This window comes from Arthrobacter sp. MYb23 (genome assembly GCF_002979775.1).
Lineage (GTDB): Bacteria > Actinomycetota > Actinomycetes > Actinomycetales > Micrococcaceae > Arthrobacter.
Genome location: NZ_PCPR01000008.1, coordinates 1 through 57,671 on the forward strand (window position 1 = coordinate 1; position 57,671 = coordinate 57,671).

50 protein-coding genes (1 of these 50 running past the window's edge) are annotated in these 57,671 nt (G+C 63.2%); 26 read left to right on the plus strand and 24 right to left on the minus strand.

Annotated elements, in window-relative coordinates:
* The coding region (locus tag CQ020_RS10565) for a hypothetical protein (protein WP_146116699.1) at positions 1-195 on the plus strand (195 nt) is incomplete at its 5' end.
* 85 nt (positions 196-280) lie between these two features.
* Here CQ020_RS10565 and CQ020_RS10570 read toward each other — a convergent pair.
* The gene (locus tag CQ020_RS10570) at positions 281-472 is read right to left on the minus strand and encodes a DUF1508 domain-containing protein (RefSeq protein ID WP_024818015.1); all 192 of its coding nucleotides are present in this window, start codon (positions 470-472) and stop codon (positions 281-283) included.
* Positions 473-633: 161 nt separating this feature from the next.
* Here CQ020_RS10570 and nboR point away from each other — a divergent pair, with 161 nt between their 5' ends.
* Together nboR and CQ020_RS10580 are read left to right on the plus strand one after the other, a co-directional pair.
* Positions 634-1,272, plus strand: a complete 639-nt coding sequence (nboR, locus tag CQ020_RS10575) for a nicotine blue oxidoreductase (RefSeq protein ID WP_105691809.1) — start codon at positions 634-636, stop codon at positions 1,270-1,272.
* Between the two features lie 20 nt (positions 1,273-1,292).
* Positions 1,293-1,760, plus strand: coding sequence for a GNAT family N-acetyltransferase (locus CQ020_RS10580; protein WP_105691810.1), 468 nt, complete (start codon positions 1,293-1,295; stop codon positions 1,758-1,760).
* 61 nt (positions 1,761-1,821) lie between these two features.
* Here the strand turns inward: CQ020_RS10580 and CQ020_RS10585 are convergent, their stop codons facing one another.
* From CQ020_RS10585 to CQ020_RS10605, 5 genes are all read right to left on the minus strand, one after another.
* Entirely contained in the window at positions 1,822-4,629 is a 2,808-nt protein-coding gene (locus CQ020_RS10585; RefSeq protein ID WP_105691811.1) for a molybdopterin-dependent oxidoreductase, read from the minus strand.
* Positions 4,619-5,557 (minus strand): xanthine dehydrogenase family protein subunit M, encoded by a 939-nt coding sequence (locus CQ020_RS10590; protein ID WP_105691812.1) that lies wholly within the window; start codon positions 5,555-5,557, stop codon positions 4,619-4,621. The genes CQ020_RS10585 and CQ020_RS10590 overlap by 11 nt, the downstream gene beginning before the upstream one ends.
* Positions 5,548-6,807 carry an XdhC family protein gene (locus CQ020_RS10595; protein ID WP_105691813.1) on the minus strand — a complete coding sequence of 420 codons (1,260 nt, stop codon included), beginning with the start codon at positions 6,805-6,807 and terminating at the stop codon, positions 5,548-5,550. The genes CQ020_RS10590 and CQ020_RS10595 overlap by 10 nt, the downstream gene beginning before the upstream one ends.
* A gap of 347 nt (positions 6,808-7,154) precedes the next feature.
* The gene (locus CQ020_RS10600) at positions 7,155-8,708 is read right to left on the minus strand and encodes an NCS2 family permease (protein WP_105691814.1); all 1,554 of its coding nucleotides are present in this window, start codon (positions 8,706-8,708) and stop codon (positions 7,155-7,157) included.
* A 6-nt stretch (positions 8,709-8,714) separates the two neighbouring features.
* Entirely contained in the window at positions 8,715-9,209 is a 495-nt protein-coding gene (locus CQ020_RS10605) for a nucleoside deaminase (protein WP_024818021.1), read from the minus strand.
* Positions 9,210-9,621: 412 nt separating this feature from the next.
* On the opposite strand from CQ020_RS10605, the gene CQ020_RS10610 reads away from it, so the two are divergent.
* The gene (locus CQ020_RS10610) at positions 9,622-10,968 is read left to right on the plus strand and encodes an 8-oxoguanine deaminase (RefSeq protein ID WP_105691815.1); all 1,347 of its coding nucleotides are present in this window, start codon (positions 9,622-9,624) and stop codon (positions 10,966-10,968) included.
* Between the two features lie 120 nt (positions 10,969-11,088).
* On the opposite strand, the gene CQ020_RS10615 is transcribed toward CQ020_RS10610, so the two are convergent.
* Positions 11,089-12,138: a hypothetical protein gene (locus tag CQ020_RS10615; RefSeq protein ID WP_105691816.1), complete on the minus strand. Its 1,050-nt coding sequence runs from the start codon at positions 12,136-12,138 to the stop codon at positions 11,089-11,091.
* Positions 12,062-12,655 carry a hypothetical protein gene (locus CQ020_RS24140; protein WP_181151841.1) on the minus strand — a complete coding sequence of 198 codons (594 nt, stop codon included), beginning with the start codon at positions 12,653-12,655 and terminating at the stop codon, positions 12,062-12,064. The genes CQ020_RS10615 and CQ020_RS24140 overlap by 77 nt, the downstream gene beginning before the upstream one ends.
* Positions 12,656-13,155: 500 nt before the next feature.
* Here CQ020_RS24140 and CQ020_RS10625 point away from each other — a divergent pair, with 500 nt between their 5' ends.
* Positions 13,156-14,094, plus strand: a complete 939-nt coding sequence (locus tag CQ020_RS10625; protein WP_105691817.1) for a type IV toxin-antitoxin system AbiEi family antitoxin domain-containing protein — start codon at positions 13,156-13,158, stop codon at positions 14,092-14,094.
* A gap of 227 nt (positions 14,095-14,321) precedes the next feature.
* On the opposite strand, the gene CQ020_RS24145 is transcribed toward CQ020_RS10625, so the two are convergent.
* Positions 14,322-14,498, minus strand: coding sequence for a hypothetical protein (locus CQ020_RS24145; protein ID WP_014922716.1), 177 nt, complete (start codon positions 14,496-14,498; stop codon positions 14,322-14,324).
* A gap of 370 nt (positions 14,499-14,868) precedes the next feature.
* Between CQ020_RS24145 and pucL the strand changes: the two genes are divergently transcribed.
* Positions 14,869-15,783 (plus strand): factor-independent urate hydroxylase, encoded by a 915-nt coding sequence (pucL, locus tag CQ020_RS10630; RefSeq protein WP_181151842.1) that lies wholly within the window; start codon positions 14,869-14,871, stop codon positions 15,781-15,783.
* Positions 15,784-15,959: 176 nt separating this feature from the next.
* Positions 15,960-17,468: a nucleobase:cation symporter-2 family protein gene (locus tag CQ020_RS10635; protein ID WP_105691818.1), complete on the plus strand. Its 1,509-nt coding sequence runs from the start codon at positions 15,960-15,962 to the stop codon at positions 17,466-17,468.
* Positions 17,469-17,702: 234 nt separating this feature from the next.
* Here the strand turns inward: CQ020_RS10635 and CQ020_RS10640 are convergent, their stop codons facing one another.
* On the minus strand, positions 17,703-18,458 hold the full coding sequence (locus tag CQ020_RS10640) for an IclR family transcriptional regulator (protein ID WP_024818028.1): 756 nt from the start codon (positions 18,456-18,458) through the stop codon (positions 17,703-17,705).
* Positions 18,459-18,679: 221 nt separating this feature from the next.
* Here CQ020_RS10640 and CQ020_RS10645 point away from each other — a divergent pair, with 221 nt between their 5' ends.
* From CQ020_RS10645 to CQ020_RS10660, 4 genes are read left to right on the plus strand one after another with little or no spacing between them, the layout of a single operon-like run.
* The gene (locus CQ020_RS10645) at positions 18,680-20,080 is read left to right on the plus strand and encodes an NAD-dependent malic enzyme (RefSeq protein ID WP_024818029.1); all 1,401 of its coding nucleotides are present in this window, start codon (positions 18,680-18,682) and stop codon (positions 20,078-20,080) included.
* Between the two features lie 18 nt (positions 20,081-20,098).
* Positions 20,099-21,697 (plus strand): malate synthase A, encoded by a 1,599-nt coding sequence (gene aceB / locus CQ020_RS10650; protein ID WP_105691819.1) that lies wholly within the window; start codon positions 20,099-20,101, stop codon positions 21,695-21,697.
* Position 21,698: 1 nt separating this feature from the next.
* Complete coding sequence (locus CQ020_RS10655) at positions 21,699-22,961, plus strand: DUF6986 family protein (RefSeq protein ID WP_024818031.1); 1,263 nt, start codon at positions 21,699-21,701, stop codon at positions 22,959-22,961.
* 14 nt (positions 22,962-22,975) lie between these two features.
* Complete coding sequence (locus tag CQ020_RS10660; protein ID WP_105691820.1) at positions 22,976-23,788, plus strand: bifunctional allantoicase/(S)-ureidoglycine aminohydrolase; 813 nt, start codon at positions 22,976-22,978, stop codon at positions 23,786-23,788.
* A gap of 82 nt (positions 23,789-23,870) precedes the next feature.
* On the opposite strand, the gene CQ020_RS10665 is transcribed toward CQ020_RS10660, so the two are convergent.
* From CQ020_RS10665 to CQ020_RS10685, 5 genes are all read right to left on the minus strand, one after another.
* Complete coding sequence (locus tag CQ020_RS10665; RefSeq protein ID WP_105691821.1) at positions 23,871-24,203, minus strand: DUF1388 domain-containing protein; 333 nt, start codon at positions 24,201-24,203, stop codon at positions 23,871-23,873.
* A gap of 83 nt (positions 24,204-24,286) precedes the next feature.
* Entirely contained in the window at positions 24,287-24,607 is a 321-nt protein-coding gene (locus CQ020_RS10670; RefSeq protein WP_105691822.1) for an MmcQ/YjbR family DNA-binding protein, read from the minus strand.
* Positions 24,608-24,664: 57 nt separating this feature from the next.
* On the minus strand, positions 24,665-25,573 hold the full coding sequence (locus CQ020_RS10675) for a carbohydrate ABC transporter permease (RefSeq protein WP_105691823.1): 909 nt from the start codon (positions 25,571-25,573) through the stop codon (positions 24,665-24,667).
* Between the two features lie 10 nt (positions 25,574-25,583).
* The gene (locus CQ020_RS10680; protein WP_105691824.1) at positions 25,584-26,597 is read right to left on the minus strand and encodes a carbohydrate ABC transporter permease; all 1,014 of its coding nucleotides are present in this window, start codon (positions 26,595-26,597) and stop codon (positions 25,584-25,586) included.
* The gene (locus tag CQ020_RS10685) at positions 26,597-27,934 is read right to left on the minus strand and encodes an ABC transporter substrate-binding protein (RefSeq protein ID WP_105691825.1); all 1,338 of its coding nucleotides are present in this window, start codon (positions 27,932-27,934) and stop codon (positions 26,597-26,599) included. The genes CQ020_RS10680 and CQ020_RS10685 overlap by 1 nt, the downstream gene beginning before the upstream one ends.
* A 259-nt stretch (positions 27,935-28,193) precedes the next feature.
* On the opposite strand from CQ020_RS10685, the gene CQ020_RS10690 reads away from it, so the two are divergent.
* Positions 28,194-29,219, plus strand: coding sequence for a Gfo/Idh/MocA family protein (locus CQ020_RS10690; RefSeq protein WP_105691826.1), 1,026 nt, complete (start codon positions 28,194-28,196; stop codon positions 29,217-29,219).
* On the opposite strand, the gene CQ020_RS10695 is transcribed toward CQ020_RS10690, so the two are convergent.
* Entirely contained in the window at positions 29,216-30,715 is a 1,500-nt protein-coding gene (locus CQ020_RS10695; protein WP_105691827.1) for a sulfatase-like hydrolase/transferase, read from the minus strand. The genes CQ020_RS10690 and CQ020_RS10695 overlap by 4 nt on opposite strands.
* Before the next feature lie 142 nt (positions 30,716-30,857).
* On the opposite strand from CQ020_RS10695, the gene CQ020_RS10700 reads away from it, so the two are divergent.
* Positions 30,858-32,060, plus strand: a complete 1,203-nt coding sequence (locus CQ020_RS10700) for a substrate-binding domain-containing protein (protein WP_105691828.1) — start codon at positions 30,858-30,860, stop codon at positions 32,058-32,060.
* 70 nt (positions 32,061-32,130) lie between these two features.
* Here CQ020_RS10700 and CQ020_RS10705 read toward each other — a convergent pair whose 3' ends face one another.
* Positions 32,131-34,503: a polysaccharide lyase 8 family protein gene (locus tag CQ020_RS10705; RefSeq protein WP_105691829.1), complete on the minus strand. Its 2,373-nt coding sequence runs from the start codon at positions 34,501-34,503 to the stop codon at positions 32,131-32,133.
* A gap of 258 nt (positions 34,504-34,761) precedes the next feature.
* On the opposite strand from CQ020_RS10705, the gene CQ020_RS10710 reads away from it, so the two are divergent.
* From CQ020_RS10710 to CQ020_RS10745, 8 genes are all read left to right on the plus strand, one after another.
* Positions 34,762-35,349: a DinB family protein gene (locus CQ020_RS10710; protein WP_105691830.1), complete on the plus strand. Its 588-nt coding sequence runs from the start codon at positions 34,762-34,764 to the stop codon at positions 35,347-35,349.
* A gap of 65 nt (positions 35,350-35,414) precedes the next feature.
* The gene (locus CQ020_RS10715; RefSeq protein ID WP_105691831.1) at positions 35,415-36,401 is read left to right on the plus strand and encodes a phosphodiester glycosidase family protein; all 987 of its coding nucleotides are present in this window, start codon (positions 35,415-35,417) and stop codon (positions 36,399-36,401) included.
* Positions 36,398-37,561, plus strand: coding sequence for a bifunctional glycosyltransferase family 2/GtrA family protein (locus tag CQ020_RS10720; RefSeq protein ID WP_105691832.1), 1,164 nt, complete (start codon positions 36,398-36,400; stop codon positions 37,559-37,561). Before CQ020_RS10715 ends, CQ020_RS10720 begins: the two co-directional genes overlap by 4 nt.
* Positions 37,561-38,280, plus strand: coding sequence for a DUF4956 domain-containing protein (locus tag CQ020_RS10725; protein WP_105691833.1), 720 nt, complete (start codon positions 37,561-37,563; stop codon positions 38,278-38,280). The genes CQ020_RS10720 and CQ020_RS10725 overlap by 1 nt, the downstream gene beginning before the upstream one ends.
* Complete coding sequence (locus CQ020_RS10730) at positions 38,277-39,065, plus strand: polyphosphate polymerase domain-containing protein (RefSeq protein ID WP_258141824.1); 789 nt, start codon at positions 38,277-38,279, stop codon at positions 39,063-39,065. The genes CQ020_RS10725 and CQ020_RS10730 overlap by 4 nt, the downstream gene beginning before the upstream one ends.
* Before the next feature lie 44 nt (positions 39,066-39,109).
* Positions 39,110-40,693, plus strand: coding sequence for a carbohydrate-binding domain-containing protein (locus CQ020_RS10735; RefSeq protein ID WP_105691834.1), 1,584 nt, complete (start codon positions 39,110-39,112; stop codon positions 40,691-40,693).
* A 199-nt stretch (positions 40,694-40,892) separates the two neighbouring features.
* On the plus strand, positions 40,893-41,393 hold the full coding sequence (locus tag CQ020_RS10740) for a sensor histidine kinase (RefSeq protein ID WP_258141825.1): 501 nt from the start codon (positions 40,893-40,895) through the stop codon (positions 41,391-41,393).
* A 107-nt stretch (positions 41,394-41,500) separates the two neighbouring features.
* Positions 41,501-43,684, plus strand: coding sequence for a transglycosylase domain-containing protein (locus tag CQ020_RS10745; protein ID WP_105691835.1), 2,184 nt, complete (start codon positions 41,501-41,503; stop codon positions 43,682-43,684).
* Positions 43,685-43,809: 125 nt separating this feature from the next.
* Here CQ020_RS10745 and CQ020_RS10750 read toward each other — a convergent pair whose 3' ends face one another.
* The 6 genes from CQ020_RS10750 to CQ020_RS10775 form a co-directional block, all read right to left on the minus strand.
* Positions 43,810-45,570, minus strand: coding sequence for an FAD-dependent oxidoreductase (locus CQ020_RS10750; RefSeq protein ID WP_105691836.1), 1,761 nt, complete (start codon positions 45,568-45,570; stop codon positions 43,810-43,812).
* Positions 45,567-46,442, minus strand: a complete 876-nt coding sequence (locus CQ020_RS10755; RefSeq protein WP_105691837.1) for a sugar phosphate isomerase/epimerase — start codon at positions 46,440-46,442, stop codon at positions 45,567-45,569. The genes CQ020_RS10750 and CQ020_RS10755 overlap by 4 nt, the downstream gene beginning before the upstream one ends.
* Entirely contained in the window at positions 46,439-48,727 is a 2,289-nt protein-coding gene (locus CQ020_RS10760) for an FAD-dependent oxidoreductase (RefSeq protein WP_105691838.1), read from the minus strand. The genes CQ020_RS10755 and CQ020_RS10760 overlap by 4 nt, the downstream gene beginning before the upstream one ends.
* 2 nt (positions 48,728-48,729) lie before the next feature.
* Entirely contained in the window at positions 48,730-49,890 is a 1,161-nt protein-coding gene (locus CQ020_RS10765) for a Gfo/Idh/MocA family protein (RefSeq protein WP_105691839.1), read from the minus strand.
* Positions 49,891-50,054: 164 nt separating this feature from the next.
* Positions 50,055-51,416 (minus strand): MFS transporter, encoded by a 1,362-nt coding sequence (locus CQ020_RS10770; RefSeq protein ID WP_105691840.1) that lies wholly within the window; start codon positions 51,414-51,416, stop codon positions 50,055-50,057.
* A 251-nt stretch (positions 51,417-51,667) separates the two neighbouring features.
* On the minus strand, positions 51,668-52,471 hold the full coding sequence (locus tag CQ020_RS10775; RefSeq protein WP_105691841.1) for an IclR family transcriptional regulator: 804 nt from the start codon (positions 52,469-52,471) through the stop codon (positions 51,668-51,670).
* Between the two features lie 103 nt (positions 52,472-52,574).
* On the opposite strand from CQ020_RS10775, the gene CQ020_RS10780 reads away from it, so the two are divergent.
* From CQ020_RS10780 to CQ020_RS10795, 4 genes are all read left to right on the plus strand, one after another.
* Complete coding sequence (locus tag CQ020_RS10780; RefSeq protein WP_105691936.1) at positions 52,575-53,471, plus strand: LysR family transcriptional regulator; 897 nt, start codon at positions 52,575-52,577, stop codon at positions 53,469-53,471.
* 108 nt (positions 53,472-53,579) lie between these two features.
* On the plus strand, positions 53,580-53,897 hold the full coding sequence (locus CQ020_RS10785; RefSeq protein WP_105691842.1) for a YciI family protein: 318 nt from the start codon (positions 53,580-53,582) through the stop codon (positions 53,895-53,897).
* A 9-nt stretch (positions 53,898-53,906) separates the two neighbouring features.
* Positions 53,907-54,956 carry an alcohol dehydrogenase catalytic domain-containing protein gene (locus tag CQ020_RS10790; RefSeq protein ID WP_105691843.1) on the plus strand — a complete coding sequence of 350 codons (1,050 nt, stop codon included), beginning with the start codon at positions 53,907-53,909 and terminating at the stop codon, positions 54,954-54,956.
* Positions 54,953-56,578, plus strand: coding sequence for an FAD-dependent oxidoreductase (locus CQ020_RS10795; RefSeq protein WP_105691844.1), 1,626 nt, complete (start codon positions 54,953-54,955; stop codon positions 56,576-56,578). Before CQ020_RS10790 ends, CQ020_RS10795 begins: the two co-directional genes overlap by 4 nt.
* A 176-nt stretch (positions 56,579-56,754) precedes the next feature.
* Here the strand turns inward: CQ020_RS10795 and CQ020_RS10800 are convergent, their stop codons facing one another.
* Complete coding sequence (locus CQ020_RS10800; protein WP_105691845.1) at positions 56,755-57,486, minus strand: glutamine amidotransferase; 732 nt, start codon at positions 57,484-57,486, stop codon at positions 56,755-56,757.
* A gap of 144 nt (positions 57,487-57,630) precedes the next feature.
* Between CQ020_RS10800 and CQ020_RS10805 the strand changes: the two genes are divergently transcribed.
* Positions 57,631-57,671, plus strand: the start of a protein-coding gene (locus CQ020_RS10805) for an MFS transporter (protein ID WP_105691846.1). It continues 1,201 nt past the right edge of the window; the window shows 41 of its 1,242 coding nt (coding positions 1-41); its start codon is at positions 57,631-57,633; its stop codon lies off the right edge, out of view.

Sequence of the window (57,671 nt, forward strand, 5' to 3'; positions counted from 1 at the left end):
TTCGGCTTCTCCGACACCCGCCAAGCCGCACGCCGCTACTTCAAAAACGACACCCACTCCATCGTCGCCAAAACCCTGCAGTTGCTGGCGGCGAGGGGCGAGGTAGAGGAGGGCGCGCCGTCGTACGCCATTGACCGCTACAAACTGCTGGACGTCAACGCCGGCACCACTGGCGGAGCAGGCGGCGACGCCTAAACAGCCCGCATAACAACAATTGGCGGCAGTGTTCATGAAGAACACTGCCGCCAATTGTTGTTGATCGGGTTTTGGTGGACCGGACTCAGGTGCCCAGATTCCTTCTATCGACGACGAAGCCGGTTGCCGCGTTCTCGCGAACCGCGTTGATACCCGCCACTACAGCTTTCAGACTCGGGAACTGTGGCGACACTGCCACAACCGTTCCATCCTCCGCGGTCAGCCGGAACCGGAATGAGTTGGTTCCTGCCTTGAGAATTTCAAAACTGCCAGCCATTTTCCCCTGTTCTTTCACGCGACGTTGCGTATCCGAGCTGACTTCATAACTCCTTCAAAGACAATATCGGCCATTTCAGACCACCAAAAGGCCTACTGCTCGGTAATCTACAACCGATATTGGTAGATCTCTTGGAAAGAACCCCAGGAGCTAGAGACCGTATGGACCCCCGCGCGTATGGTGAGGATATGACTGACACCGGCACGGCCCCCACCACGGGCGTGCTGCTCGCTGCGGGCGCCGGAACGCGCCTGGGTCGCGGCCCCAAGGCGCTGCTACCCTTCCGAGGCAGGACCTTGGTGGAAGTTCTCGCCGACACACTGTTCGACGGCGGCTGCCGCGAAGTTGTGGTGGTGCTCGGCGCTGAGGCCGACCACGTACGGCGAAACACCGACTTAGGAACACATGTGGTGGTGGAAAACCAGAACTGGGCCAAAGGAATGGCCGGTTCCTTCCGCGCCGGCATTGACGCGGCCACGGCAGGCAACAGCATCATGGTGGCGCTGGTGGACCAGCCCGGATTAACCCCGACGGCGGTGAGCAGGCTGCTGGGCAGCCACCGTCCCGGCCGGGTCACCGCAGCCGCCTACCCTGATGAGTCCGGTCACCTGAAACGCAGGCACCCGGTGATTTTCGACGTCGGACTCCGATCCGAAGCGGCCGCAGCCGCTCATGGCGACACGGGCGCGCGATCATTCCTCAAAGCTCACCCCGGCCTAGTGGACCTGGTGGACTGCAGTGATCTCTGCTCCGGCGAGGACCTGGACACGAAGGACAAACTGCACCTTTTGGACGGCTAGCGAAGGGTAAATTTAGGGGCATGATCCGCATCGCAACTGACGATCCCGCGTGCCCTGATGTCCACCAGCTCCTCAGTGAGCACCTGGCCGACATGTTTGCCACCTCCCCCGCAGAGAGCGTTCATGCTCTGGACCACTCGGCGTTATCGCACGAATCGATCACATTCTGGACTGCCCGCGAGGACGGGGTTCTGCTGGGTTGTGGGGCGTTGAAGTTGCTGTCCGCCGGGAGTGCCGAGATCAAGTCCATGCGCACCACCGCCAATGCACGCGGACGTGGTGTGGCCACGCTGATGCTGGAGCACATTGTGGCCGAAGCTGCCCGGCTGGGCTACGAGCGCGTGAGCCTGGAAACGGGAACCGAGGACTATTTCGCTCCGGCCCGCCGGCTGTATGCCCGGCACGGATTCACGGAGTGCCCGCCGTTCGGGGATTACACCCTGGACCCGAACAGCGTGTTCATGGAGCTCGCCATCTCCCCCAAGTAGCCCTCCCATGTAAGTCGCAGTTGAGGTCGTTCCCAGCGCTGGGAACGACCTGAACTGCGACCTAGTTGGGGATGAGGGTGCGGTCGCGGAGGGCCAGGTAGATCTTGTCCCGCGCAATGGGCAGCTCGCCGAAGCGGATGCCAGTTGCGTTGCGGATGGCGTTGGCCAAGGCGGGAGCCACAGGGTTGAACGGGCTCTCACTCATCGACTTTGCCCCCAGAGGGCCGGTGGAGTCGTTGGTGGTAGCGAAGTACACCTCGCTCCTGGGCACGTCCGCGAACGACGGTATGTGGTACTGCCGCAGGATGTCCGTGGTGACGCGTCCGGCGTCGTCCACTTTCACTTCCTCGTACAGCACCGCGCCGAGCGCCTGCGCAATACCGCCCTCGATCTGGCCACGGCACTGCCGCGGATTCACCACAACACCGGCGTCGGCGGCCTGGACACTTTGCAGGATCCGCAGCTCACCGGTTCCCGTATTAACAGCAACCCTGAAGCCATGGACGTTGAACGCGACCGATCGCGGCGTCCCTCCCCAGTTGCCGTCCGTGGCGAGTCGAACGCCTTGCAACCGGGCGGCGTCGACGATTTCCGTCAGAGACAACACCCGATCACCGCATTCAACGGCACCATCCACCAGACGGCAATCCGTCAAGGCCGCTCCGGTCAGCGAAGCGGCAACCGTCTGGATCCGGGTGGCCAGTTCCAACGCCGCTCCGAGGGTCGCCTTGCCCGCCACCACGGTTCCGGCCGAACCGAACGCACCGGTATCGTGCTCCAGAAGATCGGTATCGGACTGCCGCACGGTCACCTTGGACGCCGTAGTAGCCAAGGCGGTGGCAGCCAGCTGCGCGTGGACGGTGGTGGTGCCGTTCCCGAATTCGGCAGTACCGACGTCGACGGCGAACCTTCCGTCCGCTTCCAGGCTCACCCGGGTGTGGGCGAAGTGCCCGCGCGGCGGGACGGTGTCGATCATGGACAGGGCTGAGCCCTCCCCCACCACCCAGTCCGGCCCGAGATCATCCAGCCCTGCGGCCCGGTAGCGTTCCTTGCCCCGATCCAGGGCATCCCGGACCAAGGAAACACACTGGTCCAGTCCGTAACTTCCGTAGTGGACGTCTTCTTCGGGCTCGGGGGTGGTGGAGAGCATGTGATCCCCGGGCCGGACCATGTTCTTGAGCCGGAACTCGAGGGGATCCATGCCGATCCCTATGGCCAGCTCGTCAATGGCCGACTCGATCGCGAAGATCATCTGGCTCAGTCCATAGCCACGGAAAGCGCCAGCGGGGACGGTGTTGGTGTAGACGGCGTGGGCGTCAACCTTCTTGTTCACGCATTTGTAGACAGCCAGGGATTCGCCGCAACCGTGGAACATCACACCGGGAGCGTGGTTTCCGTAAGCCCCCGTGTTGGTGAGAACGTTCAACTGCAATGCAGTGAGCGAACCATCGCGGCTGGCACCGGCCTTGAGCTTGATGGTGAACGGGTGCCGGGTGGTGGTTGCGGTGAACTGTTCCGTGCGGGTGAACTCCAGCTGCACGGGCCTGCGGAGAGCCAGTGCCGCAAGGGCCACCAGGTCCTCGGTGAGAACTTCCTGCTTCCCACCGAATCCGCCGCCGACCCGGCCGGCCACCACACGGATGGTCTCCGGCGCCAGGTTGAACACCCTGCTCAGCGTCCTCTTCACCAGGAAAGGAACCTGCGTGGAGGAACGGATCAGCAAGCGGCCATCCTCATCCAGCCAGGCAGTGGACGCGTGCGTTTCCATGGCCACGTGCTGCACACGTTGGGTTTGGTACGTGTGTTCGTGGATGAAGTCCGAGGCCGCGAAGCCGTCAGCAACGCTGCCCAGTTCGGCATGGACTTCGGCCACCACGTTGTGATGCGGCCGGGAAATACGGGACGCTTCCCCGTCCTTCTCACCGTGAATCGCCGGGGCTCCGGGGAGGATGGCCTCCTGCGGCGTAAACACCGGCTCAAGAAGCTGGTACTGCACCTCCAACGCCCGGGCACCGGCCTCAGCCGCGCCCACGGAATCGGCCACCACCGCGGCAACCCGCTGCCCGATGAACCGCACCACGTTATCCAACACACGGGTGTCATCCGGGTCGTCAGTGTAATTCTCGTGTTGGGCCGAGGAGAAGAGCATCTGCGGAGCATCCTCATGGGTGAAGACCGCCACGACGCCGGGAACCGCAAGTGCCGGGGCCTTGTCAATGGACACGATGCGGGCATGCGGATGTGGCGAACGCAGGAGCTTCATGTGCAGAAGGCCCGGAAGCTGCTCAGCCGGGACATCAAGGGCGTAACGCGCGGTCCCGGTGACCACGGCGTGGCCGGCGGGTGCGGGAACGTCGTCGCCGAGTTGTCCGGGCGTGGCGGGAACAGCGGCTGGTGGCTGGCCCCCCGAAACGTCAGCTCCGGCGTCGTGCTGGTGATCGCTACCGTGGCCGCAAACCGCGTCGGCGATGGAGCGGTAGCCTGTGCAGCGGCACAGATTGCCCTTGAGGTTACGGGGCAGGTTGGCGCGTTGCTCGTCGTCGAACGTTGCAGCCGTCATCATCATGCCGGCGGTGCAGAATCCGCACTGGAACCCCTGGGCCTCCAGGAACTGTTCCTGCACAGGGTGCAGTTCGCCGTCCTTGGACAAACCCTCAATGGTGGTGACCGCTTTGCCCTCGGCGCGGACTGCCGGGTAGATGCAGCTGTGGACTGGTGTGCCGTCGACGTGCACGGTGCAGGCACCGCAGTCACCGCCGTCGCAGCCCTTTTTAACGCCGAAGTTGCCCTCCTCGCGGAGGAAGGTGCGGAGGCATTTTCCGGGGCGGGGTGTGGCCTGCGAGGCAGAACCATTGATCTCAATTGCCATTGCGGGCCTCCTTCTGCTGGGTGCTTGATGTGGCTGGCTGGGTGGACGGCTGGGGCGAGGTGTTGTGCGGGGGCCAAAAATCGCCGGACACGCTCATGGACTCGCCCAGCAGCTCGGCCCTGATCTCCTCGGCAAGCTTGAACGTCATGTCACGTCGCCAAGCTGGGAGCCCGTGGATGTCGTCGTGGTAAAGCGGCCAGGGAATGGAATCGCCGACGGCGTCAGCCAGCGTCCCGGCGTCGGGAACCTGCCCGGCGGGGAACCTCAGTTGCACGGGCCGCTGAGTGGAGGCGGTGACGGTGATGACCAGGCCGCCGTCGGGGTCGAGCCGGCCGATCAACAGCACGCCGGAGCGACCAAGGTTGCTGAGCGACAAGCGCCGGAAAGCCACCCTTGCCGAGAGCGCGCTGGCTGGCAAATGGATACTGCGGAGCAGTTCCCCCGGTGCCAGGACAGTCTGCATATCCCCTGTGACGACGTCGGCCACCGGAACGTTGCGGCTGCTGCCGTCCGGGCTGAGGATGGTGGCCAGGCCATCAAGGCCTGCGCACAGTGAGGTCATGGGTCCTGCCGGGAGGCCGGTGCAAATGTTGCCGCCCACAGTGGACATGTTCCAGATCTTGAACGAGGCCACGAACGAGTCGCAGCACGGGCGTATCAGGGCCAATCCAGGCCATTCACGGTGTCCTGCTTCCGCGGAGAGTGGCAGGGCGTAAAGCTCAGCGACGGTACAGGTTGCGGCAAGTTCGATGCCCGCATCCGTGACACTGATGGCAGGCCATTCCGCTTGGCCGAGGTCAAGGAGCCGCTTCAGGACGGTGCTGCCGTAGGAGAAAAGGACAGTGCCTCCGGCGAGCCAGGCATCGCCTTCGCGCCACTGTGCCGGGTCCGTGGTGGGGACCACGGCCTCGATGGTGTTCATGTCCATGGGTCCTCCTGAGTGAGGTGTTGGGTAGCCGCCTGAATCGGGGCTGGGTGAATCGGGGCCGGGTGAATCGGGCCGGTGCTGTCCCTGAGGGAAGGGAAACCGGGTGTGCTGGCTGGTCCGGCGGCACCGCGGTTGGCGATGATTTCTGCCGTGATGGACACGGCGACTTCGGCGGGAGTCACGGCGCCAAGGTTCAGGCCGATGGGCGAATGCAGCCGTTCCAGGGACTCCAGCGGTGTGCCTGCTTCAAGCAACGCATCGATCCGTTGGCGGTGGCTGCGCCGCGAGCCCATCGCCCCAACATATGCCAGCCTCAAACGGAGGGCGCTTTCGAGCAAGGGGACATCGAACTTGGGGTCGTGCGTCAGGATGCACACCACCGTTCGGGCGTCGATGCGTCCTGCCGCTGCCTCCGATTCGAGGTAGCGGTGCGGCCAGTCGGTGACCACTTGCTCTGCTCCTGCAAAGCGGCTCTGCGTGGAGAAGGCAGGCCGGGCGTCGCAGAGGGTGACGTTGTAGCCGAGGAGCTGCCCGGCAGGCAGTAGGGCTGCACTAAAGTCGTTGGCACCGAAGATCAACATCCGGGCTGCCGGCAAACGGCTTTCGACAAACAGCGTGATGGGCTCCGGCTGGGCTTCTTCCTGTGGAGGCATAGCCAGCCTTTCGGTGGTCATCCAGCCGTCGATGCATCCCTCCGGCGGTGCCAGGCGGACCAGGCCGGCGCGGCCGCCTTGGAGCAGTGGCTCCAGCTGGGCAGCGGCGGCAAAAAGTGTGGAGGGGTGGTCGCCTAGTAATTTGGCGAGTTCCTCGGATTCCATGGCGCGGAACCGGACGGGATCGTTGACCACCATGACTCCGCCCTGGGCATCGAGCCGGCGGATCAGGGCCGCAGGGCGCTGAGTTTCAGCAAGCACGGAAAGTTCGGCAGATCCAGCCCTGAGTGGTTGGATGTGGACTTCCAGTTCCCCTCCACAGGTGAGCCCGACGGCGAACGCGTCCTCGGAGCTGTAGCCGAACGACTCAAGGCGAGAGCCGCCGTCGCGCATTGCTTCCAAAGCCGCCTCCACCACGGCGCCTTCCACGCAACCTCCGGACAAGCTGCCCAGGATTTCGCCGTCTTCGGAGACCATCATGGAGGTCCCCAGGGGCCGCGGCACGGAGCCGCCGGTCCCTACGATCGTGGCCACAGCACACAATTGGCCGGAGACCGCAGGCCGCCAGCTGCCCAGTGAAGGCATCAGATCCAGCATGGCAACACATCCTTATTCCAGGTGTCCCGGCCAGGTGGCCCGGCCGGAGCAGTGCGCGATCTTGCCCCATATTCTCATTTCCAGAGGATGTTGAGGGGTAGTCGCGGTTAATCAGTAAGAGTTCAGTCAGTAAGAGTTCATAGGAACGGGGGCAAGGGCTTCATCTCCCTGCCCCCGTTCCCTGACGGAGCGCGCGGTAACCAGCCGCCGCCCGCCGTCGTGCCTTTTCCAGTCCGTAAAGTTCGGGAAGGACGACGACGGCGGACGCCTATTCGTGCGGTGGGTACCGGCGGACCGCCGATCGAAGTGCCGGAATGGTGCCCGCCGGCGCGGGGTGCGGCTCCGGGCTAGACGCCCATCAGGGTGTTGATGGGACCGCGGGCGAAGTAGATGATGAAGCCTGCCGTGACCACCCACATGAGCGGGTGGACTTTCTTGGCTTTGCCCGACGCCGCGCTGATGACGGCGAAGGAGATGAACCCGACGCCGATGCCGTTGGCGATGGAGTACGTCAGCGGCATGGTGACGATTGTCAGGAAGGCCGGGAGGGCGATGGAGAACTTGGTGAACTTGATCTCCCGGATCTGCGCCATCATCATGGCACCCACTACCACCAGGGCTGCTGCTGCTACTTCCAACGGCACAACCGAGGTGAGCGGTGTGAAGAACATGGAGCCCAGGAACAGCAGGCCGGTGACCACCGAGGCCAGGCCGGTGCGTGCGCCTTCGCCGATGCCCGCCGCCGAGTCGATGTACACGGTGTTGGACGAACCGGACGTTGCGCCGCCCACCACTGCGCCCATGCCTTCAACAATGAAGGCCGACTTCAGCTTGGGGAACGTGCCGTCCTTGTGTGCCACGCCTGCGCTCTTGGCCAGGCCCGTCATGGTGCCCATGGCATCGAAGAAGTTGGTGAACACCAAGGTGAAGACCAACATGGTGGCCGCCAATCCGCCGATCCTGGCGAAGGAGCCGAAGAGATCGAACTGGCCCACCAGGCTCAGGTCCGGTACGGAGACCAGCTGGCTGGACAGGATGGGTACGTTGAGGTGCCAGCCGCCGGGGTTGTCCGCAGTGCCGGGACCGATGTGGAACACGGCCTCGGCAACAGCGGCGAGGACAGTGGTGGCGACGATGCCGATCAGCAGGCCGCCTTGGATCTTGCGTGCCACGAGGATGCCCATGGTCAGCAACCCGATGATGAAGACGAGGGTGGGGATGGACGTGATGGAGCCGTTATCCCCGAGCTGGACCGGTGGGCCGCCCGTTGTTGCGCGAACGAATCCGGAGTCCACGAAGCCGATGAAGGCGATGAACAGGCCGATGCCAACGGTGATGGCGGCCTTGAGCTCCTTGGGGACTGCTTTGAAGATCGCCGTCCGGGCGCCGGTGGCGCCGAAGAGGACTATCAGGATGCCGTTGATGACCACCAGGCCCATGGCTTCGGGCCAGGTGACTTCCTGAATGACCGCAACGGCGAGGAAGGAGTTGATGCCCAAGCCTGCTGCCAGGCCGAACGGCAGGTTGGCGACGAGACCAAAAATGATGGTCATGACGCCGGCGGTCAGGCCGGTGACGGCGCCTACCTGCGCAGCGGAGAGCCACCCTCCGGCAACGTCAACAGGGGCGTTTTCTGCCGAGAAACCACCCAGGATGAGCGGGTTGAGGATGACGATGTACGCCATGGTGAAGAAGGTGACCAAACCGCCGCGGAATTCACGGGCCAACGTTGAGCCACGTTTGGAGATCTGGAAGAACTTGTCCAGAAAGGAGTTCGACACCGGCGGCTTACTGTTGCCGGTTGCCGTGTGCTTAGCAGCTGTGGGCTCTGCGCCGTCTCCCTGGGGAAAGAGTGCAGCCTGCTTCTCAGCTGAATTGTCCAGGATTGTCATGTCAGCCACCGGGCCCTAGTAGTCAATCCTGGAATCAAGCGTGTTCCAGGTGTTGAACGGCTGGAGGGCCTCCGGAGCCTGGGGGTCGCCCAGTTCCAGCTTGGCTACCGGCATCAGCGCGTCCCGGTTGTCGTTCTCGAAGTATTCGTAGAAGACGGCGTCGTCGAAGCCGACGGATGCGGCGTCGTGACGGTCTGCGGCAAAGAACACGCGGTCCACGCGTGCCCAGAGAGCGGAAGCCAGACACATGGGGCATGGCTCGCAGCTGGTGTAGAGGGTTGCTCCGCTGAGATCGAAGGTTCCGAGTTCGCGGCAGGCATTACGGATGGCCGTGACTTCTGCGTGTGCGGTGGGATCGTTCGTTGCGGTGACGCGGTTGACGCCTTCGAAGGCTCGTCCGTCCGCGCTGACAATGACGGCGCCGAAGGGGCCTCCACTGTTAAGGACATTGGCTGTTGCCAGCTCAATGGATGTGGCCAGGAATTGCTCGGCCGTGACGGTTGTACTCATGTTGCGACTTCCTTAGTGCTGAGGAAGCCAGGTGACCTGTTTGGGGGCGCTACAGAGATGAGCTCCAGTTAGCTTGGTTACCAGGCTTCAGCATGTGCGATGAAGGTTAAGTTGCGCCTGGTAGATAGCTTCCCGAGGTCCGGGTGCCCGCCTTTGGCAGTTAGAGCGTAACACCAGGTTTGTGAGCCGCGCCATAGTTTTTTGAAAACTTAATTTCGTCATGCGAAATTACTTGCGCTGAGATTCTGGTGCCCGAATGTGACCGGAACCCGCCCGCGGGCGTTGACGGCCGCCGTCGAGCATTCTACGCTTTTTGGACTGGGCCGCGTTCTGACGGTCCGGCAACCTGGATCAGCAGACAGGGCCTAACTGAGCTGGAACGCGTACACGCCGACCAGACAAGGAACCTGTCATGACCCCACTTTGGATCAAGAACCCGCTGGGTATCTTCACCGCAAACGACCTCGACGCCGGCGGCGGCCTGGTGGTTTCCGAGTCCGGCACCATCCTTGAGCTGGTGCCTTCGGGCGGGCAGCCTTCTGTGCCATGTACCGTCTTCGACGCCTCCGCCCACGTGGTTCTCCCCGGTCTGATCAACACGCACCACCACTTCTACCAAACCCTCACCCGCGCGTGGGGGCCCGTGGCCAACGCTCCCCTGTTCCCCTGGCTGCAGAACCTGTACCCGGTGTGGGCCCGGTTGACTCCTCGAAGCCTCGAGCTTGCCGTGCAGGTTGCACTGGCTGAGCTGCTGCTTTCCGGCTGCACCACCGCGGCCGACCACCACTACCTGTTCCCCGACGGCATGGAAGATGCAATCGACATTGAGGTGGCCGCAGTACGGGCCATGGGAATGCGGGCCACCTTGACCCGCGGCTCCATGACGCTGGGCGAGGACGACGGCGGGCTGCCGCCCAGGACCACGGTCCAGTCACCCGAGGCGATCCTTGCGGACAGCGAACGGCTCATTCGTCAGTATCACGAGACCGGTGATGGGGCTGTTGTGCAGATCGCCCTTGCCCCATGCTCGCCGTTCTCAGTAACCAAGGAAATCATGGCCGAAGCAGCGGCGATGGCTGAGCGGTTCGATGTCCGGCTGCACACGCACCTTGCCGAGACGATCGATGAGGAAGACTTCTGCAAATCCATGTTTGGACTGCGGACCGTGGACTACCTGGAATCCGTGGGCTGGTTGGGTTCACGTACCTGGCTTGGACACGGCATCCACTTCAACGACGAGGAGATCGCCAGGCTGGGAGCCGCCGGCACCGCCGTCGCACATTGCCCCACTTCCAACATGCGGCTTGCATCCGGCACCGCGCGCGTCCTGGAACTTGAGGCAGCAGGCGTCCCCGTGGGGCTGGGAGTGGACGGATCGGCGTCGAACGATGCCTCCAACATGATCCTCGAAGCACGGCAGGCCTTGTACTTGCAGCGCTTGCGGTATGGCGCATCCGTGCCCGTGGAACGTGCACTGGGATGGGCCACCCGTGGCTCCGCCGCCGTTTTGGGGCGCTCTGACATCGGCCAGTTGGCTCCTGGACTTCAGGCGGACCTGGCCTTGTTCAAGCCCGACGAGCTGCGGTTCTCCGGCAGCCACGATCCCGTAGCCGCATTGCTGCTCTGCGGCGCCGACCGCGCTGACCGGGTAATGGTGGGTGGTGTTTGGCGCGTGGTTGACGGCGCGATTCCCGGGCTGGACGTTGCGGGGCTCATCGCTGAGCACTCGGCGGCGGCGCGGAAGTTGGTTGCGGGGTAGCTCTGTTTGCGGGTTTGGCTGGGCTCCGGTTCGGGGGTTCCCTGCGCGAGATGCCGTGCGCACGGCACTTTTCGCAGGGAACCCCCGGAACGGGTCGGTTTAGTTAGATCGCCCGCTCAGTTAGATCGTGATCTTGTAAACGTGATGCGTGTACTCATTCGCGAACGAATCCGTGAACTTGCCGCCTGATAGCTGGAGGGTACGGCCTTCGCCCACCACCTCCACCTGGGTCCCAGTGATTCCCGCAGGAAGCGTGAACGTCTTTGAGCCCGTGGCACCGTTCAGTCCGATGCCCGCGAAGAGGTAAGCGCTGCCGTCCTTGGCCTTGAGCATGGTGTCCGTACCTGCAGCTCCTGCGTTCCACACATAGCTTTGGGTGTTGAGGACAGGGGCCAACGCCTGAATGCCTGTCAGCGCAGCCTTGATCTTCGCCTTGCGGTCAGCCGGGATGTTCACCAGCGAGTAGTTACCGTACGCCGGATCGTTGTTGTGCTGGAAGATGCTGATACCGCGGGCCTCGTGAATGATGCCCGACCACATGGCACCTTCCATCTGCTCAGGGGTGATGGTCCTGGCGTTCGACTCAGTCAAATAAGGTCGCGCCGATTCGACGAACACCCAATTCGGCTTCGCCCCAGGGGTTGCCTGGTATGAACGCATCCGGTCAATCTGCCACCCGTACGCTGCACTCGCGGCCGGGTTCGCTCCCGCAGGCCAGGCAGGGGAAGCCTTGATCGCATCGCCCACAGGCGGACTGGTGTAGGCGTAGTTGTCAGCAGAGGAGAAGTCCACTGCGGACAGGAAGTCGTCCATGGTCCCGCTGGCCCACCATGTCCCCAGGATGCCCTTGCCGTAGTTGGCATTGATGGGCCGGCCATCACCGTAGGCGCGAATCTTCGCCACAAGGTTCTTCATCTGCTGCAAATGCTCCTGGGTATTGCTCCCGGAACAGCTGAGGCCCATATCGCACTCGTCGTACGTAGCCCAGCCGACAACCCCGGTGTTGGTACCCACTTCGGCGCGGGTCCATTCCTGGCCCGCGATGACGAGCATGCCGGTGTTGGTGATGGACGTCAACGTGGAGCCATCGTGTTCAGCCTCCTGGTAGACATTCACGCCGATGTCCTTCAACTGGGCAGCATGCTCCGGCTTCCCGAAGAAGACGCTCACGGGGAACAGGTTGGGGTTGTTCAGTTTCGCTGCACCCGGGAACTTCGACCAGTACGCCGGCCCGCCATCCCAAGGTACCCGGGCCAAGTTCGTGAGGCTGCCAGAGGGCGGAGGCGAGGTGGGTGAGGGGGTCGGGGTGACTGTTGGGGTGGGAGTTGGGGTTGCCGTTGCGGTGCGAGTCGGCGTCGGAGTGGGCGTTGGGGTCTGCGTCGGTGTTGGGGTCGCCGTGGCGGTGCGAGTCGGCGTCGGGGTCGCCGTGGCGGTGCGAGTCGGCGTCGGCGTGACAGTCGGCGTAGCCGTCGCAGTACGCGTCGGCGTCGGTGTTTGGGTCGCCGTGGCGATACGAGTCGGCGTCACTGAAGGCGTAGCCGTCGCAGTACGCGTGGGCGTCGGCGTCGTCGTGACTGTCGGGGTAGCCGTGGCAGAGCGGGTAGGCGTTGGAGACGGGTTGGCGGTTGTCGCGCTCGGCGATGGTGCCGTGGCGGTTGTGGACGGCGTCGGCGTCGGCGTCGTGCACCCTGCGAGGGTCAACGCGATCACCGCCCCAAGCATTGAGACCTTGAGTTTCATGACGTGTGTTCCTTTTGGGATAGCAGCCAGACTTTCGCTGCTGCGGCGCCGGACTCCCACTCCCGACGTTTTGTCACCTGCGAAGGCAGGGATAACAGCCGGGGCACAAGTCCCGGCACAGCTCGATGACGAGCATCATTTTTTACTCGACATGCTGCGGTACGACGCGTGCGGACATACTGCCCGGCGCCATCGAGCGAGCAAGCGCAACCCGTCAGTCGGGGCCGCCACGGCCATCAGGACCCATGAGGGCGACCGTCAGCCCAGCTTACGTGAAGCCCTCAGCAACCTGCCGATTGTTACGTGGATCACATCACGCCACTTCGATGGTTCCCTGCTCAGGATGCCGGGCGCACGGCACGGCACGCAGGGAACCATCGAAGCTAGTTCTCCACATAGGCCAACTCACCCCTGTGCCAGCCCTCCGCTTCATTCGAGTCTTGACTCATGACGAAGAGCATCAATAACCAGCTTCCCGCGGAAATGGACCTGTGGCGGACCAACGAGCTGCACGAACTGGGGATCAACGACCGACGGATTTCCTTGCTGGTCCGCTCCGGAGAACTAGTTCGGCTACGCCGCGGGTGCTATATCCGCGGCAGCACGTGGACAGCCCAAAAGCCGTGGATCCGCAGTCTGCAGCTCGTTGCCGCGCACGCACACGGAACGCTCACGACGTCGGCCGGCAGCTCTGTTTACAGTCACACCTCGGCCGCGCGCCTCCACGGCTTGTTCCTGTGGAACGTGGATGACAAAGTCCACATCACTACGGAAACCACCACATCATCCACATCTCATGGCGGGGACGTTGTTCCACACACCCGCCCGCTGGCACTGAAGGGCGGCGTGGCTTTCATGCAAGGCATGCCCTGCACCACTTTGGAGCAGACCGTGGTGGACTGCTGCCGGATACTGAGCTACAAACAAGCCTTGGTGCTCATGGACCACGCACTCAGAAAGGGTGCCGATGCCGCCAAGCTGCAGGAGATGTGTGCGTCGCTAGCCGGATGCAACGGCGTCCTGACCCTTCGCCGGGCCCTGGAGAATGCGGATGCCAGGTCAGAGTCACCCGGGGAAACCCTCACCCGCGAGTTGCTCCAGCGGCTGCAGATAGACCTGCCCGAACCGCAGGTGGAGGTCACGTCAGCGGAAGGCCGCCATCGGTTGGACTTTGCCTGGAGGAAGAAAAAGGTGGCTCTGGAGTTTGACGGAAGGGTGAAGTACTTCGATTACGCCCCCACCGACGAGGTGATTTACCAGGAACGGCTGCGCGAAAAGGCTTTGAGCGAGCTCGGATGGACGTTCATTCGAATCAAGTGGCAGCACTTATTCCGGGAACAAGAGTTCAAAACGAGCGTGCTGAGGGTTCTGCGCGGGACGAGCTAGTGCCCAATACGGGGGTTCGCTGCCAACAGTGCCGTGCGCACGGCATGCCACGCAGGGAGCCCCCGGAACGGGCAAACCATGAGCCGGGCAAACCACGAGCCGCGCGCAGAGTGGGCAGACAGAAACGGCGCGTGGCAGCGGAAAGGCGGACGACACCTCCCCAGGTGTCGCCCGCCTCATTTGGCTCTGTTGCGCAGAGTCCGCACCCCCTGAATGCAGGAAAGATCCTAGGGGCGCTGCCGGCCGAACACCGGGAGCGCGCGCAGCCAACGGGAGAACCCGCCGGCTTTGCGGTCACAGTCGGCCGGAATGTAGAAGTCGGGATCTGTTGCACCGAAGGGCAGGTACAGCTCCTGACCCGGCGCCGGGAATTCCACGACGTTGTTCGTATCCTTCGAGTCCATCTGTTCCTCCTCTTTCTCATACAAGCAGTTTCCGCACTTCGGAAAACTTTTATTGTTATGTGGAAAGTGTAGGCAGCTCAGAAACGCAGCGTCAAGACCCTCGTCAGAGCAAAGAGAGTCGCCCCGGTCACATTTGGATGGTTCATAACGATCCTTGGGAACCCATATACACAAGACGAAATAGTGCGCTACTCTCGAATGAGTTCGTGGCGTAGGTCACGTAACCTGAGAGCAGCAGGCAGGGTCGTAATGAGCTGGCATCCATGGATGCTGGCTCTTTTTTGTTGGGTCGGCTCCACCAGAAACGCAGTGGAAACACGCGCTTAATTTCATTGATGGAACCTAGGTTCCACCTCACAGAAGTTGGGATATGACCATGAGCAACAACATCGTCCTCGGCGAAAACCAGTACGGCAAAGCAGAAGTCCGCGTCGTCAAGGTCACCCGGGATACCGACCGCCACCACATCGAAGACTTGAACGTCACCTCGCAGCTGCGGGGCGACTTCCAGGCGGCCCACCTCCAAGGCGACAACGGCCACGTCGTTGCCACCGACACCCAGAAGAACACGGTTTACGCCTTTGCCCGTGAAGGCGTCGGTTCCCCCGAGTCCTTCCTGCTGCGCCTCGCAGACCACTTCACCGGCGGCTTCGACTGGGTTACCGGCGGACGCTGGGAAGCCGAGGCCTACAGCTGGGATCGTATCCAGGCCCACGGCGAGGGACACGACCACAGCTTCGTCCGCAACGGACAAGAGGTGCGCACCGCCGTCGTCGTCCGCGATGGCGCAACCACGCACCTTATTTCCGGTCTCAAGGACCTGACCGTCCTGAAGACCACGCAGTCCGGTTTTGTTGGTTACCCGCGGGACAAGTACACCACCCTGCCGGAAACCACGGACCGCATTCTGGCCACCGATGTATCCGCCCGCTGGCGCTACAACACCAACACGGACTTCGCCGGCACGGACTTCAACAAGAGCTACGAGGACATCAAGGCACTCCTGCTTGAAGGCTTCACCGAGAACTACTCCCACGCCCTGCAGCAGACGCTGTTCGACATGGGCAAGAAGGTCCTGGAAGCACACAGCGAAGTGGACGAGATCAAGTTCTCCATGCCCAACAAGCACCACTTCCTGGTTGACCTGAGCCCGTTCGGCCTGGACAACCCCAACGAGGTCTTCTTCGCCGCGGATCGCCCGTACGGCCTCATCGAAGCAACCGTTCAGCGCGAGAACATCGATGCTGCACCCGTTGCCTGGAGCGGCATCGCCGGCTTCTGCTAGACCGCACCAAAGCAGTAAAACCGCACCATCTCAAGGATTTGTGTGCAGGTCCCCCCAAACGGCGCCCCGTAAAGGCCGGACCTGCACACAAACCCAACCCCAAAAAACCCAAGATTTTGTTAGCCAGACACAGTTAGCCAGACGAAGACGTCTGCCATGAACCCAGAAAGTCTGCCATGAACATCAAGAAAAAATCCCGCCCTGCGAATACCACCTCCTCGCAGTCGAATAAGCCCGAACGGCCCGAGGACAAGCGTCTCTCCATCGGCAGCACCTTCGCTTACGGCTTCCAGCACGTCCTCACCATGTACGGCGGAATTATTGCCCCGCCGCTGATCATTGGTGCAGCGGCCGGCATGAACTCCCAGGACATCGGCCTCCTCATCGCCGCCTGCTTGTTTGTGGGCGGCCTCGCCACCATCCTCCAGACGGTAGGCATCCCCTGGTTCGGCTCGCAGCTGCCGCTGGTTCAGGGCGTTTCCTTCGCCGGTGTTTCCACCATGGTGGCGATCGTCCAAGGTGGCGGAGGCATCCAGGCGGTGTTCGGCTCGGTGATCGTGGCCTCGCTGATTGGTCTGGCGATCACTCCCCTGTTCTCCAAGATCATCAAATTCTTCCCACCGGTTGTTACCGGCACGGTGATCACCACCATCGGCCTGACGCTGATGCCGGTGGCCGCTAACTGGGCCATGGGTGGCAACGCCAAGGCTGATAACTACGGCAGCATGGCCAACATTGGCCTTGCAGCAGCAACCATGGGCGTCGTCCTGCTCCTGAGCAAGGTTGGCAACGCCGCCATTTCGCGGCTCTCCATCCTGCTGGCCATGGTCATCGGCACCATCATCGCGTTGGTTGCGGGCATGGCTGACTTCTCCAAGGTTGGCCAGGGCGACATCGTCGCATTCCCCACGCCTTTCGCTTTCGGTGCTCCCACGTTTGAAATCGCCGCGATCATCTCCATGCTCATCGTCATCCTGGTGACACTCACGGAGACCTCGGCAGACATCATCGCAGTGGGCGAGATCGTGGACACCAAGGTGGACTCCCGCCGCATCGGCGACGGCCTCCGCGCAGATATGCTCTCCAGCGCCATCTCCCCGCTGTTCAACTCCTTCACGCAGAGCGCCTTCGCCCAGAACGTGGGCCTCGTGGCCATCACGGGCATCAAGAGCCGCTTCGTGGTCAGCGCCGGCGGGCTCATCCTGGTAATCCTCGGCCTCCTGCCCATCCTGGGCCGCGTTGTGGCAGCGGTTCCGACGCCCGTCCTGGGCGGTGCCGGCGTCGTGCTCTTCGGTACGGTGGCCGCCAGCGGTATCCGTACCCTGGCCAAGGTTGAGTACAAGAACAACATGAACCTGATCATCGTGGCGGCTTCGATCGGCTTCGGCATGATCCCCATCGCCGCCCCGAAGTTCTACGACCAGTTCCCCTCCTGGTTCGCCACGATCTTCCACTCCGGCATCAGCTCGGCCGCCGTCATGGCCATCCTGCTGAACATCCTCTTCAACCACTTCAAGGCCGGCAACTCGGACAACCAGTCGGTGTTCGTGGCGGGCACTGACCGAATTGTCAGCGAAGAGGACATCAAGTGCCTGAGCGAAGGCGACCGCTTCGAAAACGGCAAGCTGATCGACGCCGACGGCAAGGAAGTCCCACTCAAGACATCCAGCGCGTCAGAGCACTAGCTTCCGCACGCGCAGATGACAGGCGGCAGTGTTTCCTTGGGGGACACTGCCGCCTTTGTCGTCTGGGTGGAATGGTCGCCTCTCACGGAATGTACGACGCCGGCACCCGGCAACGCGTGGGACTCACCTTGGGCAGGCCCACACTTGTCGTCCGGACATGACAAAAGATGGCAATGCTTCCGGGAAACATTGCCATCTTTTGCTACCTCGCGCGCTGGAAGCGCGGGTGGGAAGCTAGTTCTGGTTGAGCTCCGCGGAGATCGCCATGGCTGCGTCACGCAGCATGGGCACAGCGCGGTCGGCGAAGCTCTGGTCAACGCGGGTGATCGGCCCGGAGACAGAGATTGCCGTGGGGGTGGGCGCATTGGGCACGGCCATGGCGAAGCAGCGGACGCCAAGCTCCTGCTCTTCCTCGTCAATGGAGTACCCGCGTTCGCGGATGAGCTTGAGGTCTGCGAGCAGGGAGTCGATGTCGCCGATGCTCTTGGCCGTGGGAGTAGGCATGCCGGTGCGGGCCACGATGCCGCGGACAACCTCGTCGTCCAACTGGGCGAGGATGGCTTTACCCACGCCGGTATCGTGCGTGTGGGCACGGCGGCCGACTTCGGTGAACATCCGCATGGAGTGCATGGACGGGACCTGGGCAACGTAGATGACCATGTCGGAGTCCAACACGGCCATGTTGGAGGTTTCGCCGAGGCGTTCCACCAAGGTCTTCAGCTGCGGACGGGCCACAGCGCCGAGCTGCTTGCTGGCACCTTCGCCGAGGCGGATGAGGCGCGGGCCCAAGGCGTAGCGGCGGTTGGGCAGCTGTCGGATGTAGCCCAAGGACACCAGGGTCCTCAAAAGGCGATGGATGGTGGGCAAGGGCAAGTCAGTGGACGACGAAAGTTCGCTCAGCGTGACGTCGCCGCCCGCGTCCGTGATCAGTTCCAACAGTTCAAAGACGCGCTCAACGGACTGCACGCCTCCGGAGGCTTTTTCAGCCATTCCCTTGTCTCCAATGACTCAGATTCCGACAACTCTTATCCGCATCGTGAAAAGAATTGCTTAGAACACCCAACATACAGCACAACCCGCACCTGCGCGATGACGCCAAACATGACCAAGCAAGGGGTTGTGTTTCCACTTTGTAGATAATAATATCCATAATACGAAAACATTCAGTTTGGAACGGCGGCCCGGGAACGGGCCTTACAGGAGGAATTTCAATGGCGAATCCGAGCCCCGGAAACTCGATCACCCTGCGCGTCGCCGCACCGTCGAGCTTCACAGCTACCAGCGAATTGGCAGCAGCCGTCGGCGCAGCCGGTGCAGCAATCACCGCGTTGGACGTCACGGAATCCCACCACGAGACGATCGTTGTTGACGTCACCTGCAACACCACGGACGACGATCACGCAGGCCGCGTGAAGGACGCCCTGAACGCCCTCGACGGCGTCACCGTCCAGCACGTCTCGGACCGCACCTTCCTCATGCACCTCGGTGGCAAGCTCGAAGTTGTCCCCAAAGTAGCCCTGCGCAACCGTGACGACCTCTCCCGTGCCTACACTCCCGGCGTCGCCCGCGTTTGCATGGCCATTGCAGAAGACCCGGCCGCAGCCCGCAACCTGACGGTCAAGCGCAACACCATCGCCGTCCTCACCGACGGTTCAGCCGTCCTGGGCCTGGGTAACATCGGCCCCGCCGCTGCCCTGCCCGTGATGGAAGGCAAGGCCGCGCTCTTCAAGCAGTTCGCTAACGTTGACGCCTGGCCGGTCTGCCTGGACACCCAGGACACCGAAGAAATCATCATGATCGCCAAGGCCATGGCCCCCGTCTACGGCGGCATCAACCTCGAAGACATCGCCGCACCGCGTTGCTTCGAAATCGAGAACCGCCTCCGCGAAGAACTGGACATCCCTGTCTTCCACGATGACCAGCACGGCACCGCGATTGTCACCCTCGCTGCCTTGGTCAACGCCCTGCGCGTTGTGGACAAGAAGCTCTCCGAGGTAAAGATCGTGGTTTCGGGCGTCGGCGCTGCCGGCTCGGCCATCATCCAGCTCCTCAAGGCCCAGGGCGCGCAGCACATCATCGCCGCCGGCCGCTCCGGCGCCATCCACTCCGGCCAGGAATACGGCGACGAACACCGCAGCTGGATCGCCGCGAACACCAACGAAGAAGGCTTCTCCGGAACCCTGCATGACGCCCTCAAGGGAGCAGACGTCTTCATCGGCGTCTCCGCCCCGCACGTGATCGGCGAAGAGCAGGTTGCTTCCATGGCCGAGGACGCGATTGTGTTCGCCATGGCCAACCCGACGCCGGAGATCGATCCCGTGATCGCGTCCAAGCACGCAGCCGTGGTTGCTACCGGCCGCAGCGACTTCCCGAACCAGATCAACAACGTGCTGGCCTTCCCCGGCTTCTTCCGCGGGCTGCTGGACGCCGGAGCCTCGGACATCACGCCGAACATGCTGGTGGCCGCCGCCGAGGCAATTGCCAACCGGGTAGCTGACGATGAGCTCAACGCGAGTTACATTATCCCCAGCGTCTTCGATCCCCATGTTGCCGCCGACGTTGCGACCGCCGTAGCCAACGCTGCGCACGCCAACGCCGCCAGCGCACTCTAGAAAAAGGAATCCGCTCACATGGCTATCACAGTCACCGATCCCCGGCCGGTCGATCGCGCCGAGGAAATCCTCACCCCCAAGGCATTGGCCTTCATCGAGGAACTGCACAAGCGCTTCACTGGCACCCGCAACGAACTTCTGGCGGCACGCGGCGTCAAGCGCCAGAAGGTTGCTGACACCAGCCGCCTGGACTTCCTCCCCGAGACCCAGGAGGTCCGCGACGGCGACTGGAAGGTCGCCGAGGCACCGGCAGCTCTGCAGGACCGCCGCGTTGAGATGACCGGCCCGGCTACTCCGGCCAAGATGGCCATCAACGCCCTTAACTCCGGCGCCAAGGTGTGGCTGGCAGACCTCGAAGACGCCAGCACGCCCACGTGGCCCAACGTCATCGACGCCATCCTCAACCTCCGCGACGCCGCCCAGGGCACCCTGAGCTACACCTCGCCCGAAGGCAAGGAATACCGTCTCCGCACCGACGCTCCCCTGGCCGTTGTGGTGGCCCGCCCGCGTGGCTGGCACATGGAGGAACGCCACTTGCAGATCGACGGCGAACCCGCCGTGGGTGCGCTGGTGGACTTCGGCCTGCACTTCTTCCACATCGCCAAGCAGCTCCTCCTCAACGGCCAGGGTCCGTACTACTACCTGCCCAAGATGGAAAGCCACCTGGAAGCCCGCCTCTGGAACGACGTCTTCGTCTTCGCACAGGACTTCCTGGGCATCCCCCAGGGCAGCGTCCGCGCCACAGTGCTCATCGAGACCATCCCGGCAGCATTCGAGATGGACGAGATCCTCTACGAACTGCGGCACCACGCCTCGGGCCTGAACGCCGGCCGCTGGGACTACCTCTTCAGCATCATCAAGTACTTCCGTGATGCCGGCGAAGAGTTCGTCCTCCCGGACCGCGCCACCGTGGCCATGACGGCACCGTTCATGCGCGCCTACACAGAACTCCTGGTCAAGACCTGCCACAAGCGCGGCGCTTTCGCCATGGGTGGCATGGCCGCCGTCATCCCCAACCGCAAGCAGCCCGACGTCACCGCCGCAGCCTTCGACAAGGTCCGCGCCGACAAGACCCGCGAAGCAAACGATGGCTTCGACGGGTCCTGGGTTGCCCACCCGGACCTGGTCTCCACCTGCCGCGAAGTGTTCGACTCCGTGCTGGGCGACCGTCCCAACCAGCTGGACAAGCAGCGCCCCGAGGTGAACGTCACGGCCGAGCAGCTCATCGACGTCGCCTCCGCCGAAGGCCACGTCACCGAAGCGGGCCTGCGCCTGAACCTGTACGTCGCAGTGGCCTACACCGGCGTCTGGATCTCCGGCAGCGGCGCAGTTGCCATCCACAACCTCATGGAAGACGCCGCAACCGCGGAAATCTCCCGCTCGCAGGTGTGGCAGCAGATCCGCAACAAGTCCGTCCTCGCGGACACGGGCAACACCGTGACCCGCGAACTCGTCAGCCGCATCCTGGGCGAAGAAACCGAACGCCTGCGCATCGAATTCGGCGACGAGAACTTCAAGGCGTACTACGAGCCGGCCTCCAAGCTGATCGAGGACATCTGTCTGTCCGACGATTACACGGACTTCCTCACCACTCCCGCGTATGAGCTGGTGGGCTGAGATGGGTTCATTCTCTTCATCTGATCTGGCTCACATCGAGTCCCAGCTTGCGGCGACGGACCAGTTGCTGGACCGCAACTACCCCGGCGACGACGGCTCACGCCAGCCCATCCACACCGTCTACATTCCCGCCGACCGCTTCACGCCTTCCCTGGCGGCAGAGTGGGGTGCACAGGCGCTGGCGACGGCGGAGGCTCACGGCGGCCTGGAGAAGCTCGGTCAGCTGCTGGGCCAGGAGTCTCACCTGGCTGCCGCTGTTGCGGAGCGTGTGGCAGCGAAGCTTTCGGCTGAACCGATCGAGGACCTGCGATTGGACTTCGAAGACGGCTACGGCGACCGCGGCGATGAGGCAGAAGACGCCGACGCCGTTGCTGCCGCCAAAGCTGTTGCCACTGCCGTCGCGGCCGGAACAGCTCCGCCGTTCATCGGCATCCGCTTCAAGTGCTTCGAAGCCCCCACCCGGGCCCGGGGCCTGAAGACGCTGGACTTGTTCGTCTCCACGCTGGCTGAAGCCGGCGAACTCCCCGCCGGGCTGATCCTCACCCTGCCCAAGGTCACCACGGTGGCCCAGGTTCAGGCCATGGACTTCGCAGTATCCCGACTTGAGGAAGTCCACGGGCTCCCCGCCGGCCGGCTCCGCTTTGAGGTGCAGGTGGAAACGCCGCAGCTCATCATCGGTGCTGACGGAACCTCGCCGGTGGCACAGCTCCCCCACGTTGTTCCGGGCCGTATCAGCGCCCTGCACTACGGGACCTATGACTACAGCGCCTCGCTGGGTATCTCCGCGGAATACCAGTCCATGGAACACCCGGTGGCCGACTTCGCCAAAGAAGTCATGCAGCTCGCTGTCGCCGGCACGGGCATCCGCCTGTCCGACGGTTCAACCAACATCATCCCCGTGGGCGATTCCGTGGAAGACGCCTGGAAGCTGCACGGCCGCTTGGTTCGTCGCTCCCTGGAAAACGGCTACTACCAGGGCTGGGATCTCCACGCCGCCCAGCTGCCCAGCCGTTTCTCGGCGTCGTACGCTTTTTACCGCGAAGGCCTGCCCGCAGCGGCCCTCCGCCTCCGCAACTACGTGGAGCGCACCGAAGGCGGCGTCATGGACGAGCCCGCCACCGCCCGCGCCCTGGCTGGCTTCGTCCTCCGCGGCGTCCAGTGCGGCGCAGTGGCCACCGACGAGGTCAAGGCGCTTGCCGGCGTCGAACTTTCACAGCTGACCGCACTGGCACACCCGCGGCTCGCGCAACCGACTTCCCACTGATAGGAGCATTTCGCATGGGCAAGTACTACTACCCACAAGGCGGCCTGCCGCCGCAGACCCAGCTGACCACCGAGCGGGCCATCGTCACCGAGGCTTACACGGTGATCCCCAAGGGCGTCATGACGGACATCGTCACCAGCAACCTGCCGGGCTTCTCCAACACGCGCTCGTGGATCATCGCGCGGCCGATCTCCGGCTTCGCCACCACGTTCTCGCAGCTGATCGTGGAGATCGCACCGGGCGGCGGGGCTCCCAAGGCCGAGTTCGAGTCCGGCGTTGAAGGCGTCATCTTCGTCACCAAGGGCCAGGTCAACCTGACCCTCGACGGCGAGCTGCACCACCTCGAAGAGGGCGGCTACGCCTACCTGGCCGCCGGAGCAGAGTGGGGCCTGGAGAACGTCTCCAACGACATCGTCTCCTTCCACTGGATCCGCAAGGCTTACGAACGCCTCGAAGGTTTCGAAGCCAAGTCCTTCGTCACCAACGAGAAGGACATTGAGCCCACCTCCATGCCGGACACCGACGACGTCTGGAAGACCACGCGCTTCACGGACTCCAGCGACCTCGCCCACGACATGCAGGTCAACATCGTCACCTTCCAGCCCGGCGGCGTGATCCCCTTCCCGGAGACCCACGTCATGGAGCACGGCCTGTACGTCCTGGAGGGCAAGGCCATGTACTTGCTCAACAACGACTGGGTTGAGGTGGAGGCCGGCGACTTCATGTGGCTGCGCGCGTTCTGCCCGCAGGCTTGCTACGCCGGTGGTCCGGGCGAGTTCCGCTACCTGCTGTACAAGGACATGAACCGCCAGGTGAAGCTCACCTAGTCTGTTGCTTGCGCCGCCGAGATCGCCGGATTGCTGCCAGTTCGCTGGAGCTATCCGGCGATTTCGTCGTTTTCCGGCGAACTCAGCGGCGGCGGCCGATTCTGAGCCCCGCCCAGAATGCGAGGACCAGCAGCCCCAGAACCGTCACGGCAAGCCCAAGCTGCGTTTCCTTGCTGACGAATGAGCCGTTGTCGCCAATGAACATCGTGTTGCTTAGGGGTGCGTAGGCAAACCAACCGAAGTCCGTGCTTTGGTTGGTCCATGCCACGATCACGCCCACAATCACCGCGATCAGGCCCAGCAAAGGCACGACGACGGCTGCCGGTTTCCGTGCTGGCTGCGGTGTGCTGTTTTCCCCGGGTGTGTTCTGTTCCCCAGGTGCGTTCTGTTCCTCAGGCGTGTTCTGTTCCCCCATGCGGCCGAGTCTAACCCGCGTCCGCACCCAACTGAGTAGCAGATCAGGTCGTTCCCAGCGCTGAGAACGACCTGATCTGCGACCTAGTTGGGTTTTGCTTTGCCGGGGCCGCCCGCGATTCTGTACGACTCCTGGAGCAGTTCGTCGAGCTCGTCCATCTCGATTCGCTCGAGCCGGATCAGCAGGAGCTTCGGGGACTGTTCGTGATGCGGGGTCCAGAAATAGGTATCCGGTTCCATGGCGGCGAGCGCCTCGCGTTCATCCGTCTTGACCGTGACAACCCCCTCTTCCCAGATGCGTGCCATGAGGGACTTGGCAAACCATGCCGGTTGCCCCCAACTGGGGCGCTCAGTCACTCCGGCCATGCCGAGGCAGATTCTCCTGACGTCCTCTTCTGTTGCCATGGTTCACTCTGGCATTGGCGCTCCGCCGAGGACAAGAGGCCGCTCCGCCGTCGGAGGCTATTTGCCCATCCCCAGCGTCAGCCCCTCCGTCAGCCGACGGCCAAGCCATACATAGATGATGAGCATCGGCAGGACCACGATTACCAGCCCGGCGAAGAGCCCGCCCCAGTCGGCTCCCGAGTAGGTTTGCTGCTGAACGAAGGAAATCAGGGCCACGGGCAAGGTGTATTTCTCAGTGGATTGAAGGAGCGTCAGGGCCAGCAGTGTCTCGTTCCAGTGCGAGATGACCTGGAGGATGAACGCGGTCAGGATGCCGCCTTTGGCCAACGGCAAGGTGATGCGCCAGAACGTCCCGAATGCCGTGGTCCCATCCAGCGCCGCGGCTTCTTCCATTTCCAAGGGGAGGGAACGGAAGAACGCGGTGAGAAGGAAGACCGTGAAGGGCATGGAGACGCCGATGTACACCAGGTTCAGCCCGATGATGTTGTCCGTCAGGTACACCTTGTTCAGCATCACGAACAGCGGGATCAGGATGACCTGTGCCGGAATCCCCAGGCCCAGGATGAAGTACAGGCTCAGTCCTTGGGTCAGCTTGTTGTCCACGCGGCTCAGGTAGTACGAGCACGGAGCCGCGATGGCTACCGTCAGGACCGAGGAAACCACCGTGGTCAACAGGCTGTTCCACGTTGCGACGGCGAAGTCCCCAACAGTCCAGGCACGGACAAAGTTCCCAAAGTCCAGTGATGTTGGGACGCCCCACGGATCATCGAGGATGGCCCGGGTATCCCTGAAAGCCTGGGCCACCATCCACACGAGGGCGGCGATGCTGATCACCACCACCATCCACAGCAGCGCCACCCCCATTCCCCGGAGAATGCTGCGCTCCCCTCGCAGTGCAGGGCTGACGCCGCGTCCTGGCCGACGCCGGACAGGGGTCAAAGGTGCAAGCAGTTTGTCTTGGCTCATGACTTTTCCTTTAGAACTCGACGGCGTCGCGGCGCATGGCGCGGCGCAGCAGGACAACCAGGACGGAGATCAGCGCCAAGGACAACACGGCAGAGGCCGTTGCAGCCCCATAGGCCGGCGTTGACTGCCCGGAGAAAGCGTTGACGTAGGTGTACACGGCTGCCGTCCAACTCTGCGTTGGCGGCACGCCAGCCCCTGAACTGCCACCGAAGACCCAGACGATCTCGAAGATCTTCACTGACGAAATGGTCCACAACACGGCACAGGTACCAAAAACATCCCACGTCAGCGGCAGGATCACGTAGCGCAGCCGTTGGAAAGCGGACGCCCCGGCCAAGGCGCAGTCTTCGTAGTAGTAGGGCGGAATACGGTCGACGCCGGCCATCAGGATGGTGGTGAAGTAACCGGTGGTGGTGCAAACGAGGGTGACCATGATGAGCGGGAAGATGTTGTCTTGAGCCAGCCACTTGGGCGGGTCGGTCACCCCGAGGGGCGCCAGGAGGCTGTTGACCATTCCTCCGGGGTTGAAAATGAAGCCGGCGAGGACACCGAACACCAGCGCGTTGATGAGGTGCGGGAAGAAGATGACGTTGCGGGCAATTTTCTTCCCGGCCATGTCCCTGAGCACCAGCGTCAACGCAAAGGCCAGGACGAAGATCGCCGTACCTACCACGAAGAGCAAAAGCAGGGTGTTCCCAAAGGACGAAAGGAATAGTTGGTCCCGGAAGATCCTGCCGTAGTTGTCCAGCCCAACGAACTTCATGGGGCCCGAACCCGCCCACTTGTGCAGGCTGATCCATACGGCACCGAGTGCGGGCACGATGAAGAGAACCGTGTACAGAACGAAAGCCGGACCGACGAAGGGAATCAGCAGCTTCTTGCGCTGCACGTCGATGGAGCTCCCTCCGGGACGGCTGCCGCGCCGCGACTTCCGGGGGCCCGGTTTCCGTGATCCCGGCTTCCGGGACTCCGGACTGTGGGCGGGCGCACCGCCTGTCCGTGGCTCCGTCAGGTGGAGGGTCATCAGCTGTTGTCCTTCCAGTACTGGATCTGCGCGGCCTTCATCTTCCCGATGAACTCGTCAGCAGAGGTCTTCCCGAGGAACAGCTCGTCATCCTTGGGGAAGAAGACCTTCTCCATAAAGCCGGGGAAGGTCACGCCGTCGTTTTGCAGGTGCGTGGCCGGAGCCGCGTCAATGGCTGCTTTGACGGACTCGACGGCGGGATCCACCGGCGCGTCCGGCCGGACAGGCAGCACTTTGGCTTCCGTTCCGAGGGCATTCTGGTACTTGGCACTCAGCATGAAGGCTGCAAGGCGCTGCGCGGGGGCCTGGTTCTTTGACTTGGCCGGTACTGCAAAACCGATGAAGTCCACACGTGCGCTGGCTGGTTTGTCTCCCATTGCCGGGAATTGGAAGGACGAGTACTCGAATCCGGGGGCCGCGTATGAGCCGGTTTCTGTTGGCGTCCAGGATCCGTTGAGGATGAGGGCTGCGTCGCCGTTCGCCCAGAGCTGCTGCTGCGCGGGGAACTTGCTCGCGTTGTAGCCGCTGTTGAGGTAGCCACCCTTGACCAGGGTTTCCACTTTCCGGGCTGCTTCGAGCACTGAGGGGTCGTCCCAGCCTTCACCGGACTTGTCCTCAACAAGTGCCTTGAAACTGCCGGCACCCTTGAGCCGGAGCAGCGCCGTGACAAACCAGGTGGAGTTGTAGCCGGCAATGTCACCGTCCGCCGCGATGGGAGCCGATCCTCCGGCCTTCAGTTTGTCCAGGACCTCAATGAATTCGTCCCACGTGGCTGGCGGAGTGGCTTTGAGCTCAGGGTGCTTGGCGGCATCGAACCAGATGCCATCCGAACTGATGCTGTAGGGAACCATCCACGGCTGACCATCTTCCCCCTTGAAAACACCATTGCTGGTGAACTTCTCCGGAATCACCGAGCTGACCTTTTTGCCGTCAACTTCGTAGGAGTAGACGGAGGTCAGAGGGCTCGCCTGCCCCGTTTCGCCGATCACAGGGGCGAGCTTCGCGAAGGTACCATCCACCAGGTCCGGGACGTTGTTGGTGTTCAGCGCGGGAACGAGTTTCTCCGTGTTGCTGCGCCCCTGCCATTGAACGCTGACGGTGGCTCCGGTTTCCTTTTCGAAATCGGCGATGGCAGCAGCGATGACCTTCTGCTGAGGCTCACCGTCTTTCCACATGGACCAGTAGTTGATGGTTTGCCCCGAAATGGAGCCGGAAATGTCCACGGCCTCGGCAGCGGTGGAGGCATCTGTGGCTCCACCGCATGCAGTGGTGGACAGGGCAAGTGCTGCACCCAACAGGGCGGCCAGCGGGCGAAGATGACGGGCTGTTTTGCCCATGGGAATCACCTTTCAAGTGAGGGGGAACCGGCCGGATGCGGTTCAGTGAGACGACTCTCACAGCCCGTGAAAGCAGGATTCAATGAGTACTTTTGAATGAGTCGCCATCGGTCTCCAATCCCCCCGCGCGGGTACCTGACGCCGAGCCCGCAGTTCACTCCGATTAGGCATTTATTCCTCCCTTGACGCTCCCCAACAATCAAGGTGATCTGCGCGGGCAGGCTGTGTCCGCGCTTCGGCTCCGAGCTAAAGAGGGAAATTGATACGACTGGGAATCATTGGCGCCGGTGCCGTGGCACACTTCCATGCTGAATCCGCCGGACGGATCAGCAATGTCCACTTGGCTGCTGTCTGCGACCTCCGGCAGGAAGCCGCAGAAGGGGTTGCCTCGCGCTGGGCGGCCCAGGTCTACACCGACTACGCGGCGATGTTCCGCGAGGCTGGGCTGGACGCAGTGATCATCAATACCCCGCACGCCCTGCATTTGGAGATGGTGCTCGCCGCAGCAGAACACGGATTGCACGTTCTGGTTGAAAAGCCCATGGCCACCACCGTGGCCGATTGCGATCGCATGATCCAGGCCTGCCGCGACGCCGGGGTGTCCTTGGTGATCGGACAGATCCAGCATTTCCTGCCGGAGAAGCTGGCGGCCGAGGACGTGCTGGCCGGGGGTGAACTTGGCCGCGTCTTGATGATCCGCGACTACAGGACCACCGACTACCGTCCCGGCACCCGTCCGGAGTGGTTCTTCAGCGAAGCCATGGCCGGCGGCGGGGCGCTGATGAACATCGGTGGCCATTGCCTGGACCGTTCCCTCTGGTTTGGCGGCGCACCGGTGGAATCCCTCACTGCCTCGACCCTCAAGAGGTTCGGCGTTCCGGTGGAAACGGACGGCGCCATCTCGCTGACGCTCCGCAACGGCGTCCACGTCAGCGTTGTGGTGGTATCCGACTCCACCCAGCGCACAGACGAGGTCCTGATCGTTTGCGAGCACGGCACCATTTCGTGCAGCCCTCACCACGGAACGCTGGTCCGCAGCAACGGCACCACACGCACTGTCTGGCAGCCACAACCCGAGGACATCCAGGAGGGTTTCTACCTGCAGCTGCAGGACTTCATCAAAGTGCTGGACGGCGGAACACCGAAAGTCAGCGTGGAACATGCCCGCCACATTGTTGAAGTGGTTCTTGCGTCCTACGAGGCAGCCAAGAGCGGTATTCCCCTGGTCCTCAACCCGTCCGGCGACGACACCCACGCCGGACGAGTCCTCAGCGAAGTCCCCTAGTCGGCACGGCCGGCTGCGGCCGTGCCGTCCCAGTTGGGTGGTGTAAAGGCCCCCAAGGGATCATCCAGCACGGACGCAGTCTGGCCTGCCCCAGCCACCGGGAGCCAGCTTCCATCCAGTCCAGGGACCGCATGGCGTTGGAACCACTCCTGAAGTTGGGCCCTCATGGCGGATACACGTTCTGCGTGCGCCGGTTCATCCACCAGATTGGCCCGTTCATCCGGGTCCGCCCCAAGGTCGTACAGTTCGTGGGGACCATGCGGGTAACGGTGCACATACTTCCACTCCGCGCTGCGGATCATCCGGACCGGGCCGTACTCGTCAAAGACCACGACGGTGCGCCCCCCAGAAGCGTCCGCCAGCCCGCCGTCGTCGGGGTTCTTAGCGGCGCTATTCCCCGCAGCATCCGGCAGCACGCGCAGCAGTTCCGCGAAAGAGCGACCCGGGCCGCGTTCGAAGGCTTGCCAGTCCAGGCCGGCGAGCTCCAAAACCGTGGCGGCAACATCGTAGGCGGACAACAATTCCGTGAGGACAGTCCCCTGCTGGATCCGTCCCGGGAGTGCGAAGATCGCGGGGACTTTGACGGAGGAGTCGTAGACGTTCTGCGGGAACGTCCCGTTGCCCTTGCCCCAGATGCCGTGATGGCCGCAGTTGAAGCCGTTGTCGCTGCTGAAGATCACCAGCGTGTCGTCGTCGATGCCCAGTTCTGCAAGCCGCCGCAGAACGTCACCAATCCCAGCATCCATGGCGCTGACCGCCGCGAAATACCCCACCAGGGCCGCCCGCACGTCCGCCTCGCCGCCGATCGGCACGCCATCCACGGTGGGCGTCCACGGGTGGAGGGGTTCCTGAGGACAGCTGCTGAAGTGGCAGTCCCTGTAAAGATCCTCGAATTGGGGCGGGTGCTGGCCCTTCCACGGTTTGTGGGGCGCGGTGTAGTTGAGGGCAAGGAAGAAGGGCGCGGGTTCCCTCGAGGCTTCTTCGATGAAGTCCAGGGCGTCGCGGGTGATCGCATCCGTCAAGTATTCGGTGACCAACTCCCGGTGGCTGGTGCCGCCGTCGAACCTGTACATCACGGACCGGTCATAGGGGCTGCCGCCACCCTGCAGCGCAAACCAATGGCTGAAGCCCTTCCGGGGAACATCGTTCGCGCCTAAATGCCATTTGCCGGAAAGACCCAAGCGGTAGCCGGCATCGGCCAGGGCATCCGTAAACAAAGGTTGCCCCTGCAGATAGTCCACAGCTTTCGGCCCCGTTTCACTACCGGCCAGGTAATCGTGGACGCCGTGGCGCGAAGGGATATCCCCTGTCATGAGACTGGCGCGGGCCGGCGAGCAGACGGGCGACACGCAAAAGAAGTTCTCCAAACGCGTTCCGCGGGCCGCCAGGGCGTCCAGATGGGGAGTCTGGATCTCCGTGTTTCCGGCGCATCCCAGCGCCCACGCCCCTTGGTCGTCGCTCAGGATGAAGATGATGTTTGGCTTTTCGTTGGACACCCCTCCTTGCTACGCACCCTCCACGCGAGGAATCAATAAGCATTCCCAAATACCTTGCAGATGCAAGAAATTAATATCTAAATACTCTCTAATCTGTGGGGCAGGATAGGAGTAATCGTCCGTTCACAGGTGGAGTTTGATCATGCCAAGGAAGAACCCTCAGCCATTCCAGGCTGAACCTGCCTCCGCGACCGTCCGCGACACCGCCAAGCAGAACCTGAAATTCCAGAACCTCAGCGACAACCTGCGCAGGGGAATTCTGGCAGGAACGTGGGCCGTGGGAACCAAGCTGCCTACCGAGCAGCAGCTGTCCCTGGACACCGGGCTGTCCCTGACCACGGTGCGCCGGGCATTCGAAGACCTGGTGGACAAGGGGCTGGTGGTCCGGCGGCAGGGTGCCGGGAGCTTCGTCGCCGCGCCGCAGCGCTCGCAAAAGCGCTCCAGATACGTGATTGGTGTCCTGCTGCCGGATACGCAGCTTTACTACCCCCAGGTACTGCAGGGCATCGAGGAACACCTGTCCTCCCGCGGCGCGAGCTTGCAGCTCTCCACCTACCACTACGACTTCACCCGGGAGAACGCCAGCATCGAGTTCCTCTTGGATGCGGGCGTGGACGGACTCATCCTGGTGCCGACGCTGACCGGCCTGGACAATCCCCAGCAGCGGGTGGCCGAGCTCATGGCCCTGCCGGTTCCTGTGGTGCTGCTGGAGCGTAGCCTGGACGATTTGGGGCCGGGAGACCGGACCGAACACGTCTGCTCGGATCACCAAGGCGGAGCGTACGACGCCGTGATGCACCTTCACCGCTTGGGTCACCGAAAGATTGGGCTGCTCACCCGGGCGAACGAGGCCGCGCGAAGCAGCAACCCCACCCAGGCCGCGGTGATCGCTGGCCATGCGGCCGCCGTCGACGCTTTGGGACTGGACAATTCCCTGGGACTGGACGCCAGCGGGCACCGCCACATGGCATTCAGCGCTACCAAGCCGGAATGGGAAGCGGACCAAGCCGAGCACATGTTCCAACTCCTTGCGGGCAGTGGCGCCACGGCGGCCCTGGTATTCGGCGATCGGGAAGCGGCGCTGTTGGAAGGGGCCGCGTCCCGCCACGGGATTCGTGTGCCGGAAGACCTTGCATTGGTTTCCTATGACGACGAAATGGCCGACCTCGCGCAGATTCCCCTCACGGCAGTCTCCCCCGCCAAGCATCGATTGGGCGTCATGGCGGCCGATGTCCTGCTGCGCCGATTGACCGAGGGAGATGCCTGTCCCCTCTACCAGATCCGTTTGCGGCCAAGGATTGTGGTCCGCGATTCCTGCGGGGCCAAGCTGGTCAGCCCTGCCTAGCGCGATGTGAGGCCCGCTCTGCATTCCCACCGCCCGGGGTGGCGCGCAGAACGGGCCTCACAACGAGGGTCTAGCGGCGGAGCTTCACCACACTTGCCTGACCGCTGAGCCCGGCCATGTCCAGCGTCAGGGTGGTCTTGCCCGCGGCGTCCGTCCCCAGCGTGCCCGCACCTTCCTCCACGCTGGACCAGGTGCCCTCAGGCAGCGTCAGCGTGAGGCTGGCAGCCTTCTGTGTTGGCTCGCTGACCGCCAGGCTGAGAATATTGCCGTGCCTGGAGAACACCACGCATGCGGGTCCCGATGAGCCAAGGTCGCCCGCCGTCCCGGGCTTCCAGAACGTCGCGGCCGTGGTTTTCTCTGCCGTGAACTCCACCGATTGCGCAGTGGCATCGTTGCGGATCACCACATGCTTGTTGCCCCTCGCAAGCTTGCTGCACTCCTTGGCCGAAGCCCCGGGGGCCACCAGATAGGCATAACTCCTTGGCACGGAACCCACCCCGTGATCAACATAGATGGTTGCGAAGTTCCGTTGCTGCACAGTGGTACTGCCGTTGATGTTCACTCCCGACCAGCTTCCGGAACGGCTCTCCCGGAGCACCGTCAATGGGGAGGAATCCAGTACGGCGTAGCCACCAAATCCTTCCAGATGGACCCAGCGATCGTCGCTCAGCACAACAGCGTTACCGGCCGTTTCCGCGATGGTGCCCGACGCCGTCGTGAGTGCATTGTTGCCCTGGTGGAGGTTGCGGTGGTCCACGATGCTTTCCACCTTGGCGCCAGAACCGGTGGTGATGTCCGCGCCGAGACAGACGGTGACGTCACCACTGACGAACCAGGACTTCCGGGCCGACAGGCCGGTGCGGCCCGGACCCACCAAGTGCTGCCCGACGGCGGCTACGTCACCGAGAGCGGTGGACCCGGTCCACTCGTTGGCAGGGACGGCGGCGCCCCATTCGCCTTCCACCTTGTCCGGCAAAGGTGTGGTGTCCACGGTGGTGCCGGGGAGGCGGTTGTAGTTGGCGGTGGCCCAGTAGGCGTCGTCGTACTGGCCGAGGTCCGCGGTATAGAAGTAGGTCATGCCTGAACCGGTGTGATATCCCCGGTTGTTTTCGCCGTTACCGCATTCGTACCAGGCGATCCGGTTGCTGGCCATGGACAGCGACAACGCCCAGCCGCTGCCCCGGTGAATGGTGCGGTCCATGGCTGGGAAGAGCCGGTGGCCCGGGGATTCAGGCACAGGCGCGACGCCGGCCGCCAGCAGCTCTTTGACCAAAGCCGTCCGTGGAACGCTCGCCCCGGTCAGGATGGGGCGGTACGTGTTGCGCGTGATCCAGCCTGCGCAGAGGCCCCGCCACCGGCCCGCCGTCGTGCTGTCCATGGCACGGGCAAGGAGCAGGATGGCTTCAATGCTGGTTGCGGCGAGGTCATAGCCGGTGTTGGCCTCCCGGCTGATACTCCGGCCACGCACCGAATCCGCCATGGTTCCGTTGATGATGAGCGGCGCGAACGAACCCTCAACGGCGTCGAAGAAAATGCTCCGTGATGGATCGTTGACCTCGAAGCCGGTGCCGCCCAGCAGCGCGAACAGTTTGGACAGGCCATTCAGCAACACAACCCCATAAGAGCCGGTGTAGGGCGTGGTGCTGTGCTGGATGAACGAGCCGTCATGGAAGATCCCGTCGCCGCTGGTGACGTATTGCCACACCTGGCTGAGCCCGGCGATGGCGTGCTGGAGTTTGGGAGTGTCCTCTCCAGCCAAGGACCGGATGATGATTCCCTGGCACAGGTCCACGCGGTTCGCTCCCACTGAGGTGATCTTGCCGCGCTTGGGCGGGAACTGCAGCCACGGATCGGGGACAAAGTGGTCAATCGCTGCGGAGTAGGCCTGGATCTCAGCGGCGGAGAGCTCGGCGTGCAGCAGGACCATGGCGTCAGCCAAAGCCCGAGGCACGCCGATCTCCCACGACCACCAGTTGCCCACCTCTTCCTTGGTGTGGTTGTAACAGAGCGTGTTGGCATCGGCGAGGCCCGCTTTGATGTCTGCCAACACTGAAGCATCCCCAAACACGGCCGCCGTTGGTGTGGCCCAGGCCGTAGCCAGCTGGGAAAGGCGCGTGTACGTGGTCACCATCTCGGCGTCCTTGGCGAAGGACAGATCCGTGAAGACCGACGCCCGGCCGGACGCCCGGTTGAGCTTTGCCAAGGAGTCAGCGGCTTTGCTGTTCAGGGCTGTGATCGCTTTCGCGAAGTCTGCGTCTCCGGCTTGGATGACGGTGCGGCCGGTGATCTGATCCACCCAGCGGTTTCGCAACGCTGCGAACTCCGTGGCATCAGGTTGGGTTTCGGCCCAGGCATTCTGGGCGAACATCGAGCTGACCACTGCTGCGAGGGACAGGGCACCGGCACCCTGAAGCAGGGTCCTGCGGGGAAATTGAAGTGACAAGGAGTTGCTCCTAACACTCGTGGATGGACATGGTCCGGCGTCTTTTGGCCGGGGCCCTCCACTGGCTTGCGTTGTAGTCAACGCGAGGTGGAAGGGAGGAATAAAGCAGTACCCGGGACGTGGCCGCGAGATCGCCGGAGGTGTGCGAGATCGCGGGAACGCTGCGAGTTCGCTGGAGGTATCCGGGGGTATTGGCACGTTTCCAGCGAACTCGGTGCCCGTGCCCCGCCGCCCGGGCCCTTCGGTAGAGTGCTCAGCATGGATGACAAAGCAACGCTGCTCCGCTATTTGCAGCTCCGGAGGGCGGACCTGATCGGGAAGCTGGACGGACTGAGTGAGTACGACGCCCGGCGGCCCATGACGCCCACGGGAACCAGCCTGCTGGGTTTGGTGAAACATGTGGCCAGCGTTGAGCTGGACTATTTCGGGGTGACCTTCGGACGGCCAAGTGGCAGGGACCTGCCCTGGCTGGCGGACGACGCCGAACCGGATTCCGATATGTGGGTACCTGCCACCGAGAGCCGGGAGGAGATCCTGGAGCTGCACCACTTCTCGGCCAAGCACAGCGAGGAGACCATCGAATCCCTCCCTTTGGATGCGCCGGGCGTTGTGCCGTGGTGGTCTGAGGAAAAGAAGAACGTGACGCTCCACCAGATCCTGGTTCACATGTGCGTGGAGACCGCCCGCCATGCAGGACATGCAGACATCATTCGCGAGCTCATCGACGGCTCCATAGGTCAGAGGCCTGCCGATCCGAATATCCCCGGCCGGACCGCGGAAGAATGGGCGGCCCACCGTGCACGCATTGAGCAGGCAGCATTGGAGGCAGGCCCCTCCAGAGGGTAAACCTTCACAGCCCCCGCATATGTTGGGCAAACCTCGGGCGTAGCCTTGCTCCGTAGAAATGAGGAATGACTCCTCCACAGACCGAACACCGTAAGGGCGGCCGGACACGGCGCGCCGTGATCTCCGCCGTTCTGGCGGTCACTCTCTCTGCCGGGGGTGCCGCCGCCTGGGCCTTGGACCGGTTCGTGGTCCCGCATGCTGAGATCACCAACGTCTCCGAGTACGAGGCAAGCCAGGCCGGCACCACCACAACCACGACGACGGACGCTTCCTCCGCTGACACGTCGGCGAGCGCCGTGGTCACCGATACCTCGTACACGCAAGGCAACACGGGTGTCACCGTCTCAACCGTGACCACCGGCAGCGGTGACGACACCGTCACCTACTACGTTGCCGACGTCGTGCTTGATGAAGCCACCACGCTGAAGTCGGCGTTTGCCGAGGACACGTACGGCGAGAACATCACCGAGACCACGTCCGCGATCGCCGAGGACCACAACGCAATCTTCGCCATCAACGGCGACTACTACGGCTTCCGCGACACCGGCATCGTGATCCGCAACGGTGTGGTGTATCGGGATGAGGGTGCGCGGCAAGGGCTCGCCTTCTATAAGGACGGCACCGTCAAGGTGTACGACGAGACCGCCACCACCGCCGACCAGCTCATCGCGGACGGCGTGTGGAACACACTCTCCTTCGGGCCTTCTCTGCTGGACAACGGCCAGATCGCCTCGGGCATCGAGGACATGGAGGTGGATACCAACTTCGGCAACCACTCCATCCAAGGCGAACAGCCGCGCACGGCCGTGGGCGTCATCGATGAGAACCACTTGGTGTTCGTGGTGGTGGACGGCCGCAGCCCCGGCTACAGCGCCGGTGTCACCATGACCGGACTGGCCCAGATCATGAAGGACCTCGGCGCCACCACCGCGTACAACGTGGACGGTGGCGGCTCGTCCACCATGTACTTCAACGGATCCCTGGTGAACAACCCGCTTGGCGAAAACAAAGAGCGCGGCACCTCGGACATCCTCTACATCGCCCAATCATGATCATCCTGATACCGGCGTACGAGCCGGACCACCAGCTCCCTGCCCTTGTCCGCAATCTTCAAGAAGCTGATCCTTGGCTGACCATCGTTGTGGTGGATGACGGCTCCGGGCCTGACTATAAGGACACGTTCGACGACGCCGCGCGGCTTGGGTGCCATGTGCTCAGTTATGCCGTGAACGGTGGCAAGGGCCACGCACTGAAAAGGGGTTTCGCCTTCATCGCCGAGCGCTTCCCGGGCCATGATGTGGTCTGTGCTGACAGCGATGGGCAGCACGCAGTGGCCGACATCCTTGCCGTTGCCGACCGCGTCCGCCATGTCACCGCATCGATGGTCCTGGGCTGCCGGAACTTCACCGGTGACGTTCCGGCCCGGAGCAGGTTCGGCAATACGGTGACGCGGTGGCTGTTCAGGCTCGCCACGGGCCAACGGATCACGGACACGCAAACGGGCCTCCGCGGTTACCGGGCTGACATGCTCCCTTGGCTGCTGACGGTTCGCGGTCAGCGGTACGAGTACGAACTCAACCTGCTGCTGGAGGCGAAACCTGCCGGCTATGGCATCCACAGTGTCCAGATCGCCACCGTCTATCTGGACGACAACTCGGGTTCACACTTCCGCCCCGTGGCCGACTCGATCAGGATCTATGCTCCCCTGCTGAAGTTCCTTGGCTCGTCTTTGTCCGCCTTTGTGGTGGACCTGGTGATGTTCCTGCTCCTGAGCGCCTTGACGGACTCCCTTTTGCTGGCGGTGGTGGGGGCCCGGTTGGTGAGCGCCACTGTGAACTTCATGATCAACCGACGCCTGGTGTTTGAGCACGGCAGGGACACCTCGATCCGCGCCGCGGCTTCCGGCTATGTGGCGCTGGTGGCGGTCCTGCTGGCCGCCAACTACACAGCAATCTGGGCGCTCACCTCAATCCAGGTTCCGGACCTGCCCGCCAAAATCCTTACCGAAGCCGCCTTGCTTGGTGTCAGCTACGCCGTGCAGCACCGCTTCCTCTTCGTCCGCAAGGCTCATGTTCCGTCAAGCATCCCGGCCACACCAAAGGAACCAGTCGCCGTCGAAACACATATCCCAGCCTTGGTCCGGGCACAGTTTCAGCACAGCCTCGCCGGGAAAAGTGAAGATCAATCCCCCAAGAGATTCCGGAGTAACTGATGAACACCATCATCCTCATAGCGGCAGACCTGGCCGCCATCACCATTCTGACGCTGGCCCTCTACCTCCGCCGGCACCGGCGCCGCGACCTGGTTGTCTCATACCTGGGCATGAACGTGGGCGTCCTGGCAGTTGCCACAGCATTGTCCGGTTCGGCCGCTGGTGTTGGCTTGGGACTGGGTTTGTTTGGTGTTCTCTCCATCATCCGGCTCCGGTCCACCGAACTCGCCCAGCACGAGGTGGCCTACTACTTCTCGGCGTTGGCGCTGGGCTTGATTGCGGGCATCGGCGTCGAGCCGCTCTGGCTGACCCTGTCCCTCATGGCACTGGTCCTGCTGGTGATGTTCGTCGGCGACAACCCCCGGGTCCTCCCGGCCTACCGCCATCAGATCGTGGTGCTGGACCGAGCCATTAACAGCGAGCCCGAGCTCTTCGCCCGGTTAGAGGAAGTCCTCAACGGCACAGTTCATTCGGCCACCATCCAGGAGTTGGACATGGTCAACGACAAGACGATCGTTGATGTCCGGTACGCGGTCCGCCCCCTCCACCAGGATCTGTCCCAGCCGCGGCACTCACAGCTTGGTTTCAACCAGCCTGCCGGCGCGCTGACCCCGGCGCCGGAGGAACTGCCGGCTCAGACAACCCAGCCGGCTGAGTCCCCACAGCCCGCACCCCAGCAAACCCAGCAGTCCGTACCCACCTCGGCCGGTGTCGCATGAGCCGCATCGACGCCGAACCGATCATGCCGCAACTGGGCCAGCTTCCCGCCGTCGGACTTGAAGAACTCACTGCGGAAGCCGCGTTGCTGACCCGGGTCGATCGGAAGTATCTGGTTCCGTCGGCAACGGCCCGCAAGATCCTCAGCACATTCAGCACCGAAGCCCGGGTCTTGGAGATGGACGGGAAGCGGACCTTCGACTACGACTCCGTCTACTTCGATACACCCGGTTTGGACAGCTACCTGCTGGCCGCGCATGGCAGGCGCCGTCGGTTCAAGGTCCGCACCCGAACCTATGTGGACAGTGCCGTGAGCTTCCTGGAAGTCAAGACCGAAGGCGCCCGCGAGGCCACCGTCAAAGAACGCATCCCCTATGAGCTAGTCGACCGCGACCGGTTGACCGAGGAGGGGCTGGCGTATGTCAACGAGACCCTCGCGGCCACCATCGGCGATGTCGCGTTCGGCCCGCTGGAGCCGGTGCTTTCCACCCGCTACGACCGCATCACCTTATACCTTCCCGAATCCGGCAGCCGCGCGACCATCGACTCCGACGTCACCTGGCAGAGTCCCGATGGCCAGCCCTGGGTTTTGGACAACGCTGTGGTGGTGGAGACGAAGTCCGGCTCCGCTCCCGGCCCTTTGGACAGGCACTTGTGGGCACATGGCGTCCGCCCTTGCCGCATCTCCAAGTTCGCCACCGGCATGGCCGCCCTCCATCCCGAGCTGCCCGCCAATCGCTGGAACCAAACGCTTCGGCGCAGGATGCCCCTGCGCCCCCTCCACTGACTTTCCCTCCACAGACTCTCCCTCCACAGACTTAGGAATCCACCATGCGCTCCTTCCGCACTTCCCTTTCCGTTGCCGCCGTCGCCCTGGCCATCTCCCTGGCCGGCTGCTCCACCGCCGCCACCAGTTCCACGTCCACCGGCAGTACCGGCACCACTGGAACGTCGACCGGCACCACCCAGCAGGCAGTCACGGCCGGCACCATCGAAGAAGACACCCACTACGACAGCGATGACCTCACGTGGGACGCCGCAACAGAAGTGGCAATCAGCCTGTCCGACGGCGGCAGCAAAGTGACGTCGTCGTCCTCCACCGGGGTGGCCGTCGACGGCAACACCGTCACCATCAGCACCGCCGGAACGTACCGCTTCAGCGGCTCCCTCAGTGACGGGCAGATCGTGGTGGCTGCGGGAGAAGATACGGTGCGGATCATCCTGGACGGCGTGGAACTGGGTAACTCTTCAGGCTCACCATTCGTAGTGCAGAGCGCGGACGAAGCGATCGTGTACTTGGCGGATGGCAGCACCAACACGTTGACCGATGCCACCAGCTACGCCGATCAAGGCGAGGACGCTCCCAACGCGGCCCTCTACTCCATGGCAGACCTGACCATCGCCGGAACGGGATCCCTCACCGTCAACGGGAAGTCCAACGACGGAATCGTCTCCAAGGACGGCTTGGTGATGGCCGCGGGCAAAGTCACCGTGGACGCGGTGGACGACGGCATCCGGGGCAAGGACTACACCGTGCTGCTGGACGGCGCCTACCAGGTAACCGCGGGTGGGGACGGCGTGAAGGCTGACAACGAGACTGACGAAGGCCGTGGTTGGCTCTTGGTCAGCGGCGGCTCGTTGACAGTCAACGCGGGAGACGACGGCGTGAAAGCCTTCAATACGCTGACAGTCAGTGGTGGAAGCGTCACCGTTGCCGAGTCCGAGGAGGGGCTGGAGGCACAGCACATCGCCATTACCGGCGGCGAAGTTTCCGTCACGGCGAACGACGACGGCGTGAACGCCTCGGGCGGCTCGTCCACCAGTACCGATACCGGCGCGGCCGCTGGCGGGATGGGCGGACCCGGCGGTGGGGGCATGGGCGGCGGCGAAACGGTGGGCGACTACACCGTGGACGTCTCCGGTGGAACGCTCACCATTAACTCGGAGGGCGACGGCCTGGACTCCAACGGCAACGCCACCATCTCCGGTGGCACCGTGGTGGTCAACGGTCCCACCAACGATGGCAACGGCGCGCTGGACGTGAACGGTGAACTCACCGTGACCGGCGGAACCGTTGCAGCGGCAGGCAGTGCCGGGATGGCGGTGACCCCGGCGACCTCGTCCACGCAGTCCGGTGTGCAGCTGACCTTCAGCTCGTCTTTGTCAGCAGGCACACCGGTACACATTGTTGACTCGGCCGGGGCCGTGGTTGCGACGTTCGTGACCACCAAGACCAGCGCATCCCTGGTGTACTCGTCCTCGGCCATTACCGACGGGGCCACGTACACCGTGTACACGGGTGGCAGTGCTGATGCCGATGCCGGCGTCACCACCGGTTCCATTTCCGGTGCCGAGGAGCAGGGCACCGTCACCGCAGGCGAGTACACCCAGGCTCAGGGTCCGGGCCGCCGCTAGATCCGGCGTTGCACAGCGCCCGACGACGGTACTCAAGCACCGCCGTCGGGCGCTCCAACACGAGCAGTCCACCCACGGCAAGCCTCCCCCGCAAACTTGATGCGAACTTGAGCCAATCGAAAAGCTTCCTTGATATAGCAGCGCCACGCTGGAAGTACGAAGCACCCATACATAGGGGCTTCGGCAACGAATTTCAAGTATGAATCACGATCACGTGGGGGAAGCAATGGAACAGGCATCAGCACTAACCGAGGTGGTGTCCATCAAGGGCATCATCCAGGACCAGAACCCCGTGGATTTCTATGCGCTGGGTGTCGCGGGATGCATCGACCGGCTTGCAGCACCCCTGCGTCGTGAGGGCGTCACAGTCCATTGGCACACTCCGCATCACGGCATCGAGATCTCGTCCACAGCCGCCGCCCTCCTCTATCACGTGGCCCAAGAGACTTTCAGCAACACCCTCAACTACGCGAATGCCAGCGAGCTCACCGTCCGCCTCAACGCCGTTTACCACGGCATCCAGCTCACCGTCACGGATGATGGCAGCGGTTTCGAAATCCACGCCGCACCCAGTGGCCGGCGGCACGGTTTCGGTTTGTTGCTGATGTCCATAGCAGTCCACGACGCCGGTGGAACAGTAGACATCGACTCCGCGGTTGGGCGGGGCACCAGTGTGAGGGTGACGCTGCCGCTGGATTGAGTCCTATTTGGGACCATTTTTGGGTGCCCTACCCGTAGCCGCGCAGCTGTGCCGGACGTATTCTGTAGCTACTTTTCAGCCGGGTTATCCCTACGGATTGGCACGAAATGGCGCGGAACAAGGGTCCAAAGATAGGTCTGGGCAAGGTCCTTTTGAGGATCTTTGGGTTCTTCTTCGTGAGCACCCTCTGCGGGGTGTTGATCACAGGATTCCTGGCACCCGTGGTTGCCTTCACCAGCACCACCGTGGGCGGTTCCATCGGATTTTATCAAAGCCTGCCAAGCGAGCTCAACGTCGATTCCCCTTCCCTCTCCAGCACCGTGGTATCTGCGGACGGCCAGCTCATCGCCACCTTCTATGCCGAGAACCGTGTGAAGGTCCCGCTGGAGGAGATGTCCCCGTTCATCCGCGAGGCGATCATCGCGATCGAAGATAACCGCTTCTACGAACACGCAGGCGTGGACGCACAGGGCATCATGCGGGCGCTGAGCTCAAACCTGACACAGGGCACCCGGCAAGGCGCTTCCACACTGACGCAGCAGTACGTCACCAACGTGCTCAACGAGTCCCGCCTGTCCGAGGGGCGTCCGGAGGATGTGGTGCTCAGCGGACAGAAGAGCGTGGGTGACAAACTGCGCGAAGTTAAGCTCGCACTGGAGCTGGAGAAGAGGTTCAGCAAGGATCAGATTCTTGAGGGATATCTGAACATCGTGTTCTTCAACCGGAACGCCTACGGCATCGAAGCTGCATCCCGCTATTTCTTCAGCACCTCCGCGATGGACCTGACCTTGCCTCAAGCAGCACTCCTGGCTGGTTTGGTCAATGGACCCAGCATTTATGACCCCATTGTGGACCCCCAGGCTGCACTCAACCGGCGCAACCTGGTGCTGGACCGGATGCTGGAACAGGGCAAGATCACTGCGGTGGATCACGGCGTGGCAGTAGCCACTCCGGTTGAGCTCAACATCACCCCGTCACTGCAAGGCTGCGCCGGTACCTCGTTTGCCACCTATTTCTGCGACTACGTCTCCCACCTCATCCTCAACGACGAAACCTATGGTTCCACCGTGGAGGAACGTGAAAGGTTCCTCTACCGCGGCGGCCTGACCATCACCACCACGTTGGACAGCCGGCTTCAGAACGCCGCACAGCAACAGGTTGATGCCTCCGCCGGACCTAACCCGGATAAGTGGGGTGCCGCGATGACCACCGTCCAGCCGGGCACCGGGAAAATCCTTGCCATGGCCCAAAACACGGTGTTCGTACCCCAGGACGGGAAGTACGATACCCAGCTGAATTTCAACGTGGATTCCAAGGACGAGAACGGCTATGACCTCAATGGCGCGGGCGGTTTCCAGCCTGGCTCCACCATGAAGCCATTTATCTATGCGGAGTGGCTCAATGAAGGCAAGAATCCCACCGCCGTTGTTGACGCTTCCCGCCGGGTCTACCCCGTAGGTTTCCCTTGGCGCTCAAGCTGCGGCAGAGTCCTTGGCGGTTACAGCACCGCCCAGAAGGCCCAGAACCTGGGCGCCGATGACGACCTGCAAAACAACGACGACGGTTACTACCGTCCGATGCCCATCAATTACGGCCTGTACAACTCCATCAACACGGCCACTTTTGCCACCGCAGCCCAGCTGGACTTCTGCGGGATCCAGAAAATGGTGGACACCGTGGGCTTGCACAGCGGCTTGGACAACGCGCCGGTGAACATGCACCAGATCGGCAACCTCCTTGGCTCCATTGGAGTGGCCCCTGTAGTCCTGGCGAGCGCCTACGCCACCTTCGCGAACGACGGCACCTACTGCAAGCCAATCGCCGTCACCGGGATCAGCGATGCCCAAGGGCGTAAGTTTCAAGCCCAAACGCCTGAATGCAGGGAGGCCGTGAAACCAGCCGTGGCGCGGGGCGTGAACGCCGTCCTGCAGGATGTCCTGAAGATGGGATCAGGCGTGTACATCAACCCCAAGGTCCAGAGCCAGGTACCGGTGGCGGCCAAGACGGGCACGTCCAACAACAACGGCGCCACCTGGGTGGCCGGTTACACCACCAGTCTGGCAACGGCGTCGTTCTTCGGGGACACGTCAGCGGGACAGCAGCGGGCCGGGCAAAACATCACCATCAACGGCAAGTTCTACAAGTCTTTGGACGGTTACATGATTGCGGGCCCGCAGTGGGCCAACTACATGATGACAGCCACGTCCCTGTACCCAAGCGGGCCTTTCGTAGCACCGGCCCCTCCCCCAGCGCCCACCGTTCCGGTGACGCCACAACCCACGCGCCGCTGACCCGGGCGTTGCGGGGCCTACTCTGCGCGCTATCCGACAGCAGGGCCCACGCCGCCCGGGTTCCCTGACTGAGCTTGCGAAGTGAGGGAGGCTGCGGGGATGCAAAGCTGGCCCCACAACGGTCGCTATCGGGCGAGCTCCACCTCCGCCTGTGTGCCGTCGTCCTCATATGCAGCGACGCCGGCGAGGTCCCGACCAGCGATGTACCCGAACGTCAATGCCGGTCCCAGGTTGATGCCGCCCGCCGGGTAGTGCCCGCCCATGACGTTGGCTTGATCGTTGCCGGCGACATAGAGACCATCTATGGGACCGCCGTCGTTATTCAGCGCCCGGCCGCGGCCGTCAGTTTCCACCCCGGCGAATGTCCCGAAGCTCCCCGGAACGACCCGCACGGCATAGAACGGCCCCTTTTCGATGGGCCCCAGTGACGGGTTGGGCCCATGCGTCACGTCGCCGCCGTAGCGGTTGAACGCGGTTTCGCCGCGGCCAAAATCGGGGTCTACCCCGGCTCGTGCGTTGGCGTTGAAGCGCGCCACGGTCCGCCGCAACTCCGTGGGGTCGATCCCACATTTCGTCGCCAATTCCTCCAGCGTCCGCCCCTTGATGAGGTAGCCGGAGCGCAGATACGGGAAGAGCGGCACGGGCAGCGGCTTGGCCATTCCCAAGGGGAACTTGCGGACAAAACGGCTGTCCGCGATCTGCCACGACTCCACGGTTTCGCCCTCAGGGGTAGCGGCGAGAAGCGCCTCCACATAGTCGTAGTAGCCGTTGGCCTCGTTCACGAACCGCTTCCCATCCGCGCGGACACCGATGCTGCCAGGCTTCGCACGGTCCATGATGTGCGGGAAAACCCCGGTCCTGCCGTTGCGGAACGGCACCAAAGACACCGGGCACCAGGCGGCGGGCGACTTCACTGCGGTGGTGAAGCGTGCACCCACGGCCTGCGCCAGGTTGATGCCATCACCTGTGGTTTCCGCCGGGGAGAGCGTCCAGTGCTCCCGGCCGGTGGGCGTCTTGGGGAACAGCTCCTTGCGCCGCTGCACATCGTTGGGGAAGCCGCCGGTTGCCAGCACGACGCCGCGTCCCGCGTTGATCTGCAACTCACCTTCCGGCGAACGCACGACGGCGCCGCTCACCTTGCCGTTTTCATCGCTGAGCAGCGCTGTGGCCGGCGTCGAGACACGGATGTCCACACCAAGATCATCAGCGGATTTCATGAGCCTTCCGGTCAGCGCCGTGCCATTGACCAGTTGCATGTTCCGACGATGCGTCAGCAGGTCCAGGAGGTGGAATCCGAAGCGCCAACCCGCGTGAAACAGGCCCTTGGGGTTGCCCCGGGATGCCGACAGGAACTTACCAAGGTCCGGACCTGCCATGATTCCCATGCCCAGGAACGAGGTTTCGTAGAGCTGATGACGCATCTTGGCTCTCAGGCCGGGTTTGATGGTGCGGGCGTTCAGCGGCTTGGGGCCCACGGAGCGGTTGCCGGTGCCTGCTCCGGGGAGCGTCCCATAAATATCGTTGATCTTGCTGCCGGGAACGAACTGGAGGGAAGTCTTGTGGTGGAAGAAGCCCACCATATGCGGTGCCGCTTCGAGGAAGGCGTCCACCTTGTCGGCCTGGTAGTCGTCACCGAGAACCTCCCGGAGGTATGTCCGGAAGGTCTCCTCTTCCTCGTTGACTCCTTCGGCCTTCGCCAACGGGTTGCCCGGCGCCCAGGCCCAGCCTCCGGACCAAGAGGTGGCACCGCCGCAGACCTCTGATTTCTCGACCACGATGACTTTCATCCCGTGGAATGCAGCCGTGACAGCTGCGGACATCCCACCGGCGCCTGAGCCGATAACCAGGACGTCGCAGTCCACGGTGCGGAGGGTGTTGCCGTTCATTTGATGCTCCCGGTCAATGCTGCGGTGTTGAGTGGTGCGGTGTTGAATGCTGGGGTGTTGAGGACGGAATCTGCGGCCGCTTTGAGGTGTTTGGCCCATGCGAGTTCGCCGATTTCGGCCACCTTGGAGTCGGATGGCGTTTCGATGCTGACCCGGGTCTCCGCAGGGAAGGCCTCGAGTATGTCCCGGAGGTCGAATTCACCTTCCCCGGGAACCCCCCGTTCCGATCGCGACTCGAGAATCAGGGCTTCCCTGCTGGACGGCGGGGCGGCGGGACCGTCGCAGAGTTGGATCAAGGGAACCAGATGCGCGGCCGTTTCGAGTTCGGCCATAGTGCCGCCGAAGCGGTTGACGTGGAGGGCATCAACAACAATCCTGCAGCCTGCCCGCTGGGCTAACGTCGCTGCCTCCGGGATGGAACGAACGGTTTGATAGGCGATGGGTTCCAAGGTGGGCATGATTCCGTAGGCCTTACCGTCCTGGGTCATCTGCGCGAGATGGTCTCCGAAGCGGCCAAGGTCCGGGTCTGCGCAAGCCACGGTCAGGCTTGATGCCCCGAGGGCGTTGCCCGCTTCCATCATCTGCAGCCAGGCTTCACGCTGATCCTGTCCGTTCTGCAGGCCAGTGCCGTCCAACAGGAGGAACTCGATGTCTTCAACCGTGATCCCTGTATCCGCCATCCGTTTCAGAGTCTCCTTCAGCATTGAAGAGCCGGGCTGGAGGTCATATGGCCGCTCTGTGGTGGTGACAGGCCGGACTCTGGCTCCTATGAAGTCGAAGCCCGCCTGTGCCGCGATGCTCACCAGATCCGGCGGTGCGGTTCCGACGAGGGAGAGCTGGGCAATTCCCAGCCGGCGCGTTGGTGTGGTCACTTTCGGGCTCCGTTCAGGGTGAAGTCATGCTGAGTGTCGGCGAGGTCGCCGGATTGCTGCGAATTCGCCGGAGCTCTCCGGCGATCCGGCACCGTTCCAGCGATCTCGGCGGAGGGGGTGGGTGTGGAGGGGGTGCTAGCGGTGTCGGTGCGAGCCAGCGCCGCGGCAATACGCTGGGCTGCGTCGTAGCCGCTCTTGACCGCGTTGGACACGATGGCCGGTGTCTTGTCCACGACCGTTCCCGCAAAAACGATGGGGAGGGAAGCGGCCAAGCTGAGCTCGGTTTCCCGTTGCTCAAGTGTCAGTGGCTGCTCCTGTGACAGTGGCTGCTCCAGTGCCAAAGACCCGTCCAACGTCGAAGACCCGCCCAGCGGCTGCGCCGGTGTCAACGACCCGTCCAGCGGCAGCACCGAACGCGAGATCAAGAGCTCGCCGGGCGCGTCAATCCACTCGTCGGCCCCACCGGAACGCCTGATCCGTACCCTGTTACCGCCAAACTTCCTGTTGCCGCCAAGCTCCCCACTACTGTCAAACTCCTCGAGGGTGCTGGACAGGAAGATCCGTACCTTCGGATTGGCTTCAAGCCGGGGTACTGCGAGGATCTTGGCACGGCGGCCGGACTCCGGAGCCAGGGCTTCCTGTGGCCCGACGATGAGCACAGCAGTACCAAGTGCAGCAAGGGTGTCGGCCACGCTCATGGCAACGGAATCCGCACCCCAAATTGTCACAGCCTCCAGCGCGCTGCCCACAGGACCGGCAGGGCCGCCGTCGAGCACGTCCGGGTGAGCAGCGAGCCAATCCCGGATGTCAGAAACGAGTGGAGAGTCGCCGCCCACGAACCCGGGAGCCGGGCGCAGCCCGCCCGTAGCAACCACCACTGCGTTTGCGCCGAAATCGCGGGCCAGCGAGCCGGCGTCGGACGTGTCTACGTGGACTCCCAGACGAACCTCAACACCCAGGCGCTCGTTTTCCGCGCTGGACCAATCGGCAAAGCGGTGGAAGTCCGGCGTCGATTTCATGCGCTCAGCGAGCGCGAACTGCCCGCCGGGCCGCGCGCCGTCGTCCACCAGCGTCACGCTGGCGCCGGCTTCGGCGAGTTCACGCGCGGCGGTGAGGCCGGCAGGTCCGGCACCCACCACCAGCACCCGGCACTCCGGTCGAACGGCTGGTGTTGGAACCGGGACCCGTGAACGCCCCACCGCCGGATTGACCGTGCAAGTGACCTGACCGAGGCCAAGGTTATCGATGCACACGTTGCACGCGATGCAGGGCCGGTAGCGGTCGCCGCGCAGCACCCCGCCCACGAACGCGGGATCGGCATGGATGGCGCGGGCAAGGCTGACGAAGTCGCAGGTGCCTTGGGATAGGACTTCCTCGATGATTTCCGGGCTGTTGAGCCGTCCGGCCATGCCCAGCGGGAGTCCGAACTGACGGTAGGCCTTGGCGTAGTCGGCCAGGATCCCGGGCTTCCACTCCCCTGACTGGACGATCCATTCGCCGGCGTCGTAGCTGCCCGCGGAAAGGTCCAGGAAGTCGAGCTTCTCCATATGGGCCTTGGCGATGATGCCCACTTGCTGCTCAGCGCTGATGCCGTCGGCCGGACCTTCCACTACCGAGACACGCATGCCCACGATCGTGTCCGGAGCGGCCTGCCGAACGGCGTCGATGACCAGGTTCATGAAGAACTCCGGTGCCGCGAACTCGTCCGTGCGGTGGTTCGAAATGGGCGACATGAACTGGTGGATCAGGTAGCCGTGTGCACCGTGCAGATTGATCACGTCGAAGCCTGCGGCCACTGCGCGCCGCGCCGCGGCAGCATAAGCCTCCACCAGTTCATAGCACTCAGCGGCGGTAAGTTCCCGCGGAACTTCACCACCCGCCGTCGGGCAGGGAACCGGCGACGGCGCGAGGTTCTTGAAGCCCGAAACTGCCGATTGCGCGGTGCGGCCACCGTGATTAAGTTCGACGGCGGCCAGCGCACCTTCGGCGTGCAGGGCGTCGGTGAGGCGGCGGAGCCCGGGAATCATGTCATCCGTGTGCAGGCCGAGCTGGTGGGTGCGGCCCTTGCCGTCCGCCCGGACGTAGGTGGCCTCCGTGGTGACCATGCCGAGGCCGGCTTTGGCACGGGTCACGAGGTAGTCGATGTATTGCTCGGTGATGAAGCCGTCCGTGGTGCCGTAGTTGCGTTCCATGGGTGCGGAGGCCAAGCGGTTGCGAAGGGTTTTGGGGGTGCGGCCGTTGCGTCCCAGGGTCAGTGGTGATGCTGCTGATGGTGAAGAAGCCATGCTTAGCCCGCCACCTTCTCTCGGCTTCGCAACTGCTTGGTCGCTGCGCGGGCTGAGGGAATGGCTGCGTGGGAGGGCTGTGCCGGCGCGAAGCGGACGGGTTGGCCTGTGCGTGAAGATTCGTAAACGGCGAGAAGTATCCGCAAGGATTTCAGGGCGTCTTTGCCGGTAATAGCGGGGTCCGTCCCGTTTTCCAGTGCCTGGACAAAGTCCTGGACCTGTAGTTTATGGAACGGGATCAGCTGGCCGTTGATGACGGACAGATCGACGTTCGGCTCCACTCCTTCCGGGTGGACAGGCTCGACGACGATTCGCTCGCCCACCGCCCACAGGTCCAGCCGTCCGTCGCTGCCTTCCGGAAACTCCGTGAGGGAAGCCGAAGCCCCGGTTTCGCCGGTGATGCGGAGCTGGATACCGAGGTTGGGAGACACCGCGGTGGAGGCCTGTAGCGTGGCCATGGCTCCGGAGGTGAAGGTGATCACCGCCGTCGCGGAATCCTCTACTTCTATGTAGTCGCCATGTCGGTAGGTGTTGACCTGGCCATAGACCTCGGCGACGTCCCCCAAGTACCACTGGAGAAGGTCAATCTGGTGGACGGCCTGGGACATCAGGACCCCGCCGCCGTCGCTCTCCCACGTGCCGCGCCACGCATCGCGGTTGTAGTAGTCCGGGGCACGGTGCAGCATGACTGAACACTGGGCCATGATTGCCTTGCCCAACGTGCCGTCGTCGATGGCGGTGCGGATCTTCTGCGAGGCCGGCCAGAAGCGGCGCTGGAAGAGTACCCCCAGCTGGACCCCTGTCTTCTCGCAGGCCGCCACCATGCGCTCGGCCGACTCCAGCTGGGTGGCAATCGGCTTTTCGCAAAGAACGTTCACCCCTGCCGCCGCAGCTTGCAGCACCACTTCCTCGTGGGTGGGATGCGGCGTGCAAACGGAGACGATGTCCAAGCCCAGGGTGAGGAGTTCTTCCACGCTTGTTACCGCATTCGGTATGCCCCAGGCTTCCGCTGTGGCCCGTGCCCGCTCCGCATCCACATCACACACGCCAACGATCTGCACGTTGTCCAAGGCACGGAACGCTTCAAGGTGGTTTCGGGAAATGGCACCGCAACCCGCGATTCCAACGCGGAAGGTACGGGGTGCGGTTGCTGACGAAGTCATGGGTATCCAACTTTCAGGGCATGAGTCGTAGGGGTGAGTTCGGATATAGCGGGCGCCGGAGTCAGTGGCGCGGTGGGATCACTAGAGGCGAAGCGGGGTGCGGAGCGGTTGCGAGGCGAAACGGGGGTGCCGGGCGGCTGGGTCCCGCCGCCCGGCGTCGTGCTTTATCCGTCTACCAGCGCGCCGCGCGGTTTGCCGAGGTCCTCGAGCGGGACGTTGTAGGTCTCGCGGGCCGTCATGATGGCGATGGCCGAGGCTGCCAGGCAAAGGATGGTGAAGCCTGCTACAGGCCACCAACCGTTGGGTCCGGGTTGTGCCAAGAGCGTTGCGATGGCGGGTGCGAACCCGGCCAGGATCAGGCCGATCTGGCTGCCGATCGCCATGCCGGAGTAGCGGACGGCTGCCGGGAACATCTCCGGGAAGAAGACGGTCCACACGCCGTTCCAGCAGGAGTAGAAGACTGTCATGTTCAGGAAGCCGAACAGGAAGATCATGGGGATGTTTTGCTCGCTGATGGCCCAGAAGTAGCCGATGGTGGTCAGTGCGCAGCCGAGGGCTCCCACCAGCAGGACCTTCTTGCGGCCAATGCGGTCCGAGATCATGGCGGAGATGGGAATGGTCACCATGGAGAGGCCGATGGTTACGGCGTTCACGGTGAGCATGAGCGTGCGGTCGATGCCCACGGCCGGTCCGGTGGCGTAGGCCAGGGCGTACACGGTGAAGGTGGTCTGCATGACGGAGAAGAGCATCACCACGCCAACGCGCAGGACGTCACGCCACTGCGTTTTGAAAACTGCGACGGCGGGGATCGACTTGGGCTTGTTGTGCTCCACAATTTCTTCGAACACAGGAGGCTCATCAAGCCGGGTCCGGATCCAATACGCGACAGCGAGGACCACTACCGAAAGCCAGAACGGAACACGCCAACCCCAGCTGAGGAGTTGCTCTTCGGGCAGTGCGGCCAGCGGAATGAAGACGATGGTGGAGAGCACCATTCCGGAGGCGTATCCGGTCATCACGAAGCTGGTGAAGAAAGCGCGGCGGCCTTCCGGTGAGTGCTCCATGGTGAGTGTTGACGCACCTGCGGCTTCGGCGCCGGCGGAGAAGCCTTGGGCTAAACGGCCTACCAGTAACAACGCCGTTGCCCAGTAGCCGATCTGCCCGTAGGTGGGCAGGAATCCTATGCCGATGGACGCGATACCCATGATCACCAACGTGATCATCAGCGCTTGCTTTCGGCCGATCTTATCCCCGTAGTGGCTCATCACCAGGCCACCCAGCGGCCTGGCCAGATATCCGACGCCGAACGTGGCCATCGCTCCAAGGAGTGCCACCACGGGGTCTCCGCCCGGGAAGAAGATCTTGGGGAAGATCAGGGCGGCGGCGGTGCCGTAGATGAAGAAGTCGTAGTACTCCAGAGTGGATCCAAGGAAGGAGGCGAGGGCCGCCTTCTTGGGCATTTTGACGTGCTCAACCGGCGCTGCCGGGTTGACGTCCGAGGGCGAGTGCTGCTGCACGTTTCCCATACTGTCTCCTCATTGAGTGCGCGGGAAGTGGCACCGCCATGGTGCCTTGCCCGGCAAAGAATTAGATGAGTCACGCATCGCCGGCTGCCGCTTTGTTGGGCAGTCCATCCTGTGGCCGTTGATAACGAATTCAGGATGTATGGTCCGGGTCACTGGCGATAGTTCCTCTGGGATCGACTGTAGGACCCAGGTCACAAGCCGAGGGGAAACTTCCCGTTGAACGGGACAGTCGCTTGGTTGACCGAGACTGGCTAGTCAGCGGCGTGGGACAGCCACGGGCGGGACCCATACGGCCGGCGCTCAGCACCCATGGTTCTGGACAAACCGCGACCCGCCGCCACCAGCACCGGCAAGATCAGCCCGGCGTCTTCATCCACGGAAGGCACGACGACGGAAATGGCACCAATGACTGCCTGCCCCTGGCCAAACACCGGCACGGAATAGGCCGTGTTCTCCGCAACGAGGACGCCGACCAACCGGGCGTAGCCGCGCTCCCGGATCAGTGCGAGGTTGGCCCTGACTCTTGCAGGATCTGTCTCCGTAGCCGGAGTGGTTTTCTCCAGCTTCCCGGCCAGGAAACGATCCTGCACCCAGCCCGGCATGTGCGCCATCATGGCCATTCCGGAGGATGTGGTGTGGATGTCCAGACGGCCAGCCACCTCGGCCAGGTTCATGACGGTTCCGTGCCGGTCCAACCGTTCGAGGTAGAGCACACTGTTGTTCTCGACGTCAGGGATGGACAATGCCACGTGCTCCCGGACGGCAGCATGCACGCCTTCCAAAAACGGCAGTCCTCTGCGTCGGAACTCCTCCAAGGGGTTGCTGCGGGATGCCAATTCCCACATTTTCATACCTACGCCGAACTCTCCCGAAGCATTACGCTCCAAAAGTCCGCTGGAGGCAAGGTCCATGGCGAGCCGATGCACGGTACTGCTGGACATCCCGGTAATCCGGACCAATTCTTTCAAGGGAAGCCACGGCTGGCCTTTGGAGAACGCATCCATGATCTTGACGACGCGCTCAATGACGGACTCCCCCGACGCTGAGTTAGCCATGATGCCTCCCGTTTTACTCCCCGGCCATCCCGGCCTCCCCGGCCATCCCGGACGTGAAACCCAATATAGCCTTGCACTTGACCGTGAAAATGTGGGAGGCAATGTGGAACTGCGGCAAATTGAGGCCTTCCTGGCTGTGGCCGAAGAACTTCACTTCGGCCGCGCGGCAGAGCGGCTCCTGATGGCGCAGTCACCCCTGAGCCAGACCATCAAGAAGCTTGAAAAGAGCTTGGGAGCAGCACTGTTCGAGCGCAACACCCGGTCTGTCACGCTGACGGCAGCCGGCCATTCACTGCTGCCCCACGCCAGGAGAATCCTCGACGAAGTGGACCTGGCCCGCCGGGCAGTGAACGCCGGCACCGGGACCGTTTACGGCAAGCTCGCCATTGGCTTTTCCGGGGCGTTGAACCACACCACGCTTCCCCCTCTGGCGCGCGCTCTCCGCCAGCATTACCCACAGCTGGAGGTGACACTCCACGGTGGGCTGCTGACCCAGGAAGCACTCCATCAGTTAAGCAACAACGTCTTGGATCTGGCCTTCATTGGCCTCCCGGTCGACTCGCCAACTTTAGCCACCCGCCGGATTGCCACGGAGCGTCTGGGAGTCACGGTTCCTGCGGACCATCCGCTGGCCGGGCAACCTTCGGTGGAGATGGCAGCTCTCGCGGGCGACCCGTTCATCACCATGCCCGCCGCTCAAGGGTCCACACTGCGGGACGTCACCTTCGCAGCCTGCGCAGCCGCTGGATTCCGGCCACGCATCAGCCAGGAAGTGGCCGATCCGTACACAGCCCTCTCCTTGGTGGCAGGCGGAGTGGGCATCAGCCTGATGCCCGAATCCATCAGGGAAATCATGCCGGCCGCCACCGTCTTCCTCTCCTTGGCAGGGGAGGACGTTCTGCTGTTTTCAGGTCTCGCATGGAACCCGGAAGCCTCATCGCCAGCCGTCCGCGCAGCGCTCATGTTGGCCGAAGAAGTGCTCCCCACCCCCGCCGACTAGCCACTATGTACTTGCTGCACATAGTTATAGACCAACTAAGTATTGGACAACACCTAATAGCTTGCCCAGCATTGAGGAAAGCCCCCACTCACTGAAGAGGACAACCTCATGGCCACTTTCGCTGTCACCTATGCCTACTCCCCCGCAACATCCACCAGCCGGGATACGGTCCGCCCGTCTCACGTTGAGTTCCTCAAAGCCCAGTTCGACGGCGGTCGCCTCCTGAAAAGCGGACCCTTCGGCCCCGAAGAAACTCCCGGTGCGTTGCTGATCATCGCCGGCGATACCAAAGCGGACGTCGAAGCCCTCATGGACCAGGATCCGTTCCAGCAGGCCGGACTCATCCAGGAACGGACCGTGCGCCAGTGGAACATCTTCTTTGGCGCCGAGGCCGATGTTTCAGCTGCGCCGGCCGTTCAGAACTGAGGTCCAGGAATGCTCTCCGCGGTCACCGTCTCCAAAGAAACCATTGAATTCCGGAACTCCCCGGAGCCAAGCCTTCAACCGGGCCACGCCCTGGTCCGGGTCCACAACGTCACTCTCTGCGGCACCGATCTCCACATCTGGGAAGACGACTACCCTACGGACCTGCCCCTCATCCAGGGTCACGAATTCTCCGGGATCGTGGAGGCACTCACCCACGGAGAGAATCACGGCATCAGCATCGGCGACCGCGTGGCCGTCAACCCCATCATTTACTGCGGCGAGTGCCGCCCATGCCTGACGGGCCGCTATAACGTCTGCCAGAACGTGGGCTGCCTGGGGTGCTACTCGGACGGGGCACTCAGTGAGTTGATCAGCGTTCCCCTGGACAAGCTCTGTCCAGTGCCGGACGGACTTCCGTTGGATATGGCAGCCATGGGAGAACCAGCATCCATCGCCATGCAGGCAGTCAATCGTGGCCGGCCTAAGGCAGGGGAAACCGCACTGGTGCTGGGCAGCGGTCCCATCGGTTTGTTAGCCACCTTGTATCTGACAGAGCTGGGAGTCACCGTGGTCTGCGCCGACACCGAGCAGCACCGGCTGGACCTCGCCGTCGAGTTCGGCGCCACGGACACTTTGCTGGTGGCCCCCGGGAGCGACTTCCCGGATGCACATCAGGGACCTCGGCTGGAGGCTCTCACCGAGGGCTACGGGCCGCAGCTGGTCATTGAGGCCACAGGTGTTCCGTCGTCTTTGGAGAATGCCATCCGGATTGTGGCCAGTGCCGGGAGGATTGTCCAAGTGGGCATTTCCCCCAGGCAGGCCAACGTCTCCATGAAGGACATCCCCTACAAGGAGCTGGACATCATGGGAAGCCGGATGAGCCTGAACCTCATCCCGGACGGCCTTGCCCTGCTGGCCCGGCACCCGGAGAAGGCAAGCGCCCTCATGACCCACCGCTTCGCCTTCGCGGACTTGCAACAGGCATACCGCCTGATGCAGGGACGCACGGAGAAGATCGGCAAGATCCTTATCGAGATGCCGGCAGGAACCCCCGAATGAGCACCCCCATCCTCACCGCAGCCGAGCAACTCCAGGCGAGCTACGACGTCGTAATCATGGGCAGTGGCGCGGCAGGGCTGGTGGCTGCCGTCCGCTCGGCCGACGCCGGTCTCAGCGTTTTGGTTGTAGAGAAGGCTGCCCTGCTGGGTGGCACCACGGCGGCTGGGGGCGGCGTGATGTGGGCGCCGAACAACCACCTCGCCAAGGCTGCCGGGTACCAGGACAGCCATGCCGACGGCGTCGCTTACCTTTCCGAGGCCGCCGGGCATGTGATGACGGCTGAGGAGATTGAATGGTACGTCGCCACGGCGCCGCGGGCCGTGGAATTCCTCAACTGGAACACGAAAGTTTCCATGGTTCCGATCGCCCGTCCGGATTACCACATGGAGTGGAAGGGATCCGCGGATGGTGGCAGGGGCCTGGACAACAACGCGTTCGATCCCCAGGATTATCCGGGCCTTTCGGAACTGATCCGGCCGTCGTCCTATTTCCCGCTGCTCACTATGACCGAGCGCGACGAACTCAATGGCCGCGCCGCCGATCCGTTGCTGTTGAAGCGCCGGGCCTCCGCAGGGATCAGGACCATGGGCGGTGCACTGGTGGGCAGCCTTGTTGCGAGCGCCTTGGATCGTGGAGTTCACATCGTTGCGTCCAGTCCTGTGGAGGACTTGTCGCCGTCCGGCACCGGATGGAACGTACGTCTCGGCGGCGGCGCCGGAGCGCACGTGGCCGCGACCGCCGTCGTCCTCGCCTCCGGCGGGTTCGAATGGAACGCGCGGCTCCGCAGCGCGTTCCTGCCGTATCCGGTGACGCCCATCAGTGCTCCGTCCAACGAGGGCGACGGCCTGGAGCTGGGGCTTAAAGCCGGGGCGGCTGTGGAGGACATGTCCGCCGTGTGGGGCGTTCCGGTCATATCGACGGCGGCTCATCAGTACGACGGGCAGCGCTCAGGCCGCATGGGAAATGTCGAGATGACGCTGCCTGGGTCCATCACCGTGAACAGCGACGGGAAGCGTTTCGTGAACGAAGCCCTCAACTATCACGACGCCAGCCGGGTCTTCGCGTCCATCAACCCGCATACGGGCAGGCAACAGAACAACCCCGCATGGCTGGTGTTCGACTCCAACTACTTAGCAAAGTACCCCGTGGCGGGCTCCACTCCGGGCTTGGCAGCCGAGTGGATGGTGTCCGCGCCGAGCCTTGAACTGTTGGCACTGGATCTGGGCATCAACCCTGCCGGGCTAGAGGCCACGGTTGCCCGGTTCAACGCCGACGCTGCCCTCGGTGTGGACACGGAGTTCGGACGCGGCGCCACTCCGCAGGACCGTTTTCTGGGCGATGCCGGCAACACACCCAACCCATGTTTGGCGCCTCTGCTTGCTGCTCCGTTCTACGCCGTCCCCATCCATGCCGGGGTACTGGGGACGTCGGGCGGTCTGGCCACTGACGTCAACGGGCGGGTGCTTGACCACCGGCGCTCTCCCATCCCGGGGCTCTACGCTGCAGGCAATGTTTCTGCCGGCGTGTTCCGCAATAATTACCCCGGCGGCGGTGCCACGTTGGGCTCGGCGATCACGCGGGCTTTCGCCGTTGGGGAAGACCTGGCCTGTCGGCTCACGTAGCCGCATCTTGCGGGGAGATACACGCTCGACGGCGACTACCGCCGTCGAGCGTTCGCGTTGCGAGGCCTACTCTGCGCGCTATTCGACAACAGGGCCCACGCCGTCCGGGTTCCCTGACTGAGCTTGCGAAGTAAGGGAGGCGGCGGGGATGCAAAGCGGGCCCCACAACGGGTGGGCTAGCGGGCGTAGAGCTCAGTGAAGTTCCTGAGCACCCGCATGGGCTCCGTAACGGATGACCGCCGGGCGGCGGCGATGAGCTCGTCGGCCGTATGGGGCGGGAAATAGCCGGAGTTCTTGTAAATGTTGATGCGGGTGATCAGGCCGTCGGCGTCCAACTCGGGGTGGAACTGAGTGGCATAGAGGTTGTTCTTGATCCGGAACATGTGGACCGGGCACGCAGCCGAACTGGCCAGCAGCACCGCATGCTCGGGAAGTTCGCTGCACGCCTCTTTGTGCCCAACGAAGGCTTCGAACGAGCGCGGGACACCTCGAAGCATGGGATCGAGCCCGCCCTCGGTGGTCAACGTGATCTCAGTCGGTCCCACTGCTTCGCCGAATTGACGATCTATCACGGCACCCTGGTGCACGCCCAATGTGCCGACGCCGTAGCAGGCGCCCAGGAACGGGAAATCCTCGGCCACGATCCGATCCAGCAGCGATGAGAGTTCCGTCTCAACACGGATCTGGTCTGGGCTCTTCTCCTCGGCAGGATCGCTGGAGGTGTAAGGGCTGCCGCCGACGATCACACCGGAATAGTCCGACAGTTCCAGGTCCGGCAAAGGCCCGGATTCCAGCCGTACACGGACCAACTCTTCCGGTTTCAAGCCGCAGTACCGGAGGTAGGCCTGGTACTCGTCATCGGCTGCGGCGTCTTCGGCCCGGGTGGCCAGCAAGAGAAAGGGCTTCACAGGCCCAGTCTGCGGGAGGAATGACTGAGGGACAAAGTGTGTTGCCAACCGGAGGGGGTTTCTGACAGAGACTCCCTCGCATCGCCGTGGCTGCATAACGTTGTAGGAACCCCCATGAACTAACTCATTCCAGAGGAGCAATCTTTGAAGCAGGACCCCGCGGTCGTCGGAACGCCATCACCCGA

Coding starts and splice junctions, on each gene's coding strand:
- aceB (WP_105691819.1), top strand. CDS start 20,099: ATGGCTATCACAGTCACCGATCCCCGGCCGGTCGATCGCGCCGAGGAA.
- CQ020_RS10775 (WP_105691841.1), bottom strand. CDS start 52,471: ATGGCTAACTCAGCGTCGGGGGAGTCCGTCATTGAGCGCGTCGTCAAG.
- CQ020_RS10625 (WP_105691817.1), top strand. CDS start 13,156: ATGACGAAGAGCATCAATAACCAGCTTCCCGCGGAAATGGACCTGTGG.
- CQ020_RS10645 (WP_024818029.1), top strand. CDS start 18,680: ATGGCGAATCCGAGCCCCGGAAACTCGATCACCCTGCGCGTCGCCGCA.
- CQ020_RS10635 (WP_105691818.1), top strand. CDS start 15,960: ATGAACATCAAGAAAAAATCCCGCCCTGCGAATACCACCTCCTCGCAG.
- CQ020_RS10585 (WP_105691811.1), bottom strand. CDS start 4,629: ATGGCAATTGAGATCAATGGTTCTGCCTCGCAGGCCACACCCCGCCCC.
- nboR (WP_105691809.1), top strand. CDS start 634: ATGGACCCCCGCGCGTATGGTGAGGATATGACTGACACCGGCACGGCC.
- CQ020_RS10710 (WP_105691830.1), top strand. CDS start 34,762: ATGGATGACAAAGCAACGCTGCTCCGCTATTTGCAGCTCCGGAGGGCG.
- CQ020_RS10685 (WP_105691825.1), bottom strand. CDS start 27,934: ATGGGCAAAACAGCCCGTCATCTTCGCCCGCTGGCCGCCCTGTTGGGT.
- CQ020_RS10785 (WP_105691842.1), top strand. CDS start 53,580: ATGGCCACTTTCGCTGTCACCTATGCCTACTCCCCCGCAACATCCACC.
- CQ020_RS10745 (WP_105691835.1), top strand. CDS start 41,501: ATGGCGCGGAACAAGGGTCCAAAGATAGGTCTGGGCAAGGTCCTTTTG.
- CQ020_RS10605 (WP_024818021.1), bottom strand. CDS start 9,209: ATGAGTACAACCGTCACGGCCGAGCAATTCCTGGCCACATCCATTGAG.
- CQ020_RS10725 (WP_105691833.1), top strand. CDS start 37,561: ATGAACACCATCATCCTCATAGCGGCAGACCTGGCCGCCATCACCATT.
- CQ020_RS10720 (WP_105691832.1), top strand. CDS start 36,398: ATGATCATCCTGATACCGGCGTACGAGCCGGACCACCAGCTCCCTGCC.
- CQ020_RS10640 (WP_024818028.1), bottom strand. CDS start 18,458: ATGGCTGAAAAAGCCTCCGGAGGCGTGCAGTCCGTTGAGCGCGTCTTT.
- CQ020_RS10735 (WP_105691834.1), top strand. CDS start 39,110: ATGCGCTCCTTCCGCACTTCCCTTTCCGTTGCCGCCGTCGCCCTGGCC.
- CQ020_RS10580 (WP_105691810.1), top strand. CDS start 1,293: ATGATCCGCATCGCAACTGACGATCCCGCGTGCCCTGATGTCCACCAG.
- CQ020_RS10670 (WP_105691822.1), bottom strand. CDS start 24,607: ATGGCAACAGAAGAGGACGTCAGGAGAATCTGCCTCGGCATGGCCGGA.
- CQ020_RS10665 (WP_105691821.1), bottom strand. CDS start 24,203: ATGGGGGAACAGAACACGCCTGAGGAACAGAACGCACCTGGGGAACAG.
- CQ020_RS10795 (WP_105691844.1), top strand. CDS start 54,953: ATGAGCACCCCCATCCTCACCGCAGCCGAGCAACTCCAGGCGAGCTAC.
- CQ020_RS10790 (WP_105691843.1), top strand. CDS start 53,907: ATGCTCTCCGCGGTCACCGTCTCCAAAGAAACCATTGAATTCCGGAAC.
- CQ020_RS10750 (WP_105691836.1), bottom strand. CDS start 45,570: ATGAACGGCAACACCCTCCGCACCGTGGACTGCGACGTCCTGGTTATC.
- CQ020_RS10660 (WP_105691820.1), top strand. CDS start 22,976: ATGGGCAAGTACTACTACCCACAAGGCGGCCTGCCGCCGCAGACCCAG.
- CQ020_RS10770 (WP_105691840.1), bottom strand. CDS start 51,416: ATGGGAAACGTGCAGCAGCACTCGCCCTCGGACGTCAACCCGGCAGCG.
- CQ020_RS10700 (WP_105691828.1), top strand. CDS start 30,858: ATGCCAAGGAAGAACCCTCAGCCATTCCAGGCTGAACCTGCCTCCGCG.
- CQ020_RS10680 (WP_105691824.1), bottom strand. CDS start 26,597: ATGACCCTCCACCTGACGGAGCCACGGACAGGCGGTGCGCCCGCCCAC.
- CQ020_RS10760 (WP_105691838.1), bottom strand. CDS start 48,727: ATGGCTTCTTCACCATCAGCAGCATCACCACTGACCCTGGGACGCAAC.
- CQ020_RS10715 (WP_105691831.1), top strand. CDS start 35,415: ATGACTCCTCCACAGACCGAACACCGTAAGGGCGGCCGGACACGGCGC.
- CQ020_RS10765 (WP_105691839.1), bottom strand. CDS start 49,890: ATGACTTCGTCAGCAACCGCACCCCGTACCTTCCGCGTTGGAATCGCG.
- CQ020_RS10655 (WP_024818031.1), top strand. CDS start 21,699: ATGGGTTCATTCTCTTCATCTGATCTGGCTCACATCGAGTCCCAGCTT.
- CQ020_RS10610 (WP_105691815.1), top strand. CDS start 9,622: ATGACCCCACTTTGGATCAAGAACCCGCTGGGTATCTTCACCGCAAAC.
- CQ020_RS24145 (WP_014922716.1), bottom strand. CDS start 14,498: ATGGACTCGAAGGATACGAACAACGTCGTGGAATTCCCGGCGCCGGGT.
- CQ020_RS10740 (WP_258141825.1), top strand. CDS start 40,893: ATGAATCACGATCACGTGGGGGAAGCAATGGAACAGGCATCAGCACTA.
- CQ020_RS10730 (WP_258141824.1), top strand. CDS start 38,277: ATGAGCCGCATCGACGCCGAACCGATCATGCCGCAACTGGGCCAGCTT.
- CQ020_RS10590 (WP_105691812.1), bottom strand. CDS start 5,557: ATGGACATGAACACCATCGAGGCCGTGGTCCCCACCACGGACCCGGCA.
- CQ020_RS10570 (WP_024818015.1), bottom strand. CDS start 472: ATGGCTGGCAGTTTTGAAATTCTCAAGGCAGGAACCAACTCATTCCGG.
- CQ020_RS10675 (WP_105691823.1), bottom strand. CDS start 25,573: ATGAGCCAAGACAAACTGCTTGCACCTTTGACCCCTGTCCGGCGTCGG.
- pucL (WP_181151842.1), top strand. CDS start 14,869: ATGACCATGAGCAACAACATCGTCCTCGGCGAAAACCAGTACGGCAAA.
- CQ020_RS10595 (WP_105691813.1), bottom strand. CDS start 6,807: ATGCTGGATCTGATGCCTTCACTGGGCAGCTGGCGGCCTGCGGTCTCC.